Source organism: Pontibacter ramchanderi (assembly GCF_002846395.1).
GTDB classification, from domain to species: Bacteria; Bacteroidota; Bacteroidia; order Cytophagales; family Hymenobacteraceae; genus Pontibacter; species Pontibacter ramchanderi.
The window spans coordinates 403,495-461,165 of sequence record NZ_PJMU01000003.1; the positions used below are offsets into that span (position 1 = coordinate 403,495).

At 53.5% G+C, this 57,671-nt stretch carries 48 protein-coding genes (2 of these 48 only partly in view); 26 read left to right on the forward strand and 22 right to left on the reverse strand.

Annotated features, from left to right (window positions below; all coding sequences use genetic code 11):
• Positions 1-1,527, forward strand: partial view of a ComEC/Rec2 family competence protein gene (locus BD749_RS14370; RefSeq protein WP_180336415.1) — the 3' portion only. Its footprint begins 579 nt before the window's first position; 1,527 of the gene's 2,106 nt are visible here — the last part of the coding sequence; its start codon lies off the left edge, out of view; it ends in the stop codon at positions 1,525-1,527.
• Positions 1,528-2,260: 733 nt separating this feature from the next.
• On the opposite strand, the gene BD749_RS14375 is transcribed toward BD749_RS14370, so the two are convergent.
• Both BD749_RS14375 and BD749_RS14380 read right to left on the reverse strand, forming a co-directional pair.
• The gene (locus BD749_RS14375; protein WP_101445539.1) at positions 2,261-3,595 is read right to left on the reverse strand and encodes an amidohydrolase family protein; all 1,335 of its coding nucleotides are present in this window, start codon (positions 3,593-3,595) and stop codon (positions 2,261-2,263) included.
• Between the two features lie 99 nt (positions 3,596-3,694).
• Positions 3,695-6,721 carry an amidohydrolase family protein gene (locus BD749_RS14380; protein WP_101445542.1) on the reverse strand — a complete coding sequence of 1,009 codons (3,027 nt, stop codon included), beginning with the start codon at positions 6,719-6,721 and terminating at the stop codon, positions 3,695-3,697.
• Positions 6,722-6,954: 233 nt separating this feature from the next.
• Here BD749_RS14380 and BD749_RS14385 point away from each other — a divergent pair, with 233 nt between their 5' ends.
• The 8 genes from BD749_RS14385 to BD749_RS14420 all read left to right on the forward strand — a co-directional run bounded on the left by BD749_RS14385 (position 6,955) and on the right by BD749_RS14420 (position 15,670).
• Positions 6,955-8,088 carry a BamA/TamA family outer membrane protein gene (locus BD749_RS14385; protein WP_101445545.1) on the forward strand — a complete coding sequence of 378 codons (1,134 nt, stop codon included), beginning with the start codon at positions 6,955-6,957 and terminating at the stop codon, positions 8,086-8,088.
• Between the two features lie 791 nt (positions 8,089-8,879).
• Positions 8,880-10,034, forward strand: a complete 1,155-nt coding sequence (locus BD749_RS14390) for a BamA/TamA family outer membrane protein (RefSeq protein WP_101445550.1) — start codon at positions 8,880-8,882, stop codon at positions 10,032-10,034.
• Positions 10,035-10,160: 126 nt separating this feature from the next.
• Entirely contained in the window at positions 10,161-11,111 is a 951-nt protein-coding gene (locus BD749_RS14395) for a YeiH family protein (protein WP_101445554.1), read from the forward strand.
• A 118-nt stretch (positions 11,112-11,229) separates the two neighbouring features.
• Positions 11,230-12,738, forward strand: coding sequence for a catalase (locus BD749_RS14400; protein WP_101445558.1), 1,509 nt, complete (start codon positions 11,230-11,232; stop codon positions 12,736-12,738).
• A 242-nt stretch (positions 12,739-12,980) separates the two neighbouring features.
• Positions 12,981-13,289, forward strand: a complete 309-nt coding sequence (locus BD749_RS14405; protein ID WP_101445560.1) for an ArsR/SmtB family transcription factor — start codon at positions 12,981-12,983, stop codon at positions 13,287-13,289.
• Positions 13,290-13,418: 129 nt separating this feature from the next.
• On the forward strand, positions 13,419-13,814 hold the full coding sequence (locus tag BD749_RS14410) for a rhodanese-like domain-containing protein (RefSeq protein ID WP_245869235.1): 396 nt from the start codon (positions 13,419-13,421) through the stop codon (positions 13,812-13,814).
• Positions 13,815-13,885: 71 nt separating this feature from the next.
• Positions 13,886-14,308: a hypothetical protein gene (locus BD749_RS14415; protein ID WP_101445564.1), complete on the forward strand. Its 423-nt coding sequence runs from the start codon at positions 13,886-13,888 to the stop codon at positions 14,306-14,308.
• A gap of 132 nt (positions 14,309-14,440) precedes the next feature.
• The gene (locus tag BD749_RS14420; protein ID WP_101445568.1) at positions 14,441-15,670 is read left to right on the forward strand and encodes an exonuclease SbcCD subunit D C-terminal domain-containing protein; all 1,230 of its coding nucleotides are present in this window, start codon (positions 14,441-14,443) and stop codon (positions 15,668-15,670) included.
• Between the two features lie 256 nt (positions 15,671-15,926).
• Here BD749_RS14420 and BD749_RS19685 read toward each other — a convergent pair whose 3' ends face one another.
• Positions 15,927-16,055, reverse strand: a complete 129-nt coding sequence (locus tag BD749_RS19685) for a hypothetical protein (protein ID WP_262503001.1) — start codon at positions 16,053-16,055, stop codon at positions 15,927-15,929.
• Here BD749_RS19685 and BD749_RS19765 point away from each other — a divergent pair.
• From BD749_RS19765 to BD749_RS14445, 5 genes are all read left to right on the forward strand, one after another.
• Positions 16,000-16,194 (forward strand): YcxB family protein, encoded by a 195-nt coding sequence (locus BD749_RS19765; protein ID WP_394341671.1) that lies wholly within the window; start codon positions 16,000-16,002, stop codon positions 16,192-16,194. The genes BD749_RS19685 and BD749_RS19765 overlap by 56 nt on opposite strands.
• Positions 16,195-16,219: 25 nt before the next feature.
• Positions 16,220-19,870: an AAA family ATPase gene (locus tag BD749_RS14430; protein WP_101445576.1), complete on the forward strand. Its 3,651-nt coding sequence runs from the start codon at positions 16,220-16,222 to the stop codon at positions 19,868-19,870.
• A 314-nt stretch (positions 19,871-20,184) separates the two neighbouring features.
• Positions 20,185-22,128: a tetratricopeptide repeat-containing sensor histidine kinase gene (locus tag BD749_RS14435; RefSeq protein ID WP_180336416.1), complete on the forward strand. Its 1,944-nt coding sequence runs from the start codon at positions 20,185-20,187 to the stop codon at positions 22,126-22,128.
• A 126-nt stretch (positions 22,129-22,254) separates the two neighbouring features.
• Positions 22,255-23,097: a thermonuclease family protein gene (locus BD749_RS14440; RefSeq protein WP_101445583.1), complete on the forward strand. Its 843-nt coding sequence runs from the start codon at positions 22,255-22,257 to the stop codon at positions 23,095-23,097.
• A gap of 44 nt (positions 23,098-23,141) precedes the next feature.
• A complete protein-coding gene (locus BD749_RS14445) occupies positions 23,142-23,534 on the forward strand; it encodes a hypothetical protein (RefSeq protein WP_101445585.1) in 393 nt (130 codons plus the stop codon).
• Positions 23,535-23,601: 67 nt separating this feature from the next.
• Here the strand turns inward: BD749_RS14445 and BD749_RS14450 are convergent, their stop codons facing one another.
• On the reverse strand, positions 23,602-24,450 hold the full coding sequence (locus BD749_RS14450) for a universal stress protein (protein ID WP_101445588.1): 849 nt from the start codon (positions 24,448-24,450) through the stop codon (positions 23,602-23,604).
• A gap of 153 nt (positions 24,451-24,603) precedes the next feature.
• Complete coding sequence (locus BD749_RS14455; protein ID WP_101445592.1) at positions 24,604-25,671, reverse strand: DUF6687 family protein; 1,068 nt, start codon at positions 25,669-25,671, stop codon at positions 24,604-24,606.
• 136 nt (positions 25,672-25,807) lie between these two features.
• Here BD749_RS14455 and BD749_RS14460 point away from each other — a divergent pair, with 136 nt between their 5' ends.
• Entirely contained in the window at positions 25,808-27,307 is a 1,500-nt protein-coding gene (locus BD749_RS14460) for a nicotinate phosphoribosyltransferase (protein ID WP_101445594.1), read from the forward strand.
• 18 nt (positions 27,308-27,325) lie between these two features.
• On the opposite strand, the gene BD749_RS14465 is transcribed toward BD749_RS14460, so the two are convergent.
• Complete coding sequence (locus BD749_RS14465; protein ID WP_101445598.1) at positions 27,326-27,616, reverse strand: HNH endonuclease; 291 nt, start codon at positions 27,614-27,616, stop codon at positions 27,326-27,328.
• A gap of 301 nt (positions 27,617-27,917) precedes the next feature.
• Here BD749_RS14465 and BD749_RS14470 point away from each other — a divergent pair, with 301 nt between their 5' ends.
• Positions 27,918-29,174 carry an MFS transporter gene (locus BD749_RS14470; protein ID WP_101445602.1) on the forward strand — a complete coding sequence of 419 codons (1,257 nt, stop codon included), beginning with the start codon at positions 27,918-27,920 and terminating at the stop codon, positions 29,172-29,174.
• A 42-nt stretch (positions 29,175-29,216) separates the two neighbouring features.
• Here BD749_RS14470 and BD749_RS14475 read toward each other — a convergent pair whose 3' ends face one another.
• The 4 genes from BD749_RS14475 to BD749_RS14490 are packed head-to-tail and all read right to left on the reverse strand — an operon-like array spanning position 29,217 to position 31,447.
• Positions 29,217-29,639: a response regulator gene (locus tag BD749_RS14475; RefSeq protein ID WP_101445605.1), complete on the reverse strand. Its 423-nt coding sequence runs from the start codon at positions 29,637-29,639 to the stop codon at positions 29,217-29,219.
• Between the two features lie 10 nt (positions 29,640-29,649).
• A complete protein-coding gene (locus BD749_RS14480) occupies positions 29,650-30,480 on the reverse strand; it encodes a sensor histidine kinase (protein ID WP_101445607.1) in 831 nt (276 codons plus the stop codon).
• Complete coding sequence (locus tag BD749_RS14485; RefSeq protein ID WP_101445610.1) at positions 30,477-31,133, reverse strand: hypothetical protein; 657 nt, start codon at positions 31,131-31,133, stop codon at positions 30,477-30,479. Before BD749_RS14485 ends, BD749_RS14480 begins: the two co-directional genes overlap by 4 nt.
• Positions 31,133-31,447: a hypothetical protein gene (locus tag BD749_RS14490; RefSeq protein ID WP_101445612.1), complete on the reverse strand. Its 315-nt coding sequence runs from the start codon at positions 31,445-31,447 to the stop codon at positions 31,133-31,135. Before BD749_RS14490 ends, BD749_RS14485 begins: the two co-directional genes overlap by 1 nt.
• A gap of 112 nt (positions 31,448-31,559) precedes the next feature.
• On the opposite strand from BD749_RS14490, the gene BD749_RS14495 reads away from it, so the two are divergent.
• Positions 31,560-32,363, forward strand: coding sequence for a class I SAM-dependent methyltransferase (locus BD749_RS14495; RefSeq protein WP_101445614.1), 804 nt, complete (start codon positions 31,560-31,562; stop codon positions 32,361-32,363).
• Positions 32,364-32,818: 455 nt separating this feature from the next.
• Here BD749_RS14495 and BD749_RS14500 read toward each other — a convergent pair whose 3' ends face one another.
• Positions 32,819-34,054 carry an alpha/beta hydrolase family protein gene (locus BD749_RS14500; protein WP_101445616.1) on the reverse strand — a complete coding sequence of 412 codons (1,236 nt, stop codon included), beginning with the start codon at positions 34,052-34,054 and terminating at the stop codon, positions 32,819-32,821.
• A 233-nt stretch (positions 34,055-34,287) separates the two neighbouring features.
• Between BD749_RS14500 and trxA the strand changes: the two genes are divergently transcribed.
• From trxA to BD749_RS14530, 6 genes are all read left to right on the forward strand, one after another.
• Complete coding sequence (gene trxA / locus BD749_RS14505) at positions 34,288-34,596, forward strand: thioredoxin (RefSeq protein ID WP_101445618.1); 309 nt, start codon at positions 34,288-34,290, stop codon at positions 34,594-34,596.
• 150 nt (positions 34,597-34,746) lie between these two features.
• Complete coding sequence (locus BD749_RS14510) at positions 34,747-35,019, forward strand: hypothetical protein (protein WP_101445620.1); 273 nt, start codon at positions 34,747-34,749, stop codon at positions 35,017-35,019.
• Between the two features lie 308 nt (positions 35,020-35,327).
• Positions 35,328-37,199, forward strand: coding sequence for a M61 family metallopeptidase (locus BD749_RS14515; RefSeq protein WP_180336417.1), 1,872 nt, complete (start codon positions 35,328-35,330; stop codon positions 37,197-37,199).
• A gap of 159 nt (positions 37,200-37,358) precedes the next feature.
• Positions 37,359-39,674 carry a TonB-dependent receptor gene (locus tag BD749_RS14520; RefSeq protein WP_180336418.1) on the forward strand — a complete coding sequence of 772 codons (2,316 nt, stop codon included), beginning with the start codon at positions 37,359-37,361 and terminating at the stop codon, positions 39,672-39,674.
• Positions 39,674-40,489 (forward strand): DUF4249 domain-containing protein, encoded by an 816-nt coding sequence (locus BD749_RS14525; RefSeq protein WP_101445622.1) that lies wholly within the window; start codon positions 39,674-39,676, stop codon positions 40,487-40,489. The genes BD749_RS14520 and BD749_RS14525 overlap by 1 nt, the downstream gene beginning before the upstream one ends.
• Before the next feature lie 10 nt (positions 40,490-40,499).
• On the forward strand, positions 40,500-41,261 hold the full coding sequence (locus BD749_RS14530; RefSeq protein WP_101445624.1) for a CPBP family glutamic-type intramembrane protease: 762 nt from the start codon (positions 40,500-40,502) through the stop codon (positions 41,259-41,261).
• Positions 41,262-41,340: 79 nt separating this feature from the next.
• Here the strand turns inward: BD749_RS14530 and BD749_RS14535 are convergent, their stop codons facing one another.
• The 4 genes from BD749_RS14535 to BD749_RS14550 all read right to left on the reverse strand — a co-directional run bounded on the left by BD749_RS14535 (position 41,341) and on the right by BD749_RS14550 (position 46,932).
• Positions 41,341-42,156, reverse strand: a complete 816-nt coding sequence (locus BD749_RS14535) for a purine-nucleoside phosphorylase (RefSeq protein WP_180336419.1) — start codon at positions 42,154-42,156, stop codon at positions 41,341-41,343.
• Positions 42,157-42,366: 210 nt separating this feature from the next.
• Positions 42,367-44,130: a signal peptide peptidase SppA gene (gene sppA / locus BD749_RS14540; RefSeq protein ID WP_101445628.1), complete on the reverse strand. Its 1,764-nt coding sequence runs from the start codon at positions 44,128-44,130 to the stop codon at positions 42,367-42,369.
• A 314-nt stretch (positions 44,131-44,444) separates the two neighbouring features.
• On the reverse strand, positions 44,445-45,713 hold the full coding sequence (locus tag BD749_RS14545; protein ID WP_101445630.1) for a replication-associated recombination protein A: 1,269 nt from the start codon (positions 45,711-45,713) through the stop codon (positions 44,445-44,447).
• 46 nt (positions 45,714-45,759) lie between these two features.
• Positions 45,760-46,932 carry an AI-2E family transporter gene (locus BD749_RS14550; RefSeq protein ID WP_180336420.1) on the reverse strand — a complete coding sequence of 391 codons (1,173 nt, stop codon included), beginning with the start codon at positions 46,930-46,932 and terminating at the stop codon, positions 45,760-45,762.
• Between the two features lie 80 nt (positions 46,933-47,012).
• On the opposite strand from BD749_RS14550, the gene BD749_RS14555 reads away from it, so the two are divergent.
• Positions 47,013-47,915: a DMT family transporter gene (locus BD749_RS14555; protein ID WP_101445632.1), complete on the forward strand. Its 903-nt coding sequence runs from the start codon at positions 47,013-47,015 to the stop codon at positions 47,913-47,915.
• Here BD749_RS14555 and BD749_RS14560 read toward each other — a convergent pair.
• Positions 47,912-48,391: a hypothetical protein gene (locus BD749_RS14560; RefSeq protein ID WP_101445634.1), complete on the reverse strand. Its 480-nt coding sequence runs from the start codon at positions 48,389-48,391 to the stop codon at positions 47,912-47,914. The genes BD749_RS14555 and BD749_RS14560 overlap by 4 nt on opposite strands.
• Before the next feature lie 45 nt (positions 48,392-48,436).
• Entirely contained in the window at positions 48,437-48,961 is a 525-nt protein-coding gene (locus tag BD749_RS14565) for a GNAT family N-acetyltransferase (RefSeq protein WP_101445636.1), read from the reverse strand.
• A 217-nt stretch (positions 48,962-49,178) separates the two neighbouring features.
• On the opposite strand from BD749_RS14565, the gene BD749_RS14570 reads away from it, so the two are divergent.
• A complete protein-coding gene (locus BD749_RS14570; RefSeq protein ID WP_101445638.1) occupies positions 49,179-49,466 on the forward strand; it encodes a glycine zipper domain-containing protein in 288 nt (95 codons plus the stop codon).
• A 200-nt stretch (positions 49,467-49,666) separates the two neighbouring features.
• On the opposite strand, the gene BD749_RS14575 is transcribed toward BD749_RS14570, so the two are convergent.
• The 4 genes from BD749_RS14575 to lpdA all read right to left on the reverse strand — a co-directional run bounded on the left by BD749_RS14575 (position 49,667) and on the right by lpdA (position 55,461).
• Positions 49,667-50,887 carry a DEAD/DEAH box helicase gene (locus BD749_RS14575; protein WP_101445640.1) on the reverse strand — a complete coding sequence of 407 codons (1,221 nt, stop codon included), beginning with the start codon at positions 50,885-50,887 and terminating at the stop codon, positions 49,667-49,669.
• Positions 50,888-51,261: 374 nt separating this feature from the next.
• On the reverse strand, positions 51,262-52,380 hold the full coding sequence (locus BD749_RS14580; RefSeq protein WP_101445642.1) for a fatty acid desaturase family protein: 1,119 nt from the start codon (positions 52,378-52,380) through the stop codon (positions 51,262-51,264).
• A gap of 215 nt (positions 52,381-52,595) precedes the next feature.
• Positions 52,596-53,708 (reverse strand): fatty acid desaturase family protein, encoded by a 1,113-nt coding sequence (locus BD749_RS14585; protein ID WP_101445644.1) that lies wholly within the window; start codon positions 53,706-53,708, stop codon positions 52,596-52,598.
• A 358-nt stretch (positions 53,709-54,066) separates the two neighbouring features.
• Complete coding sequence (gene lpdA, locus BD749_RS14590; protein WP_101445647.1) at positions 54,067-55,461, reverse strand: dihydrolipoyl dehydrogenase; 1,395 nt, start codon at positions 55,459-55,461, stop codon at positions 54,067-54,069.
• Between the two features lie 212 nt (positions 55,462-55,673).
• Here lpdA and BD749_RS14595 point away from each other — a divergent pair, with 212 nt between their 5' ends.
• The gene (locus BD749_RS14595) at positions 55,674-56,339 is read left to right on the forward strand and encodes a tetratricopeptide repeat protein (RefSeq protein WP_101445649.1); all 666 of its coding nucleotides are present in this window, start codon (positions 55,674-55,676) and stop codon (positions 56,337-56,339) included.
• A gap of 134 nt (positions 56,340-56,473) precedes the next feature.
• Here BD749_RS14595 and BD749_RS14600 read toward each other — a convergent pair whose 3' ends face one another.
• On the reverse strand, positions 56,474-57,671 hold the 3' portion of the coding sequence (locus BD749_RS14600; RefSeq protein ID WP_101445651.1) for a M23 family metallopeptidase. The gene runs 140 nt beyond the window's last position; the window shows 1,198 of its 1,338 coding nt (coding positions 141-1,338); its start codon lies off the right edge, out of view; the stop codon is at positions 56,474-56,476.

Below are 57,671 nucleotides of genomic sequence, written 5' to 3' on the forward strand. Positions count from 1 at the left end.
CAGGCGCACCAGTACCAAAAATTGGACACTGACCCGTCTAATCCGGTGCTGTACTTCAGCATTTACCTGCGCCGTCAGCTCGATGCTTTACTGAAGGCTTCTGTCGACGAACGACGGGAATACGGCATCTCTTCAGCTTTGATACTGGGTGTGAAAGACGAACTCGACAACTCCATCCGCGATGCTTATGCCCAGACCGGCACCATGCACGTGCTCGCCGTGTCGGGTCTGCATGTCGGGTTGATCTACGGCATACTGGCCTTGCTCCTGGCCAGCTTCAAGAAAACTGCCAGACAGCGTACAGTGTATGCCACCGTTATACTGGGCGTACTCTGGCTTTATGCCTTTATCACGGGTCTTTCGCCATCCGTGCTTCGGGCCGCCTTTATGTTCAGCCTGATCACGGTGGCGGTAGTTTCCAGGCGGCAGCACAACATTTACAATACCCTTTCCATCGCTGCCTTCGCATTGCTGTGGTATAATCCTTACTTCCTGCTAGAGGTCAGTTTTCAGCTTTCTTTCCTGGCGCTGCTCGGCATCGTATACCTGCAGCCCCGCTTCTACCGCCTCCTCACATTCGACAACAGACTGCTCGACAAAGGCTGGGCACTTTTCACCGCTTCTCTGGCAGCGCAACTGGCTACTTTCCCGCTGGGTCTGTATTATTTCCACCAATTCCCGGTCTACTTTTGGCTGGCCAACTTGCTCGTGGTGCCTGCGGCTACGTTTGTGCTCTATTCGGGTGTGGCCGCCTTGTTTTTCTCCTGGGTACCGTTGCTCAACACCGTGCTGTTTAAAATTCATTTTGCTATTACCTGGTGCATGAACGAATTCAACCTGCTGGTAAACCAACTGCCCCAGGCTGTGATTAACGGCATTGATATCAGCGTTTCCCAAACCTGGTTGCTCTATACCTTGCTGCTACTGTTCATCCTGTTCTTCGCCTACAAAGAGCTGCGCTATTTCGCCGCGGCCACAGCTGTTGTAGCCGTGCTGGCGGTACAGGAGATCAGGGAGATGTCCGAGCAGCGCGTCCAACGCAGCCTGGTCGTTTACAACCTCCGCAACGCCACTGCTTTCAGTTTTCTGCAGGGTCGCCAGGCCACTGTTGTGAGCAACCAGGCCCTGGCGCTACAAAATTACACCTTCAACATACAGCCCTATCTGTGGCACAAAGGCGTACCGCAAGCCAGTGTCTATACCCTGGTCGATACCCCGCCATCAGGTATCAGCCACGCCCTGTTGCCCGATAGTAACAGCTTGTATGTTTGGCAAGGCAAGCGCATGCTGGTAGTCTCTAAACCTATTAAGATACAGCCGATGCCAGATTTTGAAGTGGATTACCTGCTGCTCACCCAGAATGTGCGCATAAAGCCCGCGGAGCTTCAGCCTTTCTGGTTTAAGCATTTGGTGCTTGATGCATCCAATGCACCCTGGTACCTGCAGCGGTTGAAGCCACAACTAGCAGAGGCAGGTATAGGCTATTATGATATAACCGAGCAAGGGGCGTTGGTGGTGGAATTGTAGCGCTTAGCTAAAGTTTGTACACATTGCCTGCTCATGTCTGTGCTCAGCTGATATCCTTGACTCTCACCAAGAAGCAAGTTGGGAAACAATTGACATCCTACTGTCTCCTTCCTTTTCGTGCCTTTACCCCAGGGAAACTTTGGCATCTACCTATCCTAAGGTATAACTGCGTGGGTTAATCTCGTGCATGATTAACCTGCCCCTCCCGAGAGGGGAATCTCTGCTGCTGCCATATTTCAGGTATTGGCTATATAGTACTGTATACCTTTGCACAATTGACATCCCCCTGCCCCCTTCAAAGGGGGACTTCTATTCCTACTATTCGAAATGTATAAGCATTGTGGCACGCACCACTGGCAAGTATATGCATTGTAGAATCTGCTACAGTTCACTGGCAGGTATAGCAAGGTAACTTGCCCCGCTGGCAATGAAACAGATCACCTCAGCCAGGTGTACTTTTCGGCGCTCCACTATTGGGGGTGAAGCCCCCCTGTCAAGAGCGTTCAGCGAGTGGGGGTAGGGGCCCTCGATTTGTGTCAAGGAAAAAAGTGAGTGCCCGCCGCACAGGCGAAGCTATAGAATAAGTCAGGTTGCAAACAGCAAAAGCTGTAGCTATACCTGGGTCAGAAGCCCTCACTCTACGAGACACGAGCGAATACGCCCGCGCCATGAAAACAAAAAACGCCGCCTCAAGCGGGCAGCGTTCTTTCGTTTAAGGTGAGTATGTAGTATTCTAATTCTGTGCTTTAGGCCCTTCGGCCTGCTTCGGCTGCTCAGCCTGGTACTTGCCGTTGAACTTCTCGTAGAGGTACTTCTGCTTGTCGTTCAAATCGATCTGGCGGCCCTGGATGAAAGCATGGGTAACGTTGTTGGTGCGCATGTCCAGGATGTCGCCGGCGGATACCACGATGGTGGCGTCCTTGCCTACCTCAACCGAACCAACCTCTTTGTCTACACCCAGGATCTTGGCCGTGTTGAGCGTGATGGCCGCCAGCGCCTGCTCCTTGTCCAGACCGTGGGCTACGGCTGTGCCGGCAATAAACGGCAGGTTACGGATACCGTGCGTGCTCAGGTCGTAGTCCAGCGCGAAAGGAATGCCGGCCTGCTGCAACAGGTAAGGCGTTTTGTAAGGCATGTCCACATCTTCGTCGGAACGAGACGGCAATGCGTGCACACCAGAGTAGATCACGGCAATGTTGTTCGCTTTCAGGAAATCGGCTACGGCTACCGCGTCGCGGGCGCCCACCACCACGATGTCCTTCACGCCATGCTGCTTCACGAAGTTCACTCCTTCAATGATCTCCTTCCCATAGTTAGCGTGCAGGTATAGCTTTTTGGATCCGTCGAACAGACCGGTTAGTGAAGTCAGTTTCAGGTTCTCTTTCTCGTTCTTGGCCTGCTTGTACACTGCAGCGTCGCGCAGCAACTGACCAAGCTCTGTGATGGCCTGCTCACGATCCTGCCCCATGCTGGCCATGCGCGGATTAGCTGCCATACCGGTGTTAATGATCATGTTCGGCCAGCTCAGGTGAATCCCCACGTCGGCCTTCACGATGGCGTCTTCCCAGTTCCAGGCATCCAGCTGCACCACCGACGACGAGCCGGAAATGGTACCGCCCACTGGTGTGACCTGCGTCATCAAAACGCCATTGGCACGTATGGTCGGCGCAATATCAGAGTCGGTGTTATAGGCTACTACGGCACGCACGTTCGGGTTGAACTGCCCCACTTCACGCATATCCAGGGTGGCGCGTACACTTTCAATCTCGTTCAGACCCAACTGAGAGTTCGGCTGTATGAGGCCCGGGTAAATGTGCTGGCCGGTCACGTCGATCACCTCGTGCCCGTTGCGGTTGGCACCGTTCACCGGACCCGCATACGTGATCTTGCCATTATCGAACCCAACGGCGGCATTTTCTACCACTTTGCCATTCCCTACGTGCAGGGTGGCGCCTGTCAGCAACACAGGCTTGCTTTGCTTTGGAGCCGGCACGGGCACCTGCGCGAAGGCAGGCACGCTCAGCAGCAGCGCAGCGAAAGCTGAAATATATCTCTTGTGAATTTTCATCTTTTACATTGTTGAATGATTTGATTGTTGATTGCTTATTGCTGATTGTTTTATTCTTTAGTAGATCAACAATTAACAATAATCAATTAACTATTTTTTCTAGTAAGCCAGATACTCCTCTTCCTCGTGGTGCTCCACGTCTTCGCAGTGCAGTACAGCAGCTCTGGTTCTTGGGGGGGCCTGTGTTCTGGCACCGGAAGTCTTGGCCTGCAGCATCTTCTGCACGAGGCGCATACGCTCTTTCTCCAGATCCTGACGCAACTGCTCGTCGCGCTGCAGGTCGTAGTAGGCGATGCCATCCACGAAGGTTTTCTCAGGACGGGCATAGATCGACAGCGGATGGTTGTTCCACAGCACCACATCGGCGTCTTTGCCCACTTTAATGCTACCCATGCGGTTGTCGAGGTGCAGGAGTTTGGCCGGGTTCAGGGTTACCATTTTCAGGGCTTCCTCTTCGCTCACACCGGCGTATTTCACACTCTTGGCTGCTTCCTGGTTCAAACGGCGGGCCATCTCAGCGTCGTCGGAGTTGATAGCCGTGGTTACGCCCAGTTTGTGCATGATACCGGCATTCTGCGGGATGGCGTCTTTCACTTCCATTTTGTAAGCCCACCAGTCAGCAAAGGTAGAGCCACCGGCTCCGTGGTCGCGCATCTTGTCGGCCACTTTATAGCCTTCCAGAATGTGGGTGAAGGTATTCACCTTAAAACCCATCTGATCGGCCACTTTCATCATCATGTTGATCTCGGACTGCACATAAGAGTGGCAGGTAATATGGCGCTTGCCATCCAGAATTTCTACCAGTGTCTCCAGCTCGATGTCACGGCGCGGTTCGCCAACGGCAGCTTTCTGCTTCTTGGATAGTTTATTGTAGTCGGCCCAGGCCTGCTTATACTCTTTTGCACGCTGGAAGGCATCCACGTATACCTGCTCCACACCCATACGGGTCTGCGGGAAACGCACGTTGTGCGAAGGGGCACGGTTGGAGTGCTTCACGTTCTCACCCAGGGCGAATTTGATAAAGCCGTCAGCGTTCTCAACAAACAGTTCCTCCGGGCTCTTACCCCAACGCAGCTTAATGATGGCCGACTGACCACCGATTGGGTTAGCCGAGCCGTGCAGTAATTGCGAAGTGGTCACGCCACCAGCCAGCTGACGGTAGATGTTCGGATCTTCGTGGTTTACCACATCCTTCATGCGCACCTCAGCGGTTACGGCCTGCGTACCTTCGTTCACACCTTGCAAGGCAATGTGCGAGTGTTCGTCAATGATGCCGGCTGTCAGGTGTTTGCCAGTGCCGTCAATCACACGGGCGCCTGACTCGCTCAGGTTCTTACCGATTTTAGCGATCTTGCCGTTTTTCAGCACGACGTCGGTGTTCTGCAGGATGCCTTCTTTTTCGTTTGTCCAAACAGTGGCATTCTTGATCAGTACAGTCTCCTGCTTTGGCAACTCTACCTGACCGAAAGCCTGGAACGGATAGATCATGTTACCCAATTCGATGGTTTGCTTCTCCTTGGCAGCATCTTTCTTTGCCTGCTGCGTCATGGCTTCGGAGAATTTCGCAGACCATTTCACCGGTGTTGCATCCGGCAACTGGCCTTCGCCCTGTAGGTTTTTGTCAGCGTACCAGCCGCTCAAACGGATGGCTTCTTTGCTTTTCTTGTCTTTATTGAACGACAGGGTTACCAAGTTGCCGTTGAAGGTGATCTTACCCGTCACCGTGTCCTGACCGATCACTTTCAGTTCCGGCTTCTCCGGCGTACCAGTGATCTGTAACTTGCGTTCCGGCTGCTGCCCGATCTTCAGGGTATACACGCCGCGGTAATCGGATGGCACTTCGGTGATTTTGTATTGGTTGCCCTGTACCCAGTTCTCCAGGATTACATTGTCTTCAGCGAACAGGTTGCCGCTGGTGATGATGAAGTTGGCCAGTTTGCCTTTGTCGAGACTGCCTACGTGCTTGTCAGCTTTCAGGAGCTGGGCCGGGGTGGCGGTTAAGGCTTTCAGGGCCTCCTCTTCTGACAGGCCGTACTCAATGGCTTTGCGCAGATTAGGCAGGAAGTCTTTTTTGTCTTTCAGGTCGGCTGTGGTGAAAACGAAGGGTATACCTGCCTTCTGCAGCGCGGCCGGGTTGGCCGGGGCCATTTCCCAGTGCTTCATGGCGTCAAGCGGCACACGGCGGGCGTCGTAGGTGTCCTCCACGTTATAAGCCTCCGGGAAGTTCAACGGCACGATGATCGGAGCATTAGTTGCCTTGATCTCTTTGATCATCTGGTACTCGTCGCCACCCCCTTTGATGATATACTGTTTTCTGAACTCGTCACCCACTTTGTCAGCGCGCAGCACGTTCAGTTTGTTATTCGCTTCGAATATCTGCGGGTAGTTGTTGGCGCCGGTAAAGGCCGCCAACGAGATATTCTGCTCACGGCCCGGGTTCATGTTGTTCCACTGCGCATCGAGGTAAGTCTGGCGTAGCAGGGCGATGGAGCCCATTAGCGAGTTCGGATAATCCTGCGGCGAAGAACCTTTCTCGAAGGATAGCGCAGCGGCCGCCTTGTCCAGTAGGATCACTTCGTTTTCGCGCTTGTCAGCCAGTGTTACCAACGTGGCCGTGCCGCGGGCAATCCCGTCGCGGTGCACCGACAGCACCGTACCAAAACCCAGCTTGCGCATTTCTTCTGCCTGTTTCTTATCCACTTTGAAAAGCTCCACGGCATTGGTTTCCGGGCGAATGGCCTGGTTCCAGTTATAGGCTCCCTGCTTGGTCGACTCCTCCTGCGGCGGCGACATCCAGTTACGACGGTCTACCTTTACCTCCGGCAGACCATAGCTGGTATACATGTCCACCAGGCCCGGGTAAATGTGCTTGCCTTTGGCATCGACAACCACGGCGCCGGCAGGCACCTGCACTTTGGTGCCCACGGCCTCTACCTTCCCATTTCGGATCAGGAGGGTCGCGTTTTCGATTTTAGTTTTGTAATCGGTGTGGATGGTGGCGTTGGTGAGGGCCACCAGTCCGGTGCGCTCATCGTACACGCCATTGCGCGGAAAGGTCTCCTGCGCCATCGCACTGCCCGCTGCTCCCAAAGCGAGACAGGCTGCAATGGTTAAGATTTTTCTCATTGTTCAGTGAAGGTGATGAAGAGGTTAGTTAAGGTTTAGAACACAATATAGCCATCTTCACTTTAATTTTCCATGCAAAACATCATAAAATAATCTACTTCTGCTGTCATTGAATTTTTACGGATGTGGAAACACCAATCGGTTGTGGCGAAGTAGCCAGGTATAGACCAGAAATGCGGCTCTTACGTATGTACTTCTGACATTTTGATAACTCTTGTAGAAACAACATTTGCATGCGCTTAAACCTATACCTCACCTTCCTGCTACTTGTACTTCTGACCATAAAAACCTATCCTGTGCTGGCGCAGGAGCAAACCACAGAAAACCAGACCGTCGATCCGCCCAAGCCGAAAATGCGCAGTGTGAAAGGCCTTATACCTGCGCCCGTCCTCTACTATACCCCTGACACGAAACTGGGCTTTGGCGCCTCGTTGCTGGGTTACTTTCGCCTGCGCAGCTATACCGACACCACCTATACCCGCCTCTCACTGGCCCGACTGGTGGTGGACTATACCCTGAACAAGCAAACCGACCAGTGGCTGTACTGGAACATTTTCACCCGCGAGGAACGCCTGATGCTACGCGGCGAGCTGCGCCACCGCATCTACACCGACCGCTTTTACGGCCTGGGCAATGATTCCCGAGAGGAAGACCGCGAGCTGTATGACTATGACATGATCAGCGCCAAAATAGCCGTGCTCAAAAACGTGGGCTTCCGCAGCTTCCTGGGGCCGGACCTGCATTTTACGGAGTACTACAATGTAGAGCTCGAAGATGACAGCCAATTGCGTTCGCTAGAGCTGCCGGGCTACAAAAAAGGCCGAAACGTGGGCCTGGGCGCCATCTTCCTCATCGACCACCGCAACAGCACCTCCTACCCTAGCAAAGGATTTTACCTGGAGCTTTCCGGTTACCATTTTGGCAAGGCCTTTGGCAGCGACTTCCGCTACAATAACCTCAACTTCGAATTTAACCGCTACTACGGCCTGGGTAATGACCGCGTACTGGCTACCAACACAATGCTTCGCCTCAACGAGGGCGATGTGCCGGTACAGCGCCTGCCCACCGCCGGAGGTGACAAGTTGTTGCGCGGCTACGCCCGCAATCGCTTCCACGACGACCATTTTGTAGGCTCTCAGGTGGAATACCGCTTCCCGCTGTTCTGGCGGCTGGGCATGGTGACCTTTGCAGGTATAGGCGATGTGTTCGACAAGCCCAAAGACGTCAGCTTCTCTACCCTCAAATACTCCATCGGCACCGGCCTCCGCTACGCCATCCGCCCCGACCAGAAATTAAACACAAGGCTGGACGTAGGGTATGGGCGGGAAGGCTTTAATATTTATCTGATGATCGGGGAAGCTTTCTAGAATTTTCGCCCCCATCCCTTTTGGTGAGGCGCCACTAACTGTAGAGGAAAGCGAGAACGCTTGGAATACCCTTCGTTTTTTAGGAAAGCCATTCCAACAAGGTAACTTTTGGCTAATGTTCTTTAAAGGGGTAAGATAGGTAGTTATAGCAGTTCCATTACTGTACCGGGTCAAACCACCCTCCTTGTCATTTATCGAGGGGCCCTACCCCCAAGGGGGACTTTTCTACTACTACACTTCGAAAGGTATAAGCACAGTAGCACATGACCACTGGCAGGTATAGCAAGGTTAACTTGCCCCTTACGCTACGAAGCAAATAGCGGTGCCAGGTGCACATGGATGATTACCCACTGTTTGAGCGTTCAGCGAGTGGGGGTAGGGGCCCTCGATTTGGGGAATCTTGACTTTTTTGCCTACTTTGGGGGTAGGGGCCCTCGATTTATGTCAAGACAAAAAGTAGGGCCCGCCCGGCCAGGGCAAGCTATAAAACAAAACAGTTTAAGGTATAGAAAAGCAGCAGCTACGCCAGGTATAGGTATAGGTATAGGTATGCTACCAGCTACACCTGGGCCAGAGGCCACACGACAGTAAACACGAGCGAAGACGCTCACGCCATGATCGCACCCCACGCTATACCTTGAACACCCTACACCACACCCCTAAAAAATCAAGCGAAAAAAACCTCAATCCGCTTGCAGAAATCCTCTCAAACTTCCTTACATTTCTACTTGTAAAACCCTGATTTATACCTGCTATAACACAGAACCTCCACCTTATACCTGACCGGCCATATGAAACCACATCTACTCACCCCTTACTTACTGGGCCTATGCTTGGTATTGTGCACGCTGCCCCTGGCAAAGGCGCAGGAGCAACCGCCGCAGGCCGATGCTATACCTGTAACAACGCCCCCCAAGGCTGAAAAAACCCGTGGCCTTATACCGATACCGGTACTCTATTACACCCCTGACACGAGGCTTGGTTTTGGTGCGGCCTTGCTCGGATTCTTTAAACTGAAAAATAGCGAAGGCGAAGGCTATACCCGCCTCTCGCAGGCGCGCTTGATCGTGGACTATACCCTGCGTAAGCAAACCGACCAACTCCTGGACTGGACCATCTTTACCCGTGACGAAAAGTACCTCCTGCGCGGCGAACTGCGCCACCGGGTATACACCGACCGCTTCTATGGCATCGGCAACAACACGCCCGTGTCGGATGAGGAGATTTACGAGTACGACTATGTGAACGCCCGGCTGGGAGCTCTGAAAAAAATAGGCACGCGCACCTTCCTGGGCCCGGATTTTCAGATTGCCAACTACTACGACCTGAAGCTCAACCCTATCAGCGAAGAGCGGGAAAGCCAACTGCGCACGCAGCAAATTCCAGGCTATCAGGGTGGACTCAACAGTGGCCTGGGGCTTGTTTTCCTGCTCGACAGTCGCGATAACGTGGCCTTTGCCAGCAGCGGTACCTACCTCGAAATGTCGGGCTACCGCTTTGGCAGCACCTTGGGCGGCGACTTTGGCTACAACAACTTCAACCTCGACTTCCGGAAGTATTTTCAGCTGAAGCCGTACCATGTGCTGGCTCACAATACAAGCTTTAACTTCAACAACGGCGAGATCCCTGTCATGCGCATGGCCATGGCCGGCGGCGACCGGATACTAAGAGGCTACGCCAAAAACAGGTTTCTGGAAGATAATTTCGCCGGCACGCAAATGGAGTACCGCTTCCCGCTTTTCTGGCGCTTCGGCATGGCAACCTTTGCAGGTATAGGCGATGTGTTCGATAAACCAAAAGATGTAAGCTTTTCTACCCTGAAATATTCCATCGGCTCCGGCCTGCGCTATGCCTTAAACCCAGAGCAAAAGCTGAACATCCGGGCGGATATCGGCTACGGCAGGGAAGGCGTCAACTTTTATGTGATGATCGGGGAGGCCTTTTAGAACTGGCTATACCTGTAGGCAGTCCTTACACATTTGGTGATTAGCTAAAAGCGACAAAAGTCACACAGATAAACTGGAAAGAAGTGTAGATTTGCCAGCAATAAGTCAATCCGCCTCCCGTAAAGCATGCCCAAGCTGTTTCCGTTCCCTTCTCCCCTGCTGCAGAAAGCTATTTTTAGTGCGCTTGTGCTTCTGATCCTGTTCACGCCGCTGCTTAACTCGGCAATGGCGCTGGCGGCGGGTCTGGTAGTCGGGCTTTTGCTAGGCAATCCGTTTCAGTCGCATACCGGCGAAATTTCCAAGTACCTGCTGCAGGCGGCCGTGGTGGGCCTGGGTTTTGGCATTGACCTTTACCAGGTTGCCGAAACCGGACTGACAGGCATTGTCTATACCCTGGTGTCGTTGGGGGCTACCATGCTGGTGGGAGCGCTCTTAGGCAAGCTCTTCTATACGCCGCCCCGCCTCACACACCTTGTCTCTTCGGGTACCGCCATCTGCGGGGGCAGCGCCATTGCGGCGGTAGCGCCGGCTATCAGGGCAAGCGACCAGGAGATATCGGTGGCGCTGGGTATTGTGTTTGTGCTTAATGCCGTGGCCCTTTTTATTTTCCCGCCTGTTGGTGCGGCGCTTGGCCTCACACAGGCGCAGTTCGGCACCTGGGCGGCCATTGCCATACACGACACCAGTTCCGTTGTAGGTGCCGCCACGCAATACGGAGAAGAGGCGCTTCAGATCGCGACCACCCTAAAACTCACCCGGGCGCTCTGGATCGTGCCGCTGGTGCTGGTCTCCAGCCTGTTGTTCAAAAACGGCGAAAAGAAACTGAGCATCCCGACCTTCATCCTGCTCTTTTTGCTGGCTTCTGTGGTCAGCACTTTTATACCTACCCTGGCTATGGTGTCTTCTGGCATTGTCCTGCTCGCGAAGAAAGGCCTGTTGCTAAGTCTATTCCTGATCGGTGCCAATATCAGCCCCAGCGCTTTGAGGTCTATCAGCGCAAAGCCTTTTTGGCAAGGTGTGCTCCTCTGGCTTTTTATTTCTGCAACCTCATTGGCTGTTATCTACCAGTTGGGCTAAACTTGCATCATTATAAGTAAATCCTATTACACCATAAATTTAATTGATTTGATCTATATAGCTTTGGGCTATACTTTTGAGGCATCTAATTCAATAGAAACCCAAAACCCTTCGCTATATGCAAAACGAAAATCAATTTCAGCGACTGACAACTGCCTCCGGCAAACCATACTATGAGCACGAAAACAGCATGACGGCTGGCCCGCGCGGTCCGATCCTGCTTGAAGACTTCATCCTGCACGAGAAACTGGCGCACTTCAACCGCGAGCGTATACCGGAGCGTGTCGTGCATGCCAAAGGTTCCGGCGCTTACGGCACTTTCACCGTTACCCACGACATTACCAAATACACCAAGGCCAAACTGTTCAGCGAGATCGGCAAAGAGACCCGCGTGTTCCTGCGCTTCTCTACGGTAGGCGGCGAAAAAGGAAGCGCCGATACCGAGCGCGACCCGCGTGGCTTTGCCGTGAAGTTCTATACCGAAGAGGGCAACTGGGACCTGGTGGGTAACAACACGCCGGTGTTCTTTATCAAAGACCCGAAAAAATTCCCTGACTTTATCCATACCCAAAAGCGTGACCCGCGCACCAACACCAAGAGCGCAACCATGATGTGGGACTTCTGGTCACTGAACCCGGAAAGCCTGCACCAGGTGATGATTCTGATGAGCGATCGCGGCACACCGGCCTCTTACCGCCACATGCACGGTTTCGGTAGCCACACCTTCTCATTCATCAACAAAGAGAACGAGCGCTTTTTCGTTAAATTCCACTTCAAAACGCTGCAGGGCATCCAGAACTTCACCGACTCCGAAGCGACCGTGATGAAAGGAATGGACCCGGACCAGGCGCAGCGTGACCTGGTAGAGGCCATTGACCGCGGCGACTTCCCGCGTTGGGCTCTGAAAGTACAGATCATGCCGGAGGCCGAAGCAGCTACCTATAAGTGGAACCCATTTGACCTGACCAAAGTGTGGTCACAGAAGGACTACCCACTGATCGATGTGGGCGTGCTGGAACTGAACGAGAACCCGGACAACTACTTTGCCCACGTAGAGCAGGCCGCTTTCGCGCCGGCGCACCTTGTGGACGGCATTGGCTTCTCGCCAGACCGCATGCTGCAGGGCCGTATTCTGTCGTACCCGGACGCACAGCGCTACCGCATCGGCGCCAATTACGAGCAGATTCCGGTGAACCGGTGCCCGTTTGCGGTAAACAACTACCAGCGCGACGGCGCCATGCGTGTGGATGGCAATGGCGGCAGCGCACCGAACTACTTCCCGAACTCTTTCGATAACATCAGGGCAGACGAAACCTACAAGGAGCCTGGCCAGAACCTCGGCACCAACGTGGTAGCCGACTGGTACGACCGCAACGCCGAAGGCGAGAACGACCACTATACCCAGCCAGGCGACCTGTTCCGTTTGATGACGCCGGAGGACAAGAAAAACACCATTAGCAACATCGTGGGAGCCATGCAAGGTATAGACGGACCGAAGCGGGCAGAGATTATAAACCGTCAGCTGTGTCACTTCTTCCGCGCCGACATCGGTCTTGGACTAGGTATAGCGCAAGGATTGGGTGTGGACGTGAGCGCCTTTGCAGGCAGCACCGTGCATGCCAACTAATACGGACACGTTTTATTTTGTGCTATGGAAAAGCCGGCCCTGTGCCGGCTTTTCCTGTTTTAGCTGTTGCCATACATGCTACCAGGCAGTTCCATTAGCCGCTTTCAGCCCCAGACAGGTATGGCTTGCTTCATAGCACAGGTATAGGCCCTGTTCTGGAACCTTAGGTGAATTAAAATTGTATTCCTTTTTATACATGAATAAATGATCATGTATTGCAATTACCTATTATTTATACCTGCATGAGTGACCTGAAAGTAAGGGTAGACAAAAAGAAACTGGAACGAACAGCCTATGTGCTTAAATGTGTGGCCCATCCGGTGCGCATCAGCATCATCGATTTGCTGGAGCAGGAAGCGCAACTGACCGTGAGCCAGTTACAGGAGGTACTGGAAATTGAACAGTCTCTCCTCTCCCATCACCTGACCAACATGCGCGACAAAGGCCTGGTGGAGACACGGCGGCAGGGTAAGAACGTGTTTTACTTCCTGGCAGACTCCGGCATCTCCAACATCATCGATTGCATTAAAGGCTGCAAACCGGTGCAGTAGACGACTCATCTGTATCGTTAAATGAAATTATTTTCATATAATTACTTTTCGATCTGAATTCAGAGACCGTAGCGGCACCAAAAAATGCCTGCTTACGTTAGAAATAACATAGGTTAACCTTTTCTCTCCATGAAACTATTCCTTTTGACCCTAATGACAGCCAGCTTGATGAGTTGCAACAGTCCACAGCAGGGCGATGCCCAACCCAAAACCCTTTCTGCCACCGAATACAAGGCCCACCATGAAAAAATCGACAATAAAGACGTTATCCTGGTTGATGTGCGCACTCCTGCTGAGTTTGAAGCGGGACACCTCGACAAAACGCAGCACGCCGACTTCCTGAGCGGTGAGTTTGAAAAAGAAATGCAAAACTGGGATAAGGACAAGACCTACTACTTATACTGCGCCAGCGGCAACCGCAGTGGTAAAGCAGCCAAGCTGATGGAGCAAGCAGGTTTTAAGAACGTCTACAACATTGGCGGCTACCAGGACCTGAAGTCGGCCGGACTGCCTGTGAAAGAATAATAGTGGCAATTACGTAGTCGGCAGCACCAACAAAGGTATTTATACGTACCTTTACATAATTAATTTACGGCATGCTGCTAAAACCGAGTCCTTTTAAGCTCTACTACTCTTCCGACTTTTATACCATAAAAGTTGACAGGGGAAATAACCTTTTGCTGGCGGAGTGGCAGCGTCCGGTTAACAAAGATGAGATGGTTGCAGGCGGTACCAAACTCTACGAGGCACTCCGCGACACGGGCATCACCCGGGCAGTGGCTAATGCCGAACGGCTCGTCATGCTGGATACTGTCACCAAGGAGTGGATGTCCACCACTTTTTACGAGCTGCTTTCCCAGACCTCGCTTCAAAAATTGGCCAGAGTGTTGCCCAACAGCCTTTTCTCTAAACTGGCCCTGGAAGCTGTCGCCACCCGGGCCGAGGCGCAAAACATCAACCGCTTCGAGTTTAAGAACTTCTCCAGCCAAACAGAGGCCCTGCTCTGGATAAACCAGTAAGGTATAGCCACAAGCACCTTTCCTGTATATAGCAGAACTGCTATACCTGATCCGGAAAAATTTATATCACAGACTTGCAGTATAGGTATACCTTAATGTAACTTGTGGTGCAAAGGAGAAAGGATTAGGGATATGCGCGTACTACACACTTCAGACTGGCACCTCGGCCAGCGACTCGTCAACCTCGAACGAACCGAAGAACACCAGCATTTCCTGGACTGGCTCCTGCAAACCATTGAGGCCGAACAGATAGAGGTGCTTCTGATGGCCGGCGATGTGTTTGACACCGGCGCCCCTTCCAACACCGCCCTCAAGCAATATTACAACTTCCTGACCAGGGTATGCGCCACCTGCTGCCGCCACATCATTATAACGGGTGGCAACCACGACTCCGTTGCCACGCTCAACGCGCCTAAGGAACTCCTCGACTGCTTTAACATAAAAGTGATAGGCGGCGCCACCTGCGATCTATTGGATGAACTGATCGAACTGCGAAACGAGAAGGGCGAGCTGGAACTGGTGGTTTGTGCCGTGCCTTTCCTCCGCGACCGCGACATACGCCTTTCCATACCTGGCGAAAGCTACGACGAGCGCGAGCAGCGCATCAAACAAGGTATAGCCGCGCACTACGCCGCCTTTGTGCCGCATGTGCAGCCCTACAAAACACAAGGTATACCGGTGGTGGCCATGGGCCATTTGTTTGCCGCCGGCGGCTCGGCTTCCGACAGTGAAAAAGAAATACACGTGGGCAACCTGGGCCAGATCGGGGCCGACCAGTTCCCGAAAGAGTTCGACTACGTGGCCCTCGGGCACCTGCACCGTCCGCAGCAGGTCAACAAAACTCACCACATCCGCTACTCTGGCTCCCCTATTCCGCTTAGCTTCAGCGAAGTGGCAGATAAGAAAGTAGTCTATGTACTCGATTTTGAGGACGGAAAACTCACCGACCTGAAAGAGATCGCTATACCTGTCTGCCGCAAACTGGTGCGCTTTAAGGGCGGACTCGAAGAGGTAAAACAGAAAATAGTGGTTTATGATAACAGCAGCTATACCTTGCCGGCCTGGGCCGAGCTGCAGGTAGAACTCGATGCGCCTATTCCTGACCTGAACCAGCAACTGGAGGATGTGCTCAAATTAAAAAGCGACGAACTGCAACTCCTCATCCACCGTCCGCCCCTCATCAAGACGGCCCGGAAAACGTTGGAGCAGGAGGTGCGCGAAGAAGTGGACCTGCATACCCTGAGCGAAAACGATGTGTTCCTGAAACGCTGCGAAAGCGCCTTCCCCGAAAGCGATCACACCGAGCTGCGCCATACCTTTTCGGAGCTGCTGGAGCTGATGCGGCAGGAGGAAAATTTATAGAGGTTTAATTAACATCTATACTTTATGGCGACTCAGCACTAAACCCCTTTAAAATGATTCAAACCTATACCTACGCTTTATCACCTAATACCTACTTTAGGATTATAGCCGAAAACAGACTCCGTCGATTCTGGTGGCTATACCTATTCATGATTATCTTCTGTGTATCGTCACTCGACAGGTTTGGTAATGACAACTTTATTACCATTTACATCCTTGTATCGACCATCTATTTACCTGGTCTATTTATTTACCTCTACTTCTGGTCGAAGTCACAGAAGAACCAAAACTTATTTCTGCCCCACGCCCTCACAATGGATGAGAAGATAATGACATCCACGAGTGAGGCCAACTTCCAGAGTGAAATACCTTTGCAACTAATCATAAAAGCTGTTGAAAGGAAAGGGTATTGGCTGCTTTATATCGCGAAATCACAGTTCATATACATCCCAAAGACTGTATTTCAGACGCAGGAAGGTCTTGTTGCCTTCAAAAGGATTGTAACTCGCACAAAAAGCAATTAGTAATTACACCCTCGCATTATCCCCCATGAAAATCCTCGCCGTCCGCTTTCTCAACCTCAACTCACTCAAGGGTGAACACGAGATCCGCTTCGACCAGAGTCCGCTGGCTGATGCGGGGTTGTTTGCCATTACCGGACCAACCGGGGCGGGTAAGACCACGATTCTGGATGCGATCACGGTGGGGCTATACGGACAGGCGCACCGGCACAACAACGACCGTCCGCTGGAGCTGATGACCCGCCATACGGCCGAGTGTTTTTCGGAAGTAGAGTTTGAGGCCAACGGCAAGGTATACCGCTCGAAGTGGCACCTCCGCCGCAGCCGGGGCAAGGCAGACGGCAAGATACAGCCGGTGCACATGGAGCTATACGACCTCGAAAAAGATGAACTGTTTGACCTGAAACCCAGCGAAGTGCCCGCCATGATAGCCGAGATCTGCGGACTTGACTACAGCCAGTTTTTGCGCTCGGTCATGCTGTCGCAGGGTGACTTTGCGCGCTTCCTGAAGGCAAGCCCGACCGAACGCAGCAGCCTGCTGGAAAAGATCACCGACACCGCCATCTACTCCGACATCTCGAAATTCGCGTTTGAGAAAGCCAAGCAGGAACGCCTGAAATACGAAGGGCTGGAGCAACAGCTTCGAGACTCCCAGCTCCTGCCCGAAGAGCAGCGCCTGGCCTACGAAACCAGCATTCAGGAATTGACCACGCAGGAAACCACGCTTCAGCAAGACCTGGCCACACTGCAAATCAAGGTGCAGTGGCTGCAGCAGGTAGCGCAACTGCAGGCCCGTCAGCAGCAGCACCAGCAGGCGCTAGCCGTGCAGGAGCAAAAACTGCAGCAGCTGCAACCCGAGTTTGCCAAACTTGAGCAGCACCAGCAAGCGCATCAGTTTGTGGGTGAGCTGGCCGAGATCCGGAGCGCTAACTCCAAAGTGCTCGAAGTGCAGGAGCAGTTGCAGACTTTGCAAAAACGAGTGCCCACCCTGGAGACCGAACTAGAGGGGGCCGGAAAGACCGCGCTGGACGCAACCACAGCCTTTCAGCAGCAGGAGGAAAAGGTGCGCCAGCTCGAGCCTATGCTGGTGCAGGTTGTCCGGCTCGACCACCAACTGAATAGCATCCGTGCCTCCTATTCGAAAAACAAAGACGCCTACAAGAGCTTCGAGCAACAGCTGCAACAAGAGCAGGCACAGCTACAGGCCAGGCAAACTGAGCTGGACAAACTCAGGCAGGAGGCCACAGGTATAAAAAACTGGCTCGAGCAAAACGCCCGCCTACAGGACCTCAAAGTGCATTTGCCGGAGTTCAAAGCCACACTGCGCGACCTGCAGGAGGTGGAGCAGCGCATCCGGCGCAACCAGCAGGAGCAACAGGAGCTGGCCCAGCAGCGCAGTCAGGAAGCGAAGCAGCTCATGGCGCTGCAAGAGCAGCAGGCCAACCAACATGCAAGCCATACTCAGCTGCAAGAGCAGAAAACTGAGAAGCTGACCGCCCTGCAAGGTATACTGGCCCATAAAAGCATGGACGAGCTGGAGCAGGAGGCGCAGTCGCAGCCTGCCTTGCTGGCCCGCTACGAGCGTATGCACGAAGTGGCACAGCTTCATGCCGCACAGCAGCAAAAGCTACGACAAAGCAACGACCAACTGGCACAACTAAAGCACCAACTTGGAGAGACAGGCGGGGCCCTGCAGGATAACAAAAACAGGTATAGCCAAGCCAGAGAGCACTTGGAGGCGCTTCAAAAACTTGTGCAGCTGCAGCAGCAGATACAGCAATACGAGGAGGCCCGCCATACCCTGACGCAGGACGAACCTTGCCCATTGTGCGGTTCCACCCATCACCCGTTCGCCGAAAACGGCTATACCTTCGACCTACCCGAGGAAGTACAGAAACGCGACAGTCAGCAGAAACTCGTGCAGGAACTGGAGCAAAATATACAGCGGCTACAGCTACAGCACAGCACCCTGGAGCAGAAACTGCAACTGGAGACAGCAGCCCGCGCAGAGGCAGAAACCGGAGTGCAACAACTGCGCTATACCTTCGAGCAGGTGTCGGCTGGTTTGCCACAGGTAACAGGTATAGACCAGGTAGACCAACTGGCACAACTCCTGAAGCAACAGCAGGAAACCGCCTCCGCCCTGCAACAGCAGCTCTCCCAGGCCCGGGCACTAAGCCGTGAACTGGAAAGTATAGCCCAGCAAGGGCAGCAGCTCCGCGAAGCGCAGGTACAGGCACAGGCCACCTTCAACCAGCTGCAGGCCTCCGACAAAATGCTGCAAGAGCAACTTCAGCGACTGCAAACGAATCTGGCCGATGAGCAGGAACAACAGCAAGCACATACCGAAACGGCCGAATCTTTTGCGGCTACTTATGGATTGCCTTACAAAGCCGAAGAGCGCCAGCTCCTGCTGCAAACGCTGGAGCAACAAGCCACTGCATATACCCAGAAACAGCAGGCGCTGGAAGGAATGCGTGAACAATACATTGCACTGCAACAGCTGGTAAAGAACCTGCAGGCAAACGAATCTGATAAGAAAAAAGAACTCGACCAGCGCAAGCTCAGCCTGACGGAAGAGCATGAACAACTCACAAACCTAAAGGCTGAGCGCTATACCTTGTTCGGCGACAAAGACCCTGAACAGGAGCGCAGGCTAGCCCACGAAGAGCTAAGCGCCAGGGCCAGGCAGGCCGAGGAGGCTCGTCGAAGCCAACTGCAGAAACAACAGGAGCTGCACGAGGCCCGCACGCGCCAGACCGAGTGCCAGCAAAAGCATCAGCAAAACACATCGGTGCTCGAAGAGCTGCGGCAAGGGCTGTTGCACGTGCTGCACCAGAAAGGCATCGAAACCATCGAAGCACTGAGCCTGATGCTGCTGCACCGCGACGATGCCGACCGCCTGGCTAACCAGAAGGCCCAGACCGAAAAGCACCTGACCGAACTCCGAAAAACCCTGAGCGATGTGCAGCAGGAACTAACGCAATTACAGCAGCAACAGCTAACCGACCAAGGTATAGCCACTTTGCAGGAGCAGCAACAGCAAAAAGCCACACTGCAGCGGGAACTGATTGCGCAGCGGGCACGCCACCAGCAATTGCTGGAGCAGGATGCCCGACAGCGCGAAAAGAACAGGGAGCTTGCCCAGCAACTGAAAACACAGCAGCAGGTATGCCACCGCTGGAGCCAACTCGCCGATTTGATCGGCTCGGCCGACGGGTCGAAATTCAGCCGTTTTGCGCAGGGGCTCACCCTGGCCCGGCTGGTCGAGCTGGCAAACCGTCACCTATATAAATTAAACGACCGCTACCGCATCCTCAAGTCGTCCGACGAAGACCTGGCCTTGCAGATTGTCGACACCTACCAGGCGGAGGCGGTGCGCCCCATGAACACCCTGTCGGGCGGCGAAAGTTTCTTGGTTAGCCTGGCCCTGGCGCTGGGCCTTTCTGACCTGGCCGGCCGCCGTACCCAGATTAACTCGCTGTTTATTGACGAGGGGTTTGGCACACTCGACGCCGACACGCTGGAGGCCGCCATCTCGACGCTCGACAACTTACACGCGGCCGGCAAAACAATCGGTATCATCTCGCATGTGGAGGCACTGAAAGAACGCATCAGCACCCAGATCGTGGTGACTAAAAAGTCAGGCGGCGTAAGTTCCGTTCGCGTCGTAGCGTGATATATACTTTTCTATTCATTTCGTAACATAGCACTACAATGGCCCGGTTTGAGGCATTGTAGTGCTCCTATTCCAAGCAAAGGCCCTTCGTTTATTTACAAATTGCACTTTTCCAAAGCGACCTTATATTCTCGATTTCGGATTGGTGTTTTTAAACATTAAATTCTTATATTGCTGCCTACTAATGAATCAATTACGGTCATTCAAATTGTAGAGAGGTACCTATGCTTCTACTATTCCTGGGTCGATTATTCTTCCTGATAACGCTTACACAACCACAGCAAAAAGTCCTTATTCAGGACTTGAGGACTGAATTGGACAGAACAGAAGATGTAAAAAGGAAGGTAGAGCTGTATTGTGAGTTAAGCAAGGCACACAACAGCATCAATCCAAAAACCACGATCTCGTACGGCAACAAGGCGGTTGCGCTCGCCAAGGAAGCGGGTGACGACAAACTGCTGGCGCAAGCCTATAACGAGACCGGCTCAGGCCACTACCTGCTCGGCGACATAGACAAAGCCGTGCAGTTCTACTACAAGGCACTGCGCATCCGCGAGAAACTCGGCGATCCCTCCGACCTGAGTGCCAGCTACAACAACATCGGCAATGTATACGCCGACCAGAACAACCACAAAGAGGCACTGCCGCTTTACAAAAAGTCGCTTTCGCTGGCCACTACCGCCCAGGACACTCTACGCATTGGCAGCGCGCTAAGCAACATTGGCGGCGTATACCTCGACCAGGGCAAGTACGACCTGGCGCTTGTCTATTACCGGGAGGCGCTGCCAATTCAGGAAAAACTGGATGACAAACAGGGTATCCTGATCTCGCTGATCAACATTGGGGATGCCTACAACGGCAAAAACGATTACCAGACCGCCCTCTCCTACTTTAACAAAGCCCATCAGATCGCCAATGATCTGGGCAGTTCGCATGACGAGGTGTATGTGCTGCGTGGCAAAGCTGAATCGTACCTAAAGGCCGGCAAATACGAAAAAGCGCTGGATAATGCGCTCGCCAGCATGGAGCTAGCCAAGGCGTACGAAGGCAAATACGTGCTTAAGGAAAATGCCGCCATTCTGGACCGCATCTATACAGCCATGGGCAATTATGAATTGGCGCACTACTACCTCACGCTGCACACTTCCTATAGCGACAGCCTGCACAACGAACGTGCAGCAGATCGCATTGCCCAGGAGCGCGTAAAGTACGAAACGGCCCAAAAGGACAAGGAAAACCTGCTGCTCCGCGCCGAACAGGAGCTGAACCTGCGCAAACTGGAGCAGCGCAGCATTGTGCAGTATTTTACGGTTGCCTTGTTGCTGTTGGTATGCGCCGTGGCCTACGTCTTCTTCCGCGGACGACAGCACCAGAGCCGCATCAATAAGCTGCTCACGCAGAAGAACGAGTTGATCATGCACAAGAACGAGGCGCTGAACCAGCATCAGAAAGCCCTGACAGAGCAAGCCGAGCAGCTTAACATCCAGAAAGAAAAACTTACCCAGCTCAACACGATCAAGGATAAACTTTTCTCAGTGATCGCCCACGACTTGCGCGGTCCGCTGGTGGCGCTCAAGGGCTTGCTGCATGTGATGGCCATGGGCAAGGTACCCGCCGATAAACAGGAAGGACTTTTCAATAGCTTGGTAAAAGGGCAGCAGAACGTGCTTTGGATGCTCGACAACCTCTTTGACTGGGCCAGAGCACAGATGGAGGGATTTGAGGTCGACCCCAAACCGTTGCCGCTCCGCGAGCTGGCCGACGAAAACATTCGCCTGCTGCAGCCGGTGGCCGGCAGTAAGGAAGTAGCGTTGAACAATACCATCGATCCGAGCCTAGTGGGTAGCGCCGACAAGGAAATGATCCGTTTGGTACTCCGCAACCTGATCTCCAACGGCATCAAGTTCTGCAAAGCCGGCGACACCGTAACGCTGTCGGCCAGAATACACGAGAACCAGGTGCTGGTATCGGTAAAAGACACCGGCATAGGTATGACGGCCGAAGTGCAGCAAAAGCTCTTTGGGGGCGGCAGTTACTCCAGCCGGGGCACGGCCAACGAAAAAGGCAGTGGTTTGGGCCTGGCCCTTTGCAAAGATTTCGTAGAGCACAACGGCGGCTCGATCTGGGTCGAAAGTGCACCAGGTATGGGAAGTACGTTTATGTTCACGCTCCCCTGCCCAGCCAAGCCAGACGAAGAAGATAACACGACGCCGCAGCATCTCTCACAAAAGGAAACAGCCCAGTTGGAATTGGCTTAGCGTTCTTTTTTATAAAAAAAATAAGACTGGCTGCTTCCTGAATGAGGCAGCCATTTTTTGTGGGCCCGATGAGAAAAACAAATCCTTCAGTTTGCGGTAAAAGGAGAATAGCAGCACCTTTGCCACATGAGAAATTTTCATTTATACCTCCTCGCACTGATCAGCCTGCTGGCCACTCCAGCCTGTAAGCAGGACAACGAACAAGCGAGGGAGGAATTCCGTCGGCGCCGAGGGCCCGTTGAGCAGCAAATGCCAGGCGAAACGGCTACTACTGTTCCGCAGCAAGACCCCACCCAGCCGACTGTCGAGCCGCAGGACAACACACAGGCCGCACCTGAAACGGAAGCACCTACAGTACCTGGCGACCGCGTGGTCGGCGTGAAAGACGGCGATACCTTCGAGCTGCTGCGCAACGGGCAGACCATTACGGTGCGTCTTTTGGGAGTGGATACACCGGAGAAAAACCAGGCCTATGGGCAACGCGCCAAGCAGTTCGCCTCTGACCTGGCCTTCGGCAAAAACGTGCGCCTGATCGAAAACAGCAAAGACCGCTATGGCCGAACCGTAGGCACCATCATACTGCCCGATGGCCGCAGCCTGAACGAAGAATTGGTGCGCGAAGGTTATGCCTGGCACTACACCGCCTACTCCAAAGACAAAACCCTGGCTAACCTGGAAGCGGATGCGCGCCGCTTTAAACGCGGCCTCTGGCAAGATCCGAACCCGATCGCCCCCTGGGATTTCCGGAAGCAAAAGCCCGCCCCAGTTGACAATAGCAAAGCTCCTATTCCTGCAGGTGCCACCAAGCGCCAAGTATACCTCTGCGACAGTTCGGGCTCCTCTGTTTATCACTACAGCACCAATTGCTCGGTACTGAAGCGCTGCAAAGAGCAAGTGCTAACCGTAACAGAAGCCGACGCAATACGCCAGCACAACAGGCGGGCCGACAAAACTTGCAGCCCTCAGTAATTCCGGTTAATTTAGGTTCAGCTTTCTACCATCACCCTATTTTTATGTTGAAGAACACCCTGGCAGGTATGGTTTGCCTGCTCATCTCGCTGGCCGCCTGCCAGTCGCCTGACAACGCACAGACAGAACAAACGGGCACGCAAGAGGCAGGTACAGCTGCCGCCGATACCGTGCAGCGACAGCCTCGTCCCAAACCTGAGCATTATTCCTTTAAAGGAGTAGAGAAAACGCGCGTCTACATCTGCATGGACGAGACCGAGGACACCTTCCACCAAAAGCACGATTGTCCCGTGCTGGTTAGCTGCAAGAGCACCTTCCGCAACCTGACGCTACCACGCGCCGTGGAGGCCTTTGGCCGTTACAACTGCGAAACCTGCAGCGCCGACCTGGCCTATGTGTTCGACGAGGATGCCGTTCAGTTTGAGACAGGCCTGTAGCCCCAGCTTTATGCCATAAAAAAAGCGGCGACCCCGAAAGAGGCCGCCGCTTTTATGTGGCTATACCTTATTTTCTGCCTTTCAGCACAAGTAGCGGCACTTCGGCCTGGTAGGTCATTTTCTCAGCCAGGCTTTGAGAGAAAAGCTCTCGCAAAAAACCCTTTTCACGGCGCAGAATCGCGACCATGTCGGCACCCGATGCGTTGTAGTACTCCTTTATCCCGTCGGTGCGGTGCTTGCTCACTATTTCCTCAAAACGGATGGGAGCGCCTGGAAAAGCCTGCTCCATATCCTGCAGGAAGCGTGCCTTTCTGTCGCTGCCGGAGCGGCCCTCTTTGAGCACATGCACCACCTCTACGCTAGCCCCGAACATACCTGCAAATTCCAGCACTTCTCGCAGCGTGGCTAAGTCGTCAGCGGCATAGTCCGAAGCGTAGATGATCTTGTTGATGCGCGGATGCACTGAGGTAGAAGGGATGGAGAGTACCGGGCATTTTACCTGCTCCATCACCGCCTCGGCATTGCTGCCGATCAGCAGTTCTTCGAGCGCATTGCCGCCACCGGTGGTTCCCATCACAATCAGGTCGTAACCGCTGGTTTTGGTCAGGTGCTCGGCTATATCTGTCAGCAGTGCTTCTTTTAGTATGAAGTCGCAGGTGAAGGTGCCGCTTTGGTTTGCTCCGTGGCGCTCTTCTATTTCACGGCAGAGGTTTGTCAGCCGCACCTCCGCGTCTTTCATCTGCTCACCCAATAACTCACTGGCCACCAGGGCGGTTTCAGAGGTATCAACAATAGGCAAGTGCACAACGTGCAGCAGGGTGAGGTGGCCTCCGGACTGGCGGGCGATGAGTATAGCGTACTCTAAGGCCTTGGCGGCTGTTTTAGAGAAGTCAGTCGGGCAAAGGATTTTTTTCATGGCGTTTGGTGGTTGCGCAAAGCGGTCTATATCAAGTAATCACTATGTATACGTATCGAAGCAAAAATGTGCTTTAATCCCGAAAATAAAAATGACCTGCATCATCACGGGCAAATTATATGCGCCCGTTTGCGATTACTTCAGGTTCTCAGGCTATCTGCCAATTCCCTTGTTTAATGCCTTTACCTCCTCCCAGGTCCAGTTGCGCTTCGGGGCTATACCTGTGTACTTCTCCCGGAAGTAGTCCACTACCACTTGCTTCAGCTGTCCGGCAGGTATAGACGAAGCGTAAATTTCGCGGGTGGTGGGATGGTCATAGCGCTCCATTCGCGACAGGTCTTTGCCCTCCAGGCGCAGCAGTGGCCCCGTTTCGGTAATGCCATCTGCGGTCCAGGTATAGCCGGAGGTCTCCAGGGCATTGAGCTGCCCGGCCAGTGGCTGCAGGTTGATGCGAGGAAGTGTGGGCCTGGAAGCGATGTCGACCCAGGTCGTGTACTTGTACTCCAGCTCGTAGCGGTTACCTTCGTAGCAGCTCAGCACAATATCGAAGCCGATGGTGCGGCTGAACAGGGCATAATAATGCACAGGGCGTTGCGTGTCAATGATGATCAGGCTCAGATCGGGGTGGCGCTGCAGTTTGGTGTCGGGTTTGAACATGTCGCGGTAGCCGAGCAGCACGTCCGCCACCTCATCTTCCCAAACCGGCTTTTCCCAATCCGGATCCTGGAGCACGCGCCCAAACTCACGCAAAAAATACCGAAACTTGTCCACGCAGCGCTTCGCCTCTTTCTCCTCCGATTCATCGGCAGCAAAGGGAGCATAGAACATATCACGCTCGCGGGTATTGAGCCAGCAGACCAGTTTCAGCGCTTCGCCTGCCAGCGGGTGGTTCAGGTCCAGCTCCCGGAAGTCACCGATATGAGCCATCAAACGCAGTATCTCCTCGTTCTCCAGCGCCAGCTCCGGATTCAGCAAGCTCCATACGCCCACAAACCCGTCGATGTCGAAATGGTTGGCGGTGACGTAAGGCAGGTCCAGGCCGGGCAGGTTGAGGCGCAGGGCGTGCAGCACCATGGCCGCGCTTGTGTCGTCGCGCACCTCAGCCGGTGTGGGAGCTCCTCGCCAGTGCGAAAGCACCAGGCCGTTGGGGTGCATGCTGTCTACAATGATGGCTTTTTTCTCTTTTACTTCGCCAAAAGGTATAAACTGTCGCTTTATCATGGGTTAAATATAGTTAAATCTAACGTCAACCCTTAAATTCGGGCGTCCATTGCAGCAAGGCAGTGGCCCCAGGCTTCTGATACATCCTATTGGCCTGGCATTCGTTTTAGCTACAAAACCATTCAAAGGCATCCCCATGACAACGCTTCAGCAGCTATACCGCAGTTCCCTTTCCCTCCTCACCGATCTATACCAACTCACCATGGCCTATGGCTATTGGAAAGAAGGTATAGCAGAACGTGAGGCGGTGTTTCACCTCTATTTCCGGAAGGCGCCCTTTAAAGGAGGGTATACCGTGGCTGCCGGACTGGCGCATGCGGTGGAGTATCTGCAGCAACTGCATTTTACGGAAGAGGACCTGACCTACCTGAGCAGCCTGCGGGCGGGCAACAACGAGCCGCTGTTTGAGAAGGCTTTTCTGGACTACCTGCGCAACCTGCGCTTCACCTGCGATGTGGATGCCATACCGGAGGGAAGCGTGGTGTTTCCAAGTGAGCCCCTTATCAGGGTACGCGGACCACTGCTGCAGGCCCAACTTGTCGAAACGCCGCTGCTTACGATCATGAACTTTCAGACGCTGATCGCAACCAAGGCCGCCCGCATTAAAGAAGCGGCAAAAGATGATCTGGTGAGTGAATTTGGTATGCGCCGCGCGCAAGGTATAGACGGATCGCTGGCGGCGGCCAGGGCTGCCTATGTGGGCGGGGTGGATGCGACCTCCAACCTGCTGGCCGGCAAACTGTTCGACATACCTGTAAGCGGCACCCATGCCCATAGCTGGGTACAGGCTTTTGAAAGCGAGGCTGATGCCTTTGAAGCCTATGGCAAAGCTTTTCCGCACGACTCCATATTTCTGGTGGACACCTATAATACCCTGGAAGGCGTGCGACACGCCATTGAGGTAGCCAAAAAACTGAAGCCCACAGGCTTTAAGCTCAAAGGCATCCGGCTGGACTCCGGCGACCTGACCTACCTGAGCATAGAAGCCCGCAAGTTGCTCGATGAGGCAGGTATGGCCGACACCAATATTGTAGCCAGCAACGACCTGGACGAGAATATTGTGAGCAGCCTCAAACAGCAGGGCGCCAGAATCAACGTATGGGGAATCGGTACGCAACTGGTGACAGCCTACGACCAGCCCGCGCTGGGCGGCGTGTATAAACTGGCGGCACTGAAGCAGGAAAACGGGGAGTGGAATTTTACGCTGAAACTATCGGAGCAGCTGGAGAAAACATCCAACCCAGGTATACAACAGGTGCGCCGCTACTACGATGCGCACGGTTTTGTGGCAGACATGATCTACAACGAAGCAGCACCGCTCCCAGAAAAAGTGCTTATTGTGAGTCCGCTCGACAGTACGCGCCGCAAGTCTGTGCCAGTCGGCACGGCTTACAAGGACCTGCTGCAGCCTGTTCTGGCGAAAGGAAAACTGCTGCACGAGCTACCTGACCTGAAGGCCATCCGCAAGCACCGCGCAGAAGAGATCGGCAAGCTGCACGAAAGTATCCGCCGCCTGCTCAATCCGCATGCCTACCCGGCTGGTCTGGAGGCAAGCTTTCACCAGTTCAAAACCGACCTGGTACTGGCCCTTCGCGAAAAAGGAGAAGAAGCGCTCAAGGAGCAGCAGGCACAGTAGCCTGCACTATACCCTGGCCTAGCGCCGACGGCCACGCCGGTTGGAAATACGCTCGATGCGTTTGCCGCGCACCCATTTCAGGTACTTCTGCAGGTCCTCGGCCTGCTGCAGGGCAGGTATGGAGTTGTATAGGGTAGCCAGCTCGCGGTTGCTGAACGTAAGGTGCAGGGTGCTGTGGCAGGGTTGGCAAAGCTCGGCAGTAGCCCCATAGCGGCCTCCCTCCTCCCGGGGCACGAGGTGGTGGCGCGTAAGGTACTGCACCTCCCGACCGCACAGCTCACAAACCAGTTCCTCTTCCTTCTTTGCCATAAGGTTAAACTTTTGTGCAGCCTAACTGTCGATTAAGGCCTGCAGCATTCTTTTACGCATAGCTCCTGCAAGCGTGCGGTATTAGCTACTAATATACTCCTCCGCGTGCTTCTCGCCAAACAAAGGCATATGCTCGTGTAACATGCCACTTGATCGCTTGTTCGCGTATACACAAGGTTCTTCGGTTGGCTGCGGCTGTCTCTATTGCAGGTATAGCCCGGAAACCAACATAATTTTACCGCCAGACGGTCATAAATTATTTGTACATTGGTGCCCTGTTTTACGTTTCAGTGTTTAAACTATGAATAAATTCCAGGAAAATTCTCCTGCTTCTATAGCGGCTCCCATTCAGGAGCCTTTGGTACCCAAAGTGCAGATCCGGGAAGGGCTGCTGATCTTTTTGCTGGCGGCAATCCAGTTCACGCACATGATGGACTTCGTGATCATGATGCCGCTGGGTCCGCAGCTGATGCGGGTTTTCAGTATTTCACCGCGGGAGTTTGGCCTGCTGGTGTCGGCCTATACCTTCAGTGCGGCCATCGCCGGTTTTGTAAGTGCACTCTTCATCGACCGCTTCGACCGCAAACATGCTTTGCTGGCGCTCTACCTGGGTTTTATTGTGGGCACGCTGGGCTGTGCCATTGCACCTAATTATGGGTTGCTGCTCCTGGCCCGCGTTGTGGCGGGTGGCTTTGGCGGCGTACTGGGAGCACTGGTGTTGGCCATTATTGGTGATGCTATACCTGAGCAGCGCCGCGGGGCGGCCACCGGTCGTGTCATGGCCGCTTTCTCGGTGGCTTCTATCGCAGGTATACCTATCGGGCTATACCTGGCCAGCGAGATGAGCTGGCATGCACCCTTTTACCTGCTGGTGGGCCTGAGTGTGGTCATTCTGCTGGTGGCGGTGCGCTTTCTGCCGGCCATGCGCGGACACCTGACCAATGCCCGACCCGGCAATCCGTTCCGGGCGCTCAAAGCAATGGTGGTGCAGCCGAACCTGCAGTGGGCCATGGCCCTCACCGTTACGCTCACTATGGCGGGCTTCCTGGTAGTGCCTTTTATCAGCCCCTACATGGTGGCCAATGTGGGCTTTACTGAGCGCGACCTCAGTTACATCTATCTCTTTGGCGGACTGGCTACCGTGTTCACTTCTCAGTGGGCGGGACGTCTGGCTGACAAGCATGGGAAGCATTTTATCTTCCGCTGGGCCGCCATCCTTTCTATCATCCCGATCGTGCTGATCACTAATTTGCCGCCTGTGGGTATGGTATTGGCTCTAACGGTTTCCACGATCTTCTTTATCTTTTTCGGGGCGCGCTTCGTGCCGGCCATGTCGCTGATCACCTCCAGTGTAGAGCCGGAGCTGCGCGGCAGCTTCATGAGCATCAACTCCTCGGTGCAGCAAATGGGTGCAGGTATAGCGGCCTTTGTGAGCGGGCTTATTGTGCAGGAAGCAGCTGATGGCACATTGGCACATTTTAATTGGGTAGGCATTATGGCGAGTGTGGCCACGTTAGTAGCCGTGTGGGTGGTGAGCCGCATTCGGGCAGTTGGCTGACAGACATTAAAAAAGCCGCTCGGAAGGGCGGCTTTTTTAATTTTATCGTAGTGTAAAAAAGTTCTGTGAGAAGACAGGGTAATGCGTTTTCCCGCTTCGGAGCAGTTGTAGCACTTCCCGAAGTTCCTCCGGGTCAGCGCTCTTGAGCAGGTAGCCATGCACGCCCTCTTCCAGTAGTTTCCGTACCAGCTCCTCTTCGCCGTACATCGACACAACCAGTATTTTTACTTTAGCATACTTGCTAAGCACGTAGCGGGCCACGGCAATGCCATCCATATCCGGCATTTCGAGGTCCAGCATGATGATGTCCGGCAGGTTGCCTTCTATTTTCTCAAGCAGTTCGGCCCCGTTAGCAGCGTCACTTGTCACGGTGATCTCCTCAAAATTCTTCAGAATCTCGATTACGCCCTTCCTGAAAAGGGTATGATCATCAGCGATCGCTAGTGTGAGTGGCTGCAGCTCCATAAAGTAAAGCTTAGGTTAGCAAACCAAAGTTATAAATAATAACGATAATATATGCAACAGGAACCACTATTTCAGCTTTTATACCTGCGCCCAGCCTCGAAAAGAAATTGATGGCCCCGTTCAACAGGTCTACGCGGCTCTGCAGGTTCTTCAGGCCCAGTCCGCCGCCTGTGCTACCTGCATCCAGGGTGGCATTGTAATTGAACCCCTTGCCGTTGTCGGTATAGCGCAGGATCAGTTTATCGTCTTCGCGGTGCAGGTCGATCGTAATCAGGCTAGCCTCGGCATACTTCAGAGTATTGTTCACCAGCTCCTGCAGGATGCGGAACAACAGCAGTTCCTGCCGTGCTTCCAGTCGGAAGTTTTCGAGGTTATGGGTAAACTTCACCTCCAGGCCGCTGTCAGGGGGCACAGAATGCACCAAGCTGTTGATGGCCTGCACCAGCCCCATTTTGTCGAGCACCACGGGAAGCAGGTCGTGGGAGATGCGGCGCACGCTCTGGATGGCCTCGTCGAGCAGTTCTTTGGAACGATGGGCTGTTTCGGCAGCTGCTTCATTTTCAGCGCACTTGCGCTCCACCTGGCCTATGTTGAGCCGAATGAGGGCCAGCATACCGCCCACTTCGTCGTGCAGGTCGCGGGCCACGCGGCGGCGTTCTTCTTCCTGCGCCTCCAGGGCTGCCTCCAGCATTTGCCGCTGCCGCAATTCCTGCAACTCGCGTAGGTGTTCCTGGTGCTGCAGCATGCGCCGCTGGTAGGCAAACACAAACACAATGATGCCAATGGCAAGCACCAGCAAAACAGGTGTGATGATGAGTAGAGGCGTTAAGGTTTCTATCATGCGGCCATCCTCCTCAAAATAAACACGTGGCTTGCGTAAAACAGGATAAGAAGTATCATGTTGATGGCTACACAGATGCGTGCCGCATCATTTGAAATGGCCAGCGCCTCATTAAAAATAGCATAGGACATACTTGTTCCGGCATAATAAATCAGGATGGCGCAACTCAGTAAGAACATTGGGTCACGGTCCAGGTAAATGATTTTAGCATTGTTGGCGACCTTGTAAAAGTAAGTGATGGCCAGTATGATCAGCATGACACTGGCCGCAACCTGCGACACGGAATTCATCTTGGTTAAACCGTCCGTTATAAAGGCATCATAATAGTTGAGTACACAAAGCAAAACTATCCCGAAAATAATGGTGCGCTTGAGCATGATTTTGTCGAAACTGTAATAAAATATGCCAGCCAACACGCTAAAGCCAATTAAGGTGTACACATGATTCATCCAGAGATTATTCATCCCAAGCTTTGCTGTTATGATTTGCGCCGCCTGCGCAATTACCCCTAGTATTATATAGAGGAGCATTAACCTGAATTTGGGATCTTTCTGATTGCGGATCAACCAAAGCCCCACTCCGAAAGGCAGGAGAGGACTCAACACGGCCACCCATTTCAAGGAAGGATAGATATGTGCCAGGAAGAACTCCATTAGCCTGCTAACTCGCTTTTGTTAACCGAACAGTCAGGAGGACAGGGCGAGGCTAAGTCGAGGATCAGGCCTTCAGTCATGTCGTTGCCTTCAGCGTCTGTTCCGACCAGCAGCAGCTGCTGTTCGCCATTATCATCCAGGGCATAATAAATCCGCATACCGACGCATCCCTCCTGCTCGAGCAGATTTCTTACCGTCTCAGCCCCAAATAAGTGTGAGTTAGTTTTGCCCCGGCCACTGGTTCTGTACTTGGCCGTCCACCGTTTTGCTTGGTTGCGGTCTATTGGCCCGCCCTCTTTTCCTGTAACTTTCATGTGGTTGTAATTTGTTCGTAGCGAAGATTAAATGTAAATATAGGAAATTTTAGATTAAGCAATTTATTGTATTTTTATCTTTTAACAATCTTCTACTCAACTGAAAGAAAAGATGGAACAGGAATATTTCGAAGCAAACCGACAAGCCTGGAACCTGCGCACTGCCGTGCACAAGGATTCGGCCTTTTATGATGTTGCCGGTTTCAAAGCAGGGAAGTCCAGTCTCAATGCCATTGAGTTAGAAGAGCTCGGTGATGTTACTGGCAAGAGTCTGCTGCACCTGCAGTGCCATTTCGGGCAGGACACACTCTCATGGGCCAGACTGGGAGCCGAAGCCACCGGGATAGACCTGTCGGACAAGGCCATCGAAGAAGCGGAAAAGCTGAATGAGGAGCTAGGCTTGAATGCCCGCTTTGTTTGCTCCAATGTATATGATCTGAAGGATAAGTTGCAAGGGCAGTTTGACATCGTGTTCACTTCCTATGGTGTCGTTGGTTGGCTGCCCGACCTGGACCGCTGGGCCGAAGTGATCGCCCATTTCCTGAAGCCAGGCGGCACTTTTTACATGGCCGAGTTCCATCCGGTGGTGTGGATGTTCGACAATGATTTCAAGCAGGTGAAATACCCTTACCACAACACTTCCGAGCCGATTGTGGAGGAAAGCACCGGTACCTACGCCGACCGCAATGCGCCAATTCAATACAGAGAATATTCCTGGAACCACAGCCTGAGCGAGGTCATTACAGCGCTGCTGAACCAGGAACTGCAGCTGGAGCTATTTCACGAGTTTCCCTACTCCCCTTACAACTGCTTCAACCACACCGTGCAGGGCCCCGACGGCTACTGGCGCATCAAACATCTTCACGATTTGATCCCGATGGTGTATAGCTTGAAGTGCAGGAAGGTAGATAGGTAACTGCTACGCTGCGTCCTAACTTAAAAGGAAGTTTATTTTTTCAGAATAGGGGGGATTTTTCTACTACCACTAATCAACAGGTAAAAGCACTGTAGCCCACTTACCACTGGCAGGTATAGCAAGACTAACTTGCCCCTTACGCTATGAAACAAAAAGCTGTGCCAGGTGCACCTAAATGATTACCCACTGTTGGGGGGTGAAGGGGTTCCCCTGTCGAGAGCGTTCAGCGAGTGGGGGTAGGGGCCCTCGATTTGTGTCAAGACAAAAAGCAGGGCCCGCCCGGCCAGGGCAAGCTATAAAACAGGTCAGCTTAAGGTATAGATAAACAGCAGCTACACCAGGCATAGGTATAGCCAAATGGCTAGCTATACCTGAGCCAGAGGCCCCATTACACCTATCACGAGCGTGGATGCTCACGCAATAACCGCTATACCGTCACGTATAAAGGATCACCACTACCGACTCGCCTCAAACGACTGCATCCACGGAATCAAATCCGTAAGCATCGGAATCATACTACTGCCGTGCGTGCCATGCTGGATAGGAATAAGCTCTAGCTTCGGAGCGCCGGCAGCTTTCATGCGCTCAAATGTCTGGCGAGAATTGGCATACGGCACAATCACATCGGCTGTGCCATGATACAGGCGGGTAGGGCTCTGCGGCACCCAGTTGTTAAAACTATTCTCCTGCAGGGCTTTCTTGAGTTCCTGCTCGCCATTTCCGCGGAGCCCTTCCAAGAAAGTAGCTGAAAACAAGTCCTCCGTCTGGGTGGTCAATTGCTTGTTGATCGCGCTGCCGCTGTGCTGTCCGTTGAAAAGCGTTGCCAGTCGGGTCGCGTAGGGCTCCTGGTAAAAATCAGTGAGCGGACGGTTCCAGGCGTATGTTTTGTTATAGCTCATCAGCACATAAGCCAGGTAGGCGGGATAGGTATAGGGCTTGCCTGCCTTCACATCGGCCAGCATGCTTGTGAGGTCGTAGCTGCCAGCTCCCGCACCAGAGGCCGTGATCTTCAAACCATGCTGCGGGTTGGTCTCGATCTCTTTTTGTGCAGCCAGTGTTACGTAGCCCCCTTCGGAGTATCCCGCCAGAAACAACTGGCCGTTGTCGGCTATACCTTCCTGTGCGTACAGCGACTTGGCGGCTTTGATCAGATCGACCACGGCTATACCAGAAGACTGCTGATGGTAGTAGGGATGAAGCACGTTCCTCGAAGCTCCAAAACCCAGGTAGTCAGGTATGAGCGTGATGTAGCCACCGGAGGCAAAAACTTCGAAACCGCTCAGGCCACCGCTCATGGCAGAGGGGGCTTCATCGTGCCGGAAGATGGTGCCATGCTGCACACTTAGCACCGGTGCAGCTGTTGTCAGGTTCATGGGCAGGGCCACCAGCCCGGAGGCTTCGGTTTCACGGCCCTGAAAGGTGGTCAGGTAGCTTACCTTGTAAATGGCCACATCGTATTTGATCTGGCTCTGGAAGCTGCCGGCATAGGCACCGGCCAGTTGCTTGAGCATAGCGGATGACAAGGTACCCACCTTCTCCGCCGATACGAGCCGCTCGCGCTCGGTTACGCTCTCAGGTATAGCCGCATCGCTCTTGCTGCAGGAGCTGAACGACAGGGTAACAGGTGCCAGCAGGGCGACAAGGGCCAGGGTGCTGCCCCACTGTTTCAGCTTGTATTTCAGGTTCGTCATGTACTTTGGGAAAGAATGATCTACCTGATAAGGAAGCTGCGTCGCCTATAGTTCCCGGTTGTCTGCTTAAGGTATAAGCACACTCCGCTTGCGGCAATCGACCAGAAAACATTTAACTGAATACCACCAAAACTGCGTAGCAGCCATAGCAGGTATACAACCGTGCCTTTTCCATCTAAGTGGTTTATCTTTTAGCTTTGCGCTTCGTAAAAACAGGTGAAATAAACTGAACTATGGCAAAGAAATCATTCGCTGAACTGATAAAAAGCCCGGGTATGCCGGTGCTCGTGGACTTTTATGCTGACTGGTGCGGCCCCTGTAAGACGATGAACCCTGTGGTAGAGCAGCTGGCCAAAGACTTTTCTGGCAAACTGAAGGTCATCAAAATCAATGTGGACAAGAACCAGGCGGCAGCGCAGCAATACCGTGTGCAGGGTGTGCCGACCTTTATGCTTTTCAAAAACGGGCAGGTGGTTTGGAAGCAGGCTGGTGCCGTGCCGGGCCATCAACTCAGCCAGATCATACAGCAGCATACCACTTAAGTAGGTAGAGCCGGCTCTTTTCTGGAGTTCCGGTAAGGTATAGCAGCGATTCTGTTCACGTGTGCAAAAAAAATTCAGGCACTGAAGCAGCCTTTTGGCTTTAAAATGCATCTATAGAACAGACATCGCTACAGAAAGGAGAAAGGAAAAATGAACAGTGCCATCGCCGTTTTCTTCGCCTCGCTTATTTCAGGTGCCTTCAGTTTCGGAGACCTCCGTCCTGCCCTGTCTGATATGGTGCAGATCCTCACAGGGGTGCAGATTACGGAACAAACTACGTCGGAGACTCGGCAGGAAGCATCCTGCAGCACTATCCCAGCCACAGATGAGGAGCGCCTATACCTGAGTTCGGATATGAGCAAGCACCAGAACCTGGGCTGCGAGGAAGCGGCCTATGACCAACAGACCGTTTACGTTCTTTAAGCGCCACCGCAGGCATGTTGTGAAGTTCCTTTTCCGCTGCTGGTCGCACACTTCTCTGTCTATAGCCAATTTCTGCTAGGCCTGCTGCGCCAGCTGGGTTGGGGTGTCCGAATGGCTAGTTTGATGGCCCACAGCGGTCAGTCGTTGTCGTTATACCATCCGGTTGCAAAGCTTATTTTCACAGGTTTGTTTGACCTGTTCAACGATGCCGGCCCCCTCTCCGTCGATTCTTTCGTACAGAAAAGGCAACTGCAAACCCAAAAGCAGCCCACGACCGTTAACTAGTTTGTTAACTCACGTCCGCATACATGAAATTAACCAAAACAATCCTTTTGCTGCTGCTCAGCCTGCATTTCAGCTGTTCCAGCGTCGCAACGCAATCAAGCACGGCCTCCAACTATAGCGTCTCCCTCGACCTCACCCAGGTGAAAGGCGACAAGATACAGGTAAGTGTGCGCCCTCCCGCCATCAAGCAGGGCGAAGCCATCTACAACATGCCCAAGATCGTGCCCGGCACCTACTCTGTTTCTGATTTTGGCAAGTTCGTGTCGGAGTTTCAGGCCTTGGACAAGCAGGGCAAACCGCTGCCCGTGGAGCGCATCGACACCAACCGCTGGCGCATCTCGGAGGCTCAGAACCTGGACCGGATCACGTACTGGGTGGACGATACCTTTGATGCTGCCCGCCGGCAGGATGCGGTGTTTGAACCCGGCGGCACCAACATCGAAGAAGGGCAGAATTTCCTGCTCAATGCCTTCGGTTTTGTGGGTTATTTCGACGGACTGAAGCAGGTGCCCTATGAGCTCACTGTCACAAAGCCACAGGGCTTTTATGGCTCCACGGCGCTACAGGCCACATCCAGCACCGCCACCACCGATACCTATACCGTGCCCAATTACGTGGAGCTGGCCGACTCGCCTCTTATGTACAACAAGCCCGACACCACGGTGCTCAACCTGGGCGGCACCAAAGTGCTGGTATCCGTCTACTCCCCTACCGGCCGCGTTACCTCCAGGCCCATTGCCGACAACATCCAGGACATTCTGGAAGCGCAGCGCAGCTACCTCGGCGGCACTCTGCCCGTCGATAAGTATGCTTTTCTGATCTACGTGCCCCAGCGGCCGGGCAAATCGGGTTCGTATGGGGCGCTCGAGCACTCCAACTCATCGGTTTACTATTTACCTGAAATGCCCGAGGAGCGCTTCAACAGCACCATGCGCGATGTAGCGGCCCACGAATTTTTCCATATCGTAACGCCCCTCTCCATCCAGTCTGAGGAGATTCACGACTTCGACTTTATCAACCCGCGCATGTCCAAACACCTGTGGTTGTATGAAGGTGTAACCGAGTACTTTGCCTCGCATGTGCAGGTATATGAAAACCTGATTTCGGTGGACGAGTTCATGCTCAAGATCCGGGAGTACATTTTCAGCTCCATGGCCTTTAACGATACCCTGCCCTTTACCGAAATGAGCGCCAAAGTGCTCGATGAGCACGAAAGCCAGTATGGCAACGTGTACCAGAAAGGGGCCCTGATCGGGATGGCGCTGGACATACAGCTGCGCGACCTCTCGGATGGCAAGTACGGGCTGGTGAACCTGATGCAGGACCTGGCCAAAACCTATGGCAAAGGCAAACCTTTTAAAGACGATGAGCTCTTCGATAAAATAACTGAACTCACCTACCCCGAGATGCGGACTTTCTTCTCCCGCTACGTGGAGGGCGGTGAGCGCCTGCCTCTGACACAGCTGTTTGAAAAGGTCGGCGTGAGGTATGAGCCGGTGGCCATGCAACTGGTGAACTCCTACGGTGGCTTTGTACCGGGCTACGACCGCGAAGCTGACAAAATTACTGTGGCCGAAGCCGATGACATGGACGAGTTCGGGCGGCAGATGGGTTTTAAGCAGGGCGACCAGTTGCTGGCCTTCAATGGCAAAGAAGTTACCCCGATGAACATCCGCGACATTATAGGCGAAGAGCTGCAGCAGGCCAAGCCAGGCAGCAAAATCGAGATAACGGTAGGTCGCAAGGATGCAAAGGGCACTATAAAACCCAAAAAACTGACAGGCAAAGTAACCGCTGTGAAGCGCGAGGTGCTGCACCTGCTTGAGCCCGTGGAGGCACCAACGGAGCGGCAGCTTCGCCTGCGTGCCGCCTGGCTGAACGAGACACTCCCCTAAGAAACCACGCCCGGAAGGAACATTTTAACCAGCACACTGTTTCTTTAAAGCAAAATTGCCTGAAATGATCTGACAATGATCGTTTTACAAGGGCAGATCAGGTTATTTGTGTGTACCTTTGTGCCTGATCTTCCAAGCCCCGGTTTTAAATTTAGTTAAATGCGCTTTCCAGCTTTTGCTGTATACCTGATTTTTATACTTAGCCTCGTTTCTGCCAGTGTGTTTGCCCAGAGCACTTATACCATCAGCGGTTACGTGCGCGGCACCGGCGGCGAAGACCTGCTCATTGGGGCTACGGTTTCGGTCCCGGAGTTATCTGCCGGCGCTGTAACCGACGCCCGGGGCTTCTATACCTTGCAGTTGCCTGAGGGTAGCCATACCTTGCAAGCCACTTACATCGGGTACGAGAGTGCTACCCGCACCATTGAGATCACCGACCAGAACCTGACTATCAACTTTGCCCTGCTGCCCGCCAACAGCCAGCTGCGCGAAGTCGTGATAGAGGCCAATTCCCTGCAACAAAAGCTCACCGCCAACCAGATGAGCGTCGAGACGCTGACCACGCGGGAAGCCAAGCTCCTGCCGGCCCTTTTCGGGGAGGTCGACCTGATCAAGACGCTGCAGCTCAAGCCGGGCGTGCAGTCGGGAGGCGAGGGCGCCTCGGGTTTGTACGTGCGCGGCGGCGGCCCCGACCAGAACCTGGTGCTGCTGGATGATGCGGTGGTTTACAACCCGTCGCACCTGTTCGGTTTTTTCTCAGTGTTCAACCCGGATGCCGTGGAAAGCGTGGAGCTCTACAAAGGCGGCTTTCCGGCGCAGTTTGGCGGCAGGCTCTCCTCGGTCGTGGACGTGAAATTGCGTGAAGGCAACAACGAGCGCCTCGGCGTGAGCGGTGGCATTGGCCTCATCGCTTCTCGCCTGACTGTAGAAGGCCCTTTGGTGAAAGACAAGTCATCGTTTCTGGTTTCCGGGCGCCGCACCTATGTCGATGTTTTCACGCGCCAGATCAACCGCATACAGGACGGCAAAGAAGACTTCAACCCCATACCAGACTATTATTTCTACGACCTCAACGGCAAGGCAAATTACAAGCTCGGCGAAAAAGATGAGCTGTATCTGAGCGGCTATTTCGGGCGCGACTTTTTTACGTTCAACGACGCAGACTTTCAGTTTGGCTTTGATTGGGGCAACAAAGTGGGCTCCCTCCGTTGGCAACACACGTTCAACCCGCGCTTTCAGGTAAACACCACGCTTTCGGGCAGCAGCTACCAATACCAGGTCAGCAACAAGATCGACGTGTTCAGCTTCAACCTGACCTCCGACATCCGCGACCTGGCCCTCAAAACAGACTTCAACCTGATTCTGGACAAAGGCCATACCCTGCAGTTCGGTGCCATGGCCACCCGACACGCCTTCACCATCGGCCGCCTCAACTTCGACTCCGACGACAACCGCCTTAGCTTTGGGGCAGGCAACGATTACACGGCCACCGAGGCTGCTGCTTATGTGGCCGATGAGTATCAGGTAAATGCCCAACTCTCGCTCAATTACGGTTTGCGGCTCTCGGCCTTTAACAGCGGTGGCAAAACCCACGGGGCCCTTGAGCCGAGGGCCTCTGCCAGGTATAGCCTCAGCGAAAACACCTCGCTCAAAGCCAGCTATGCCAGCATGATGCAGTACATCCACCTGGTGGCCAACTCCGGTGCCTCGCTCCCAACCGATATCTGGTACCCTTCCAACGACTACGTGAAGCCGCAGCGCTCGCAGCAGGTGGCCGCAGGTATAAGCCATCTCTTCGGCGGAGGACGCTATTTGGTCACCAACGAACTGTATTACAAGTGGATGCACCGCCAGATCGACTTCCGCGATGGGGCTAATTTGTTTGTGAATGACGATCTGGAGGCCGAGTTTTTGTTTGGCAAAGGCGAGAGCTATGGCAACGAGGTGTACCTCGAGAAGATTAAAGGACGCACCACGGGCTGGCTGGGCTATACCTTGTCTTGGAGCTACCGCCAGTTTGACGAGATAAACGAGGGCCGCCGCTTCCCGACCCGCTACGACCGCCGCCACGATCTCAGTCTGGTGGTGGTGCATGAACTGAGCAAGCGCGTTAACCTGACCGGCGCATTTGTATATGGCACCGGTAACGCCTACTCGCTGCCCGTAGCCCGCTTTGCGTTTCAGGATGTGCAGGGCAAGAACGCCACCGTGGTGCCCGTGTACGGTGACCGCAACAGCTTCCGGCTGGCCGCATATCACCGGCTGGACCTGGGCCTGGTGCTCAAGCTCAAGCCCAAACGCGGCGAGGCCGACCTGACCTTCAGCGCCTACAATGCCTACAACCGCCGCAACCCGTATTTTGTGTATTTTGAACAGATTAAGGACGAGGAAGATAACGAAACCCTTGGCTTTCAGGCCAAACAGGTGTCGCTTTTCCCGGTCATACCCTCTGTTACTTATAATTTCAAGTTCTGATGAAGTCTCTGCGCCCGCTCTATACCTGGCTGTTGCCCCTGCTATTGCTGCTTTCGTCCTGCGATCTGGAGCAGGATGTAGACGTAAAACTGCCGCCGCACGAATCGCAGTTGGTGGTGGAATGCTATCTGGAGCCCGGCAAGCCTCTACGGGCCGTGGTGCTGGAGAGCGTGAGCTATTTTAATGAACCCGAATTGCCGCTCGTGCCCGATGCGGAGGTGATCATTACGCACAAGGGCAGAGCAATCAAGCTACCCTTCAGTCCGGTGCAGAACAAGGAAACCGGTAAGTATTATACCCACCGCAAGAGCGAGAAGCTGAACCTGCAGCCCGGCGATGTGGTGACGCTGGAGGTGAAGGACGGCAAAGGGCGCCGCGTAACGGGTTCTACCACCATTCTGGGCCAGGTTCCGATCGAAGCGGTGGAATGGAAGTTCAATGAGAAGAACAAAGCCTACCTCCTCACCTCTTTCCAGGATGACCCAAATGCCGCGAATTTCTACCGCTATATGGTGCACCGCGACAGCCTTTCCAACTCATCGGACCGCGATTTCGTCTCCAACGACCGGCTCACCAATGGCAAGCGCGTATCCTACGGTTCGGGTTACGACTACGAGGAGGGTGATACGCTGATCATTTCGCTGTTCCACCTTGAGCAGCAGTACTACGATTTTCTGGGTTCTGTTTCGGATGCACGCAATGCCAACGGAAACCCTTTTGCACAGCCTTCGCGCATTATGTCTTCGGTAAAGGGCGGTATCGGCATCTTCACCAACCTCTCCTACAACCGCAGAACCGTGGTGATCACGAAGTAAAACCATTCGAATGGAAGCAACTATACCTACCGAACAGGTCGAGATCAACCCACCCCTGCGCGAGACGGTGCTGGCGTTCTGGCATTTTCTGAAAGCGCCGCAACCGTTACAGCCTCAACTTCTTGAACCCAAACAGGTATGGAGGCCCCTGCTGCAACTGTTCGCGCTCAAATTTAGCCTGAGTGTAGGTATAACGCTGGTGATCTTTGGTCTGCTCAGCCTTTTGGGATTCGATCATTTCGGCAGCCACCGACTCGAAGTGTTTCTGCAGGAGACCCACCCCCTGCTGGTATTGCTGGCCGTAGCCGTGGTGGGTCCAGCTATAGAGGAGTTCTTTTTCCGTGCTCCCCTGCGCTATACCCGCAAACGGCTCATCGTCTCGTTTCTGACAATTAACATTTTCGTATTGCCGCCGCTGCTGGAAATGAGCAGAATCAGCACCCTGGTGAGTGCCCTGGTCTGGCTTACAACACTAGCCCTGGGTATTTGGGTGGTGCTCTCGGATGATCGGGCAGAGTATATGCGCCAAGTTTGGGAAAAGCGTTTCGGAGCGGTCTTCTATACCTTTACGGTCGTGTTTGCCCTCGTACACCTGGCCAATTATGAGAACCTGAACTTACCGGCCGCCCTGATCCCGCTCCTGGTCGTGCCACAGTTTATCGGTGCCTTGTTCTGGAGCTACATGCGGCTTCGTTTCGGCCTGACCTGGGCGATACTGGCGCACGGCACCTCCAACGCCCTGCTGCTCGCCCTCACCTACCTGACGACATAACCTATACCCAAAGCAACGCGGGGCAGCCACATGACTGCCCCGCGTTGCTTCAAAGGGACTCTAAATTACTAAAGGAAATCTACTGCTGACGCACCAGTTCCTTGATCAGCATGGTCATGCGTGGCTCGGCTATCGCAGCGGCTTCCAGAATGTCGGACAGGTTCACTTTCTTGATGCGATCCGGCGTACCCATGTCGGTGATCACCGAAATACCGAAGATCTTCATGCCCATGTGGCGGGCGGCGATGGCTTCCGGCACAGTGGACATCCCCACGGCATCGGCGCCTATGCGGGCAATGTAGCTGTACTCTGCCAATGTCTCGAGCATCGGTCCTGGTACGCTGGCGTATACGCCCTCCTGCAGGGTAAAACCGGCATCTTCGGCTATTACCATGGCCTGGCGCACCATCTGCTCATCGTATACCTCGCTCATATCCGGGAAGCGCGGGCCCAGTTCGTCCAGGTTTGGCCCGATGAGCGGGTTGGAAGGCTGCAGGTTAATGTGGTCAGTGATCACCATCAGGTCGGAGGTATTGAAAGCCGGGTTCAGACCACCGCTGGCATTGGAGATGAATAGCTTATTCACACCCAGCAGTTTCATCACGCGCACCGGGTGCACTACCTGGTTCATGGTATAGCCTTCGTAGTAATGGAAGCGGCCCTGCATCACGATCACCCGGCGGCCGGCCAGCGTACCGAATGCCAGACGACCGGTATGGCTCTCGACCGTAGAAACCGGGAAGTGCGGAATATCGGCGTAGTTGAGGCTGTACGCTATTTCAATTTCTTTGATCAAAGCACCCAGGCCAGTGCCCAGTATGATCCCGAACTCCGGTTGAAAATTGCCTGTCTGTTCCTGAATAAAAGAAGCGGACTCTCGTAATTGCTGCATCATATCGTTCATTGTTTTTTATGCTGTTTTTGGTTCGCGAAATTGGTCATTAATTCTGAGAGAAGAAATGATTTAAATCATGTACATGCGCAGGGCTTTTACAGCTCCGCTGTTCCGATACGCAGCAAAAGGCCGATGCGAAACAAAAAGCCCGCTGGTTTGAACCAGCGGGCTTTGGAAAAGAAAAGCAGCGACAGGCTATACCTGCCTGCTTTACTGTATTGTCAGTTCAAAAGGCATGCGTGTCTGAATGCCCTGCATGTTCTCCACTTTTTTGTACATGTTGTACATCGGGTACAGCTGACCCAGCTCGGCTTTCACGGCACGCTCTTTCACTTGCGAGCCGGCCTCTCCAAACATCTCTTCGATAAAGGTCTTGCGGCGCGGCAGTTCCTTGATGCGGTAGTCATCTGCTATACCTACGCGGGCGGCGGCGATCTCAATGGCTTTGTCGAGTCCACCATGCACGTCCACCAGGTTGCGGTCCTTGGCTTCTATACCTGACCACACGCGGCCCGAAGCGTATTTCTTCAGTTCGTCCTGCGTCATGCCACGGCCGTCGGCGGCTTTCTGCGTGAACACCTCGTAAATCTTGTTGATCTCGCGCTGCACGATCTCCTTTTCAAATGGCGTCATGGCGCGGGTCACGGTTGGCATATCGGAGTGGTTACCGGTGCTTACGCGGTCCACTGTGATGCCCATCTTGTTTTTAAAGAACCCTTCGAAGTTCGGAACGATGCCAAACACACCGATGCTACCCGTAATGGTGTTCGGGTGCGCCACGATGGTATCGCAACCCATGGCCATGTAGTAACCACCGGAGGCAGCCACGTCGGACATAGAGGCGATCACCGGCTTCACTTTGCGGGTCTCCTGAATCTCGCGCCACATCACATCAGATGCCAGCGCGCTACCGCCCGGAGAGTTGATGCGCAGCACCACAGCCTTCACGTTCTTGTCCATGCGGGCGTTGCGGATCGCTTCGGCATAGCGGGTGCTGCCGATCTCGTCGTCACCGCCTTCGCCGTCTACGATGTCGCCTTCTGCATAAATAACGGCGATGCGGTTTTTGGATGAGCCACTCTTCTCAGAGTCTTTCACTTTCTTATACTTGTCCAGGCTCACCAGTTGCAGCTTCTTGTCTTTCTCCACACCCACCTGCTCTTTCATGTAGTCAATGGCTTCGTCAAAGTAGCCGATGTCGGTAGCCAGGCCATGGGTTTTGGCGTCCTCGGCTTCGCGCACCAGCACCTCGTCCGATACTTTTTTCAGCTCCTCGTAGGTCTTGCCACGGGCCTTGGCAATGTTGCGCAGCTGGTAGTCGTTGATCGAGTTCAGGAAAGAGGTCATCTGCTCGCGGTTGGCTTCGCTCATCTTATCAAGGAAGAAAGGCTCTACGGCGCTCTTAAAGTCACCCACTTTAAAGATCTCGGGTTTGATATCGAGCTTCTCCAGGGTGCCTTTGAAGAAGAACACCTCGGAACTGATGCCGTTGAACTCGAGCGTGCCCATTGGGTTCAGGTATATCTTATCGGCTACAGAAGACAGGTAATAGGCCTTTTCGTTGGTCATGTCGCCATAAGAAACGATGAACTTCCCCGACTCTTTAAAGTCGATCAGCTCGTCACGAATCTCTTCCAGCTTGCCCATCCCAGCATCCACGAAGCGCATGTTCAGGAAAATGCCTTTGATGTTGTCATCGGTCTTGGCGCGACGAATGGAGGCTTTGATCTGGTCAAGGCCGTCGTTGCTGCTCATGGAGAAGAAGCCAATGGAAAAGTCGCCGAAAGGATTCTCCTCCTCGCGCTCTACGATGGCTTTGTCTAGTTTAAGTTCCAGCACGGAGTTTGCGGCTACCGTCACATCGCCTTTTGAGGCCGACGCGGCGATGATGCCCACCATGATCAGGAAGCCCAGAAAGAAGAATATGAACAGGCCAAGAATAGTTGCCAGCACATATCTGAGGAAATTCAACATAGGTTCTAATTAGGGTTAAGGTTCTGATTTAAAGGTACAGGAAAATAGGTGTCCCTGCATACAATAAACAAAAATAGCGCTTAAAGTTCAATACCAGGTGCCATTAAACCGCATACTCGACCAACCCGGCCTTTTCATAGACGAAGGAGTTTGGGAGTTAGAAAGTTGAGAAGTTAGAAAGGTTGGAAGTTAAATGGTTGAATTGTTGAATGTTGACGGTGCACAATTCTGACAGGTCGCGACCTGTCCCTACAAATGACAACTCGTAACTTCTGATAACTTTCTAATTCCTCAACCCTCTAACTCCCAAACTCCTAGTACCGATACTTCTTCCCCCACTGGGCTTGCAACTGTTTGAGCAGGTCGCGCTCGCGGGCGTTGTCGCCGGGCTGGTAGAGGGCCGTGTTGGTGAGCTCCTGCGGCATGAACTCCTGCTGTACAAAATTTCCTTCGTAGTCGTGGGCGTACTTGTAGTTGTTGCCGTAGCCGATCTCCTTCATCAGTTTGGTAGGCGCATTGCGGATGTGCAGCGGCACGGGCAGGTTGCCGGTCTGTTGCACCAGCTGACGCGCCTGTTTGATGGCCTTGTAACTGGCGTTGCTCTTAGGCGAGGTGGCCAGGTATACCGTGCATTGCGAGAGAATAATTTCCGCTTCCGGGTAGCCGATCATCTGCACCGCCTGGAAACAGTTGGTGGCCATAAGCAAGGCGTTCGCATTTGCCAGCCCAATGTCCTCAGAAGACGCAATAAGCAAACGGCGGGCAATGAACTTGGGGTCCTCGCCACCCTCGATCATGCGGGCCAGCCAGTAAACAGCTGCGTTCGGATCGGAGCCGCGTATGGACTTGATGAAGGCAGACACCAGATCGTAGTGCATCTCACCCGACTTGTCGTACATCACGATGTTCTGCTGGGCCACCTGCTTCACCAGTTCGTTGGTCACCACCACCTCGTCGGCTTTTATACCTTCGGCCACGATCTCGAGCAGGTTCAGCAACTTGCGGGCATCGCCTCCCGAGATGGTCAGCAGCGCTTCGTACTCCTCCACCCGCACCTTGCGGTGGCGCATCCACTCATCCTGCTCCAGTGCTTTGTCTACCAGTTCGATCAGCTCATCTTTGGTCAGGTGCTTGAGAATGTATACCTGGCAGCGGGACAGCAAGGCCGATATCACTTCAAAGGATGGGTTCTCGGTCGTGGCGCCCACCAGTGTGACCGTGCCTTTTTCCACAGCGCCCAGCAGCGCATCCTGCTGCGACTTGTTGAAGCGGTGGATCTCGTCGATGAACAACACTGTGCCCTGCCGCTTTTTCGCCTGATCGATCACCTCCCGGATGTCTTTCACGCCCGAGTTGATCGCGCTCAGGGCCACGAATGGCACTTTCATTTGGTTGGCGATGATGTTGGCCAGGGTTGTTTTGCCCACGCCGGGAGGTCCCCACAAGATCATGCTCGGGATAACGCCCCCCTCGATGTAGCGGCGCAGGATGCCGTCGGGGCCTACCAGGTGTTTTTGTCCGTAATACTGGTCCAGGTTGTGTGGCCGCATGCGCTCGGCCAAAGGTATGTTCGGGTGAATCATCAGCTCTTTTCAGAAAATCAGTCTAAACAAAGTTACGAATATCTGTCTATTCCTTTTTCTTATCCTCCGGATTGTCGCTTGCATCCGTTGGCTCAATGTCGTTTTCGCGCTCGAGCTGTCGGCGCACCGCCTTGGTATCCCAGCGCAGCACAGGTATAGCCATGGGGCTCAGGCCGGGCCGCTCATCGCCAAACAGCACACCCCACTGCTTAAACTGTTCTGTGCGGTCGAACACCACCTTGAGCATGGCGATGACGGGCAGCGACAGGAACATACCTGTTATCCCTGCAATCTCCCCGCCCACGATCACGCCCACAATGGTGGCCAGCGCATTGATCTTCACTTTGGAGCCCACAATGCGCGGCATCAGGATATTGTTGTCCAGAAACTGCACGGCGGCGATCGTGCCCAGCACTGCCACCACGGGCCATAGTTCTTCAGAAGACGACAGTGTGAGGAGCACCCCAATAATGTTGCCCAGCAAAGCGCCCACATAAGGTATAAGGTTGAGGAAAGCGAAAATGATTCCGATGAGCAGGGCATGCTTGATGCCGATGAGCATGAGCAGCCCACCCAGCAGGATGGTCATGTAGGTGATCTGGATGAGCAGGCCAAAGAGGTAGCTTTTGATGATGACCTGCATCTCGCTCAGCGTCTCTTCCACCTTTTCGTGCTGGTCGCGGGGGAACCACAGGAAGATAAAGCGAAGCAGCAGGTTTTTGTAAAAGAGCAGCAGGAAGATGTAGATCGGCAGCAAGCCCAGGAAAACGAGCGTACCCGTTACCCCACCGGCCACGCCGCCCAGCAGATTACCGGCATAGGTGAACAGGTTGTTGCTCTGCTCCTTCACAAAACTGGTCTGCTCCTCTGTCGAAAAAGGCGTTTTGCTTCCGATCCACTCACTTAAGGTGGTCAGGTGCTTCATCACGTTTTTCTGGATGGTCGGGAAATCTTCGATCAGGATCCGCATCTGCGAGGTGAAAAACCAGACAATGCCGGCCAGAATCACGATGAGCACCAGCAGACTGATGCCGATGGCAACTGCATCCGGAAATTTGCGCTTGTGGAAGAAGCGGTAGATGGGCAGCAGCATAATGCTGATGAAGAAGGCGACAAGCAGCGGGGCCAGCAGGTCGCGCCCCAGCACGATGATCCAGCCCAGAAAAAAGAGCCCTGTAACCTCGATGGCCCGGCGGACCGTGAGTGGCATTTGGTTCATGCAGAAAGATGGTTTGAGGTATAGTTTTTAATTGCCACTCCTTATACGGCACATACAGAATAAGCACGTAATTTTGCGGCATGAATAAACAGGTACAGGTGCACGCCTCGCTTTTTCTGGTGGCACTTATTTACGGCAGCAACTACAGCATCGCCAAAGAAGTGATGCCCGAGTACGTGGGCCCGTTCGGACTCATCGTGATCCGGGTGGTGTCTGCGGCGATCTTTTTCGGGCTGCTGTCGCGGTTGGTGACGAAGGAGAAGATCGTAGGCCGTGCCGACAACATCCGGGTGGTGCTGTGCGGCGTGACCGGTGTGGCCGTAAACCAGCTGTGCTTCTTCGCCGGCCTTAACCTGACTGCCCCGATCAATGCGGCGCTCCTGATGGTGATCGTGCCGGTGGTGGTACTCGTGTTTTCGGCCCTGCTCTTACGCGAGCGCATCGGCAAGCGCAAGGTATCCGGTATAGCCATGGCCTGTTTGGGTGCTTTCCTGCTCATCTATACCTCGCGTGGCGAACAGGCGACCGGCAACCTGTGGGGCGACCTGCTCATCATCCTCAACGCCACATCCTTTGGCTTATACCTGGTGCTGGTGAAACCGCTTATGCAGAGGTACAAGGCCATCACCATCGTAAGCCGTATCTTCACGGTGGGTGCCGTGCTGGTGATTCCGTTTGGCTGGCAGCAGCTTCTGGCACCCGACTACGGTTCTTTTCCGGCTTCTATCTGGCTGGCTATTTTGTTTATGGTCTTTGCCGTTACCATCATCGCCTATCTGCTCAATACCTGGGCACTGCGGTATGCCAATCCTTCGCTGGTGGGCGCCTACATTTACCTGCAGCCGGTCATGGCTATCCTGATCGCGGTGGCGGTGGGGAAAGATATCTTCACGGTGCAGAAAGCGGCTTATGCGCTGCTGATCTTTGCTGGGGTATACCTGGTGAGTCACTCCAGGCAGCATGCGCTCAAGAAAGCCGCTTAGGGCAAATAGCTTTCTTCTGGAAGGTCGGTGGTGCTGTGCGAAACCGGCACGCGGCGCAGCGGGGTATATTGAAAATCGACAGTGTCGCTTTGGGTAGGGCGGGCGTGCATCACGGTAATGCTGTCGCCCTCGAGCAGGGTGTAGTAAAAGTTGCCTTGCCCGGCCCACCAGCCGCCGCAAGCCGACAGTGCCTGGCGCGGCACGCCGAAGGAGGTAAACATCTGCGGTGAGATGACCGAACAGGTATACACGGTGTCGAGCACGTACTGTTGCTCCAGCTGGCTCAGAAATACCACTGCAACCGGGTCCTCTTCATCGGCATTCCGGATTTCCTCGCACAGCAGGTCTGCTTTTACCCAGGCGTTTGCATCAGAGGCCGTGTTCTCATCGGCAAGCCGCTCATACTGTGCTTCCTCTTCCGGCCTGCAGGCCAGCAGGGTGCAGAGGTATAAAACAGATAAAAGGCGAAGCTTCATAGCGCATGCGGATTTGTCAGCCCCAAAGGTAAAAAGAGAATCGCATCAGGCAATGTCTCTTTTCATGATCACCATGCCCCGGTAAATTTCTTTCATCTGTTCGTAGTCGAGCTCGTCGGTGCCCCACCGCACAAAGCCGTTCTGCTCATAAAAGTCCACGGAGCGGCTGCTGTCCATGGCTCTGAGCCAGATGATGCTCTTGTTGCTTTCCAGGGCGTATTGCACCGCAAAATCCACGGCCCATTTGCCGATGCCCATGCCCGAGGCACGGTCCACCAGGTATAGCCGCTCCAGCTCAAGGCACTCGGCGTCGGTGTATCCCTCCAAGGCTTTGTCTTTGTTGAGCTTCATAAAGCCCACCGGCTCATCCTGGTATTGCACCATAAAATAGGCGGAGTTCGGATTGGCCATGTCTTTGCGAAGCGCCTCCTCCGAGAAGCTCCGATTCAGGTACCACTCTCCGCCGTCGTTCCAAAGGTAGGTATAGTGGTCGTTGTAAGCCTCTATGGCTATGTCCCGCAGGTCGGTCAGGTCTGCCGGCAAGCAGGGTGAGATGGCGATATCGGTCATGTAGCGTCGATGATAAAAAAATTGCTTTAGCCAATATACTATACAGCGCGCGTTTTTGTGCTGACTGAAGGCGTAATTTTCTTGCGCCGGACGGTAATTCGTGTTTATACTCATACAACAAGCTGGCCAAAAGGCGGCGTAAATTGCACTATTTCAGAGTATAACAGAAACAACAGCAACCCAGAATTCGTATTATACTCACTTAAAACTATGAACTATGAAAAATTTAAGAATTATATCTTTTGCAATTATATCGGTATTTCTACTAGGTGGATGTGCCGGCTCAGACAACTGGAGTAGTAAGAAGAAGGGCGCCGTGATAGGCGGCGCGGCGGGTGCTGCCACCGGTGCTGCCGTGGGTGGTACCTCTGGCGCTGTGATTGGTGGCGCGGCGGGCGCTGTAGGTGGTGGCGCTATCGGCCGCAAGAAGGACAAAAAGAAAAGGGAGCGCGAACGTGAGCGCAATCAGCAGTATCAGCAGGACCAGCCACAGGACGAAAGATAAGCTAAACTTGTCTCATTAATCAAAACAGGCCGTTGGGAAACCAACGGCCTGTTTTGATTTTTGGAAGCTGCTATCCCGGCCCCCAAACCTCATGCCCGTCTTCCAATTCCGCGGGTATACAACTGCTAAGCCAGTCAGGTAGAGCTACTGCGCTTTAGTGAGACTCTCGCAGGAGCTATGCATTTTGCCAGGTCTGAAGTTTACCTTCTTCCCCGCTTTCCTTTGCCGGCGCTTTTTTTGTTGCTGTTCTTTGCTGAGGACGATTCCGCTGCCTCTATAAAATCCTGGGCCGAGAGTGGATAGGGATGCTGGTCTACCACAGGTATGGCTTTGCCCGTCAGGTTTTGGATGGCGATGAGCAGAGGGGTTTCGCTGGCGCCGCAAAATGTAACGGCTGTGCCCATGTTGCCGGCACGTCCGGTTCGACCGATGCGATGTACGTAAGTCTCAGGTTCAAAAGGTAGTTCGTAATTGATCACATACGACAGGTCTTCCACGTCAATTCCACGTGCGGCCACATCCGTCGCAACGAGCACACGTGTTTCGCTGTGCTTGAAACTCTCCAGCACACGCTCGCGGTCGCGCTGGGCACGGTCGGCGTGAATGGCTTCGGCGGCTATACCTGCGGCGTTGAGTTCTTTGGCCAGTTTGTCGGCCCCCTCTTTGGTGCGCATGAACACCAGCGTGCGGTCTATACCTTTGTGCTGCAACAGATGTAGCAGCAAAGGTGTTTTGTTTGCTTTCTTCACGTAGTACAGCTCCTGCCGGATGGTACCTGCCGTCGACGAAACGGGCGTGACTTCTACCGAAACAGGTTCTGTCAAAATCTTCTTTGCCAGTTTGCTTACCTCGGGCGCCATGGTAGCCGAAAAGAAAAGCGTCTGCCGTTTTTCAGGTATAGCCTGCAGCACCCGCCTTATGTCTGGCAGAAAACCCATATCGAGCATGCGGTCGGCCTCGTCGAGCACCAGCAGCTGCACCTGCTTCAGGTCCACAAAGCCCTGATCGAGCAGGTCGAGCAGGCGGCCAGGCGTGGCGACGAGGATGTCTATACCTGCCTGCAGGGCCTCGGTCTGCATTTTGTAAGGCACGCCGCCATACACCACCAGTTGCTTTAAGCCGGTATACCTCCCATAGGCCGCAAAACTATCCCCCACCTGACTGGCCAGCTCGCGGGTAGGCGTGAGCACAAGCGCCCGGATGGCTCGCGGCGCAGGTATAGCCTGCCTGTGCAGCAGTTGCAGGATAGGTATAGCAAAGGCCGCCGTTTTACCTGTGCCTGTCTGGGCGGTAGCCAGCAGGTCGCGGCCCTGCAAGACGGCTGGTATAGCCTGTTGCTGTATGGGCGTAGGTTGGGTATAGCCTTCTTGTTCCAGCGCTTGCAGGATGGGGGTGATCAGGTGTAGGTCGTTGAAGGTCATAACAGTAATAATTTTCCTGACAAAGGACGGTTAGACAGAAGATTTTTAGAGAAAAGACTATTGGACAAAAGACAAAGGACTTTCATCAATTTTTCATTTAGAAGAAAATCAATCTTAGAAAATCAATCTTATAAGAAGCGATAGACTGATTCCGATTGTCTCTTTTATCAACTTCAACTCAAAAAGAAATCCTCCAAGTTATCTTAAGCCAGCCTCAAATTTCCCCTCCTGCAAAGGTATAGCGAACGAGCGCAGGCGGCTATACCTGCCCCAACAAAAAACGGCGAAAATCTCTTTCCGCCATTCTTGATAAAGTATAACCTAAAGGACTCGTATCCTTTGTCAAAAAATCAAAAAGTCTTTTGTCAAACCACTTACGCCATTACCTCATTCAGATTGGGCAAGCGCAGCCTGCCGAAACGGTGCAGGGTGTTCAGGTGTGAGCGCACAGCCTGCATGAAGGTCTTGCTCTCGATGTATGTGAGGTTGAACTCAGCCGCGGTCTGCTTCACGATTTCCGCGATGGCGGGATAGTGCACATGGCTGATGCGCGGGAACAGATGATGCTCGATCTGGAAATTCAGGCCGCCTACATACCACGATAAAAGTCTGCTTCTGCGTGCGAAGTTCGCGGTGGTGCTCAGTTGGTGAATGGCCCAGTCGTTCTCGATCACACCCGTATTGCTTGGTAGCGGATGGCTGGTGCCCTCCACCGTGTGCGCTAACTGAAACACTGTGGAAAGGATGATGCCCGTCACAAAATGCATCAGCAGAAACCCGACCAGCACTTCCCAGAATGGTATGCCAAAGACAAGTGTTGGAGCCACTAGGATAGAGAAGAAATAGAGTACTTTAAATGCCACTATTTTAGAAAAAGCGACTGCATTTTCGGATTTGGAGTTGGCGTTCACCCCACTTCGGATGTACTTGAAGAACTGTACAAAATCTTTCAGGAGCACCCAATACAGGGTAAGCAGCCCGTAGAAGAACAAGGCATACGCCCACTGCAGCTTGTGGTAAAAACGCACCTTGGTGTGCGGCGAAAACCGCAGAAAAACGATGTCGTCGATATCCTCGTCCATTTCCACTACGTTGGTGTAGGTATGGTGCAGGATGTTGTGCTGCAGCTTCCAGTTAAAGGCCGAAGCCCCCAGCAGGTTCACGGAATGCGCCATCAGGTAATTCATGGTCTTGCTCCTGGAAAAAGCACCGTGGTTGGCATCGTGCATCACGCTCATGGCTATACCGGCCACCCCTACTCCCATTACAAACCACAGCATCAGGCTAATGCCTATACCTGGCGTAAGGGTCAGCAGTGCCGCAAAAGGCACCACGTAGAGCAGTATCAGCACAATGCTCTTGATGAGTAAACGGGAATTGCCTGACTTTGGCAGTTTGTTTTCAGAAAAATATGCATCCACACGTTTGCGGAGCGTCGGGAAAAACAGATTCTTGTCTTTATTAACGAACTTTACTTTGCCTTTAAGCTTCATGTAATCCTATTGTAATCTTTATTCGGAGCCGAATGCAATGGTTTCTACACCCGGGCATCGGCTAGTTATGTGTTTGTCTGTTAACGCTCCAGCCTGTATTTTATCGTGCTTGCCCACTTTTAAAATCTAAACGCGGGGCGGCAGGCACAAAATGGAGGCTACAAATATAGCGGGGATTTGTGGGAGTAACAGCAAGTGCGATTAATTTGATTTTGTCAGCCAATGGCCTCGTTCAGGCCTGGCAGCCTGCCAAAGCGGTGCAGAGTCTCGATGTGGGAGCGCAGGGCCTGCCCAAAGGTTTTGTTCTCCAGGTAAGGTATATCAAACTCAGCTGCCGTCTCCTTCACAATAGCAGCAAGGGCCGGGTAGTGCACATGGCACACACGCGGAAACAGATGGTGCTCGATCTGGAAGTTAAGCCCGCCCACATACCACGAAAGAATCTTGTTGTGCCGCGAAAAGTTAACGGTCGTGTTTAGCTGGTGAATGGCCCAATCGTTCTCGATCACGCCATGCTCATCCGGCCGGGGATGGCTGGTTCCCTCTACTGTATGGGCCAGCTGGAAAACCACCGTGAGCACGATACCTGCCACAAAGTGCATCAGCAAAAAGCCCAGCAACACTTGCAGAAAAGGAATTCCGAAGAACAGCGTAGGCACACCCAGCACAGTAAAAAAGTAAAGGCCTTTCATGGCGAGCAGCTTCATGAACCAGGTTCGGTTCTCCGCTGGCGTGTTGCTGTTCACACCGTTCTTTTTGAAGAGCGCATACTGCACAAAGTCCTTTGCCACCACCCAGTACAACGTGAGCAGCCCATAGAACACGAAGGCGTATACCCACTGCAACTGATGGAAGAACTTCACCCTGGAATGGGGGTTGAAGCGCAGCACCAGCCTGTCCTGAATGTCTTCGTCCATCTCTACCACATTGGTGTAGGTATGGTGCAGGATGTTATGCTGCAGCTTCCAGTTAAAGGCTGAGCCTCCTACCAGGTTCAAGGTATAGCCCATCACCGCATTGACGCGCTTGCTGCTTGAGTAGGCACCATGGTTGGCATCGTGCATCACGCTCATGCCTATACCTGCCAGGCCCAGCCCCATTACAAACCACAGCAGCAGACTCAGCGGGAAGGTTGGCTGAAATGCCAGCAGCGCCGCAAAAGGCAGCAGGTAAGTCAGCAGCAGCACCACGCTCTTCAAGATCATGGTATTGTTGGCGGTTCTCGGGATGTCGTTATCAGTAAAGTAAGCGTCGACGCGCTTGCGAAGGGTAGGGAAAAAGAGGCTTTTGTCTTTGTTGACAAACTTGACTTTGCTTTGCAGCTTCATAGTTTACGGGTGATGTGTGAGAAGATCAAAACTCACACATAGCAGCCATAAAGGCACAAAGCATGAATTGAGGGAATACTATATACAAGCGAATCCGGCGTTTTAAAGTTCAGATGCCTTGGCAGCGCCACGTGTACTTATCACTGAAAAACAGTGTAGCTTGAGCTCTTTCGAAAACACGCACACTACCAGCTTTAATAGCTTATATAAGTATGCAATATACTCAATTTATCAGGATAAACGGTATGTACATCCTGTAATCTAAGATTTTGACCAAAGGCTATCCCTTCTTGCAAGCTCATTAAAAAAGCCTGACCGGATTTCCCGGCCAGGCTTCTTATAGCTATACCTGAAAAAATTACAGGTGAATCACTTCGTCGTAAGCAGCGGCGGCAGCTTCCATCACCGCTTCGCTCATGGTTGGGTGTGGGTGCACCGACTTGATGATCTCGTGGCCAGTAGTCTCCAGTTTACGGGCTACTACTACCTCCGCGATCATCTCGGTTACGTTGGCACCGATCATGTGCGCGCCCAGGAACTCGCCGTACTTGGCATCAAAGATAACTTTCACGAAACCATCCTTCGCACCGGCGGCACTTGCCTTACCAGAAGCTGAGAACGGGAACTTGCCTACTTTGATGTCCAGACCTTGCTCACGGGCAGCTTTCTCAGTCAAGCCAACGGAAGCGATCTCAGGAGAGCAGTACGTACAACCCGGGATGTTACCGTAGTTCAATGGCTCCGGATCGTGACCTGTGATGGCTTCCACGCAGATGATACCCTCAGCTGAGGCAACGTGCGCCAAAGCTGGGCCTGGCACGATGTCACCGATCGCATAGATGCCGTCCACGTTAGTCTTGTAGTACTCGTCCACGATTACGCGGCCTTTGTCTACTTTAATGCCCAGCTCCTCGATACCGATGTTTTCCAGGTTAGTCTGTATACCTACTGCCGAAAGCACTACTTCCGCTTCCAGTGTCTGCTCGCCTTTGGCAGTTTTCACTTTTACTTTGCAGATGTCGCCGCTTGTGTCCACAGCCTCCACAGAAGACTCGGTCATGATGTCGATGCCCGCCTTGCGGAAAGACTTAGACAACTGACGCGATACCTCTTCGTCCTCCACCGGCACGATGTTCGGCATGTACTCCACGATGGTCACTTTGGTACCCATCGCGTTGTAAAAGTAAGCGAACTCCACCCCGATGGCGCCAGAACCTACTACTACCATGCTCTCCGGCTTCTTGTCCAGCGCCATGGCCTGGCGGTAACCGATGATCTTCTTGCCGTCGATCGGCAGGTTAGGAAGCTCGCGCGAACGGGCACCTGTTGCCAGAATGATGTGGTCGGCCTCTACAGTGTCTTTCTGACCGTCGGCCTTGGTTACTACGATCTTGCCCTTGGCCACCACTTTACCGGTACCCATAATGGCGTCGATCTTGTTTTTGCGGAACAGGAACTGGATGCCTTTGCTCATGCCGTCGGCCACACCGCGGCTACGCTTGATCACGGCGTTGAAGTCTACAGAAGCCTCCCCGATCGTAATGCCGTAGTCAGACGCGTGGTTGATGTACTCGAACACGTTAGCGCTCTTCAGCAGTGCTTTGGTCGGGATACAGCCCCAGTTCAAACAGATGCCGCCCAACGACTCACGCTCGATCACACCTACTTTTAAACCCAGCTGCGACGCGCGAATAGCCGCCACATACCCACCTGGGCCACTACCCAGCACTACCAAATCGTATTTTGATGCCATAGTTTCTCTTTTTTAAATGCTGAGCAAAATTAAACGATAATCCCAACTTCACAAAACCCCTTCTGCGACAGTACCATCTAACTCAATAGTAGCACTTTATAAAGCCGAGCCTCTCAAAATAACAAGAATTGCTACAAAAATTGACCGACCTGTTCCGTATTGGGCTGAACTGTTGTATTTTGCGCGCTATAACATGAGGTAACCCCTACTGCATGAAAACAATTTTACTGCTGATCATACCTGTACTTTTTGCACTGCCGGCTTTCTCGCAGAAAGCCGCCACACAGCCTGCCCCGCAGAAGACGGCGTTGCAGCACTTTAACGCAGGTAACCAAAAGTTTAAGTCGGGTAAGTATACCGAGGCCATCAAGGAATACAGTGAGGTGCTGAAACAGGAGCCCGAACACATCGTCACGATGACGAACCGTGGCATCGCCCGCGACCGCATACTCGATTACCGGGGCGCCATTGCCGACTTCGACAAGGCCCTGGCGCTCGACCCCAAACACGTGGAAGCCTGGGTAAGCCGAGGCCTCTCAAAATACAACCTGCAGGATTACAAAGGCGCTCTGATCGATTTCAACACAGCTGTTTCGATTGACCAGAAGCAGGCCCGCACCTATAATAACCGCGGCCTGGTGCGTTACGCCCTAAAAGACTACCGTAGCGCCATCATCGACTATGGCCGCGCCATCACCCTCCAACCCGACTACGCCGAAGCCTACTACAACCGCGGCGCCCCCCGCTATACCAGCGGCGATAAAAGCGGCGCCTGCGAGGATTGGATCAAAGCGGAGAAGCTTGGTCTTAAAGAAGCTGCGCAATACCTGCGGGAGTATTGTGAGCAGAATTCTACTGCTACTAATTCATCGAAGTAATCTAGATTCTTGCTTGCGGTAGGTATGGCGCGAGTGTCCACGCTCGTGACGGCTATCGTTAGGCCTTTGGCCCAGGATCAGCTAAAAAAAGGGACGCTTTACAGCGCCCCTTTTACGTTCACACATTCTAAAGATTAAACTTCGTCTTCATCCAGGTTCTTGCCTGACCGACCAGTAGCCAGCAATTCCTGCTGCACACCTTTGGGCTCTATCGCCATCAGCTTACCTTCCAAATCAGACTTTATTTCCTCAAAAGCCTCTTTATACTTCTTCTCGATCGGGTGGGCAGATGGTAGCTTTACTTTCAGAGCATCCACTTGTCTGCCGTTTTTCCAAAAGCGGTAGCACAAGTGCGGGCCCGTTGCCAGTCCGGTGCTGCCTACGTAACCAATGGTTTGGCCCTGGCTAACGCGGGCACCTTTCCGGATGCCTTTCGCGAATTTCGACATGTGCAGGTATTGCGTCGTGTAAGTTTTGTTGTGCTTGATCTTCACATAGTAGCCATTGCCTCTCGTGAAAGCGGCCTCCAGCACCACGCCATCTCCTACCGTCCGGATCGGGGTACCACGCGGCGCGGCAAAATCGGTGCCCAGGTGCGGCTTATAGCGCTTCTGCACCGGGTGGAAGCGGTTCATGGTATAGCGGGAGCTGATGCGGCTGTACTCGAGCGGCTCTCTCAGAAAAGCTTTTTTCAGACTCTTGCCGTCCTGGTCGTAGTAACCGGCTTTCTGTCCGTCCTGCTCAAAGGCGATGGCATAAAGCGGCTTGCCCTCGTGCTCAAAGTAGGCTGCCTTGATCTTGCCGAAACCGATCACATTGCCGTTTACCTGCTTTTCGTCATAGATCAGCTTGAAATGGTCGCCAGGCTGCAGGCGGCTCAGGTTAAGGCGCCAGGCGTAGATATCGGCAAAGTGGTTGACCAGCTGCGGCGAACCTCCGGCAGCCAGAATAGACTCAAACAGGGAACTTTCGATAAATCCGGCGATAGCACGCTCCACTACTTCCACCTCGCGTTTCTCCAGGCGCACGTCCAGTTCACCGTTCAGGTCGTAGATCACGTACTCCACCTCATTTGGCTCATAGATAAAGTAACGTGCCGTTTGGGCCGAGTCTTGGGCATGCAGGATGATGTAGTTGCGCTTGGCGTTGATCCGGCGCACATCAAATATTTTCTTGGATTTGCGGGCCAGTTGGTCGATGGTGACCGGCGAGATGTTGAAGCTGGCCAGAATCTCTGACAGATTCTCGCCTCTTTCCACGGTGCCTTCTACAATTTCGAGTGTGTCGGTGGGGATGCCAAAGATGATCGGGGCGGGCTTTTTAACTTTCACC

Coding starts and splice junctions, on each gene's coding strand:
- BD749_RS14375 (WP_101445539.1), bottom strand. CDS start 3,595: ATGAAAATTCACAAGAGATATATTTCAGCTTTCGCTGCGCTGCTGCTG.
- BD749_RS14380 (WP_101445542.1), bottom strand. CDS start 6,721: ATGAGAAAAATCTTAACCATTGCAGCCTGTCTCGCTTTGGGAGCAGCG.
- BD749_RS14385 (WP_101445545.1), top strand. CDS start 6,955: ATGCGCTTAAACCTATACCTCACCTTCCTGCTACTTGTACTTCTGACC.
- BD749_RS14390 (WP_101445550.1), top strand. CDS start 8,880: ATGAAACCACATCTACTCACCCCTTACTTACTGGGCCTATGCTTGGTA.
- BD749_RS14395 (WP_101445554.1), top strand. CDS start 10,161: ATGCCCAAGCTGTTTCCGTTCCCTTCTCCCCTGCTGCAGAAAGCTATT.
- BD749_RS14400 (WP_101445558.1), top strand. CDS start 11,230: ATGCAAAACGAAAATCAATTTCAGCGACTGACAACTGCCTCCGGCAAA.
- BD749_RS14405 (WP_101445560.1), top strand. CDS start 12,981: ATGAGTGACCTGAAAGTAAGGGTAGACAAAAAGAAACTGGAACGAACA.
- BD749_RS14410 (WP_245869235.1), top strand. CDS start 13,419: ATGAAACTATTCCTTTTGACCCTAATGACAGCCAGCTTGATGAGTTGC.
- BD749_RS14415 (WP_101445564.1), top strand. CDS start 13,886: ATGCTGCTAAAACCGAGTCCTTTTAAGCTCTACTACTCTTCCGACTTT.
- BD749_RS14420 (WP_101445568.1), top strand. CDS start 14,441: ATGCGCGTACTACACACTTCAGACTGGCACCTCGGCCAGCGACTCGTC.
- BD749_RS19765 (WP_394341671.1), top strand. CDS start 16,000: ATGACATCCACGAGTGAGGCCAACTTCCAGAGTGAAATACCTTTGCAA.
- BD749_RS19685 (WP_262503001.1), bottom strand. CDS start 16,055: ATGATTAGTTGCAAAGGTATTTCACTCTGGAAGTTGGCCTCACTCGTG.
- BD749_RS14430 (WP_101445576.1), top strand. CDS start 16,220: ATGAAAATCCTCGCCGTCCGCTTTCTCAACCTCAACTCACTCAAGGGT.
- BD749_RS14440 (WP_101445583.1), top strand. CDS start 22,255: ATGAGAAATTTTCATTTATACCTCCTCGCACTGATCAGCCTGCTGGCC.
- BD749_RS14445 (WP_101445585.1), top strand. CDS start 23,142: ATGTTGAAGAACACCCTGGCAGGTATGGTTTGCCTGCTCATCTCGCTG.
- BD749_RS14450 (WP_101445588.1), bottom strand. CDS start 24,450: ATGAAAAAAATCCTTTGCCCGACTGACTTCTCTAAAACAGCCGCCAAG.
- BD749_RS14455 (WP_101445592.1), bottom strand. CDS start 25,671: ATGATAAAGCGACAGTTTATACCTTTTGGCGAAGTAAAAGAGAAAAAA.
- BD749_RS14460 (WP_101445594.1), top strand. CDS start 25,808: ATGACAACGCTTCAGCAGCTATACCGCAGTTCCCTTTCCCTCCTCACC.
- BD749_RS14465 (WP_101445598.1), bottom strand. CDS start 27,616: ATGGCAAAGAAGGAAGAGGAACTGGTTTGTGAGCTGTGCGGTCGGGAG.
- BD749_RS14470 (WP_101445602.1), top strand. CDS start 27,918: ATGAATAAATTCCAGGAAAATTCTCCTGCTTCTATAGCGGCTCCCATT.
- BD749_RS14475 (WP_101445605.1), bottom strand. CDS start 29,639: ATGGAGCTGCAGCCACTCACACTAGCGATCGCTGATGATCATACCCTT.
- BD749_RS14480 (WP_101445607.1), bottom strand. CDS start 30,480: ATGATAGAAACCTTAACGCCTCTACTCATCATCACACCTGTTTTGCTG.
- BD749_RS14485 (WP_101445610.1), bottom strand. CDS start 31,133: ATGGAGTTCTTCCTGGCACATATCTATCCTTCCTTGAAATGGGTGGCC.
- BD749_RS14490 (WP_101445612.1), bottom strand. CDS start 31,447: ATGAAAGTTACAGGAAAAGAGGGCGGGCCAATAGACCGCAACCAAGCA.
- BD749_RS14495 (WP_101445614.1), top strand. CDS start 31,560: ATGGAACAGGAATATTTCGAAGCAAACCGACAAGCCTGGAACCTGCGC.
- BD749_RS14500 (WP_101445616.1), bottom strand. CDS start 34,054: ATGACGAACCTGAAATACAAGCTGAAACAGTGGGGCAGCACCCTGGCC.
- trxA (WP_101445618.1), top strand. CDS start 34,288: ATGGCAAAGAAATCATTCGCTGAACTGATAAAAAGCCCGGGTATGCCG.
- BD749_RS14510 (WP_101445620.1), top strand. CDS start 34,747: ATGAACAGTGCCATCGCCGTTTTCTTCGCCTCGCTTATTTCAGGTGCC.
- BD749_RS14515 (WP_180336417.1), top strand. CDS start 35,328: ATGAAATTAACCAAAACAATCCTTTTGCTGCTGCTCAGCCTGCATTTC.
- BD749_RS14520 (WP_180336418.1), top strand. CDS start 37,359: ATGCGCTTTCCAGCTTTTGCTGTATACCTGATTTTTATACTTAGCCTC.
- BD749_RS14525 (WP_101445622.1), top strand. CDS start 39,674: ATGAAGTCTCTGCGCCCGCTCTATACCTGGCTGTTGCCCCTGCTATTG.
- BD749_RS14530 (WP_101445624.1), top strand. CDS start 40,500: ATGGAAGCAACTATACCTACCGAACAGGTCGAGATCAACCCACCCCTG.
- BD749_RS14535 (WP_180336419.1), bottom strand. CDS start 42,156: ATGATGCAGCAATTACGAGAGTCCGCTTCTTTTATTCAGGAACAGACA.
- sppA (WP_101445628.1), bottom strand. CDS start 44,130: ATGTTGAATTTCCTCAGATATGTGCTGGCAACTATTCTTGGCCTGTTC.
- BD749_RS14545 (WP_101445630.1), bottom strand. CDS start 45,713: ATGATTCACCCGAACATACCTTTGGCCGAGCGCATGCGGCCACACAAC.
- BD749_RS14550 (WP_180336420.1), bottom strand. CDS start 46,932: ATGAACCAAATGCCACTCACGGTCCGCCGGGCCATCGAGGTTACAGGG.
- BD749_RS14555 (WP_101445632.1), top strand. CDS start 47,013: ATGAATAAACAGGTACAGGTGCACGCCTCGCTTTTTCTGGTGGCACTT.
- BD749_RS14560 (WP_101445634.1), bottom strand. CDS start 48,391: ATGAAGCTTCGCCTTTTATCTGTTTTATACCTCTGCACCCTGCTGGCC.
- BD749_RS14565 (WP_101445636.1), bottom strand. CDS start 48,961: ATGACCGATATCGCCATCTCACCCTGCTTGCCGGCAGACCTGACCGAC.
- BD749_RS14570 (WP_101445638.1), top strand. CDS start 49,179: ATGAAAAATTTAAGAATTATATCTTTTGCAATTATATCGGTATTTCTA.
- BD749_RS14575 (WP_101445640.1), bottom strand. CDS start 50,887: ATGACCTTCAACGACCTACACCTGATCACCCCCATCCTGCAAGCGCTG.
- BD749_RS14580 (WP_101445642.1), bottom strand. CDS start 52,380: ATGAAGCTTAAAGGCAAAGTAAAGTTCGTTAATAAAGACAAGAATCTG.
- BD749_RS14585 (WP_101445644.1), bottom strand. CDS start 53,708: ATGAAGCTGCAAAGCAAAGTCAAGTTTGTCAACAAAGACAAAAGCCTC.
- lpdA (WP_101445647.1), bottom strand. CDS start 55,461: ATGGCATCAAAATACGATTTGGTAGTGCTGGGTAGTGGCCCAGGTGGG.
- BD749_RS14595 (WP_101445649.1), top strand. CDS start 55,674: ATGAAAACAATTTTACTGCTGATCATACCTGTACTTTTTGCACTGCCG.